At 64.8% G+C, this 55667-nt stretch carries 53 protein-coding genes and 1 pseudogene (1 of these 54 running past the window's edge); 20 read left to right on the plus strand and 34 right to left on the minus strand.

Translation table 11 applies throughout. The annotated features are described in order from the left end of the window. Positions 1–7 precede the first annotated feature (7 nt). The 4 genes from Q9R30_RS14600 to Q9R30_RS14615 all read right to left on the minus strand — a co-directional run bounded on the left by Q9R30_RS14600 (position 8) and on the right by Q9R30_RS14615 (position 2834). A complete protein-coding gene (locus Q9R30_RS14600) occupies positions 8–229 on the minus strand; it encodes a hypothetical protein (protein WP_104997881.1) in 222 nt (73 codons plus the stop codon). Continuing rightward, the gene (locus Q9R30_RS14605) at positions 226–1545 is read right to left on the minus strand and encodes an inorganic phosphate transporter (protein WP_104997880.1); all 1320 of its coding nucleotides are present in this window, start codon (positions 1543–1545) and stop codon (positions 226–228) included. Before Q9R30_RS14605 ends, Q9R30_RS14600 begins: the two co-directional genes overlap by 4 nt. Before the next feature lie 147 nt (positions 1546–1692). Further along, the gene (locus Q9R30_RS14610) at positions 1693–2205 is read right to left on the minus strand and encodes an HAD domain-containing protein (protein ID WP_311218005.1); all 513 of its coding nucleotides are present in this window, start codon (positions 2203–2205) and stop codon (positions 1693–1695) included. Positions 2206–2399: 194 nt separating this feature from the next. Continuing rightward, entirely contained in the window at positions 2400–2834 is a 435-nt protein-coding gene (locus Q9R30_RS14615; protein ID WP_311218006.1) for a VOC family protein, read from the minus strand. 128 nt (positions 2835–2962) lie between these two features. Here Q9R30_RS14615 and Q9R30_RS14620 point away from each other — a divergent pair, with 128 nt between their 5' ends. Further along, positions 2963–3583 carry an L-threonylcarbamoyladenylate synthase gene (locus tag Q9R30_RS14620; protein ID WP_104997877.1) on the plus strand — a complete coding sequence of 207 codons (621 nt, stop codon included), beginning with the start codon at positions 2963–2965 and terminating at the stop codon, positions 3581–3583. Positions 3584–3646: 63 nt separating this feature from the next. Here the strand turns inward: Q9R30_RS14620 and ligD are convergent, their stop codons facing one another. Beyond that, positions 3647–4669 (minus strand): non-homologous end-joining DNA ligase, encoded by a 1023-nt coding sequence (ligD, locus tag Q9R30_RS14625; protein WP_311218007.1) that lies wholly within the window; start codon positions 4667–4669, stop codon positions 3647–3649. Positions 4670–4737: 68 nt separating this feature from the next. Between ligD and Q9R30_RS14630 the strand changes: the two genes are divergently transcribed. Next, on the plus strand, positions 4738–5415 hold the full coding sequence (locus tag Q9R30_RS14630) for an alpha/beta family hydrolase (protein WP_311218008.1): 678 nt from the start codon (positions 4738–4740) through the stop codon (positions 5413–5415). 61 nt (positions 5416–5476) lie between these two features. Here Q9R30_RS14630 and Q9R30_RS14635 read toward each other — a convergent pair whose 3' ends face one another. The 7 genes from Q9R30_RS14635 to Q9R30_RS14665 all read right to left on the minus strand — a co-directional run bounded on the left by Q9R30_RS14635 (position 5477) and on the right by Q9R30_RS14665 (position 14089). Next, the gene (locus Q9R30_RS14635; protein WP_199775375.1) at positions 5477–5629 is read right to left on the minus strand and encodes a hypothetical protein; all 153 of its coding nucleotides are present in this window, start codon (positions 5627–5629) and stop codon (positions 5477–5479) included. A gap of 154 nt (positions 5630–5783) precedes the next feature. Continuing rightward, on the minus strand, positions 5784–8444 hold the full coding sequence (hrpB, locus tag Q9R30_RS14640; protein WP_311218009.1) for an ATP-dependent helicase HrpB: 2661 nt from the start codon (positions 8442–8444) through the stop codon (positions 5784–5786). A 60-nt stretch (positions 8445–8504) separates the two neighbouring features. Then, positions 8505–8909, minus strand: a complete 405-nt coding sequence (locus tag Q9R30_RS14645) for a hypothetical protein (RefSeq protein WP_311218010.1) — start codon at positions 8907–8909, stop codon at positions 8505–8507. 166 nt (positions 8910–9075) lie between these two features. Continuing rightward, on the minus strand, positions 9076–9438 hold the full coding sequence (locus Q9R30_RS14650; protein ID WP_311218011.1) for a hypothetical protein: 363 nt from the start codon (positions 9436–9438) through the stop codon (positions 9076–9078). A gap of 205 nt (positions 9439–9643) precedes the next feature. Next, positions 9644–10582, minus strand: a complete 939-nt coding sequence (locus tag Q9R30_RS14655) for a 5'-3' exonuclease (RefSeq protein ID WP_104997872.1) — start codon at positions 10580–10582, stop codon at positions 9644–9646. Positions 10583–10687: 105 nt separating this feature from the next. Further along, a complete protein-coding gene (locus Q9R30_RS14660; protein ID WP_311218012.1) occupies positions 10688–12694 on the minus strand; it encodes a VWA domain-containing protein in 2007 nt (668 codons plus the stop codon). A gap of 6 nt (positions 12695–12700) precedes the next feature. Continuing rightward, positions 12701–14089, minus strand: coding sequence for a sigma 54-interacting transcriptional regulator (locus tag Q9R30_RS14665; protein ID WP_311218013.1), 1389 nt, complete (start codon positions 14087–14089; stop codon positions 12701–12703). 27 nt (positions 14090–14116) lie between these two features. Between Q9R30_RS14665 and Q9R30_RS19370 the strand changes: the two are divergent. Continuing rightward, positions 14117–14311, plus strand: a pseudogene (locus Q9R30_RS19370) (histidine phosphatase family protein); the annotation flags it as partial. A 225-nt stretch (positions 14312–14536) separates the two neighbouring features. Here Q9R30_RS19370 and Q9R30_RS14675 read toward each other — a convergent pair. Together Q9R30_RS14675 and Q9R30_RS14680 are read right to left on the minus strand one after the other, a co-directional pair. Further along, positions 14537–15196 carry a cyclodeaminase/cyclohydrolase family protein gene (locus Q9R30_RS14675; protein ID WP_311218014.1) on the minus strand — a complete coding sequence of 220 codons (660 nt, stop codon included), beginning with the start codon at positions 15194–15196 and terminating at the stop codon, positions 14537–14539. A gap of 52 nt (positions 15197–15248) precedes the next feature. After that, positions 15249–15869, minus strand: a complete 621-nt coding sequence (locus Q9R30_RS14680; RefSeq protein ID WP_311218015.1) for a dihydrofolate reductase family protein — start codon at positions 15867–15869, stop codon at positions 15249–15251. A gap of 153 nt (positions 15870–16022) precedes the next feature. On the opposite strand from Q9R30_RS14680, the gene Q9R30_RS14685 reads away from it, so the two are divergent. Both Q9R30_RS14685 and Q9R30_RS14690 read left to right on the plus strand, forming a co-directional pair. Continuing rightward, entirely contained in the window at positions 16023–16424 is a 402-nt protein-coding gene (locus tag Q9R30_RS14685; RefSeq protein ID WP_311218016.1) for a RidA family protein, read from the plus strand. Positions 16425–16455: 31 nt separating this feature from the next. Then, on the plus strand, positions 16456–17052 hold the full coding sequence (locus Q9R30_RS14690) for a dihydrofolate reductase family protein (RefSeq protein ID WP_311218017.1): 597 nt from the start codon (positions 16456–16458) through the stop codon (positions 17050–17052). Between the two features lie 3 nt (positions 17053–17055). On the opposite strand, the gene Q9R30_RS14695 is transcribed toward Q9R30_RS14690, so the two are convergent. The 12 genes from Q9R30_RS14695 to Q9R30_RS14750 form a co-directional block, all read right to left on the minus strand. After that, positions 17056–18087, minus strand: a complete 1032-nt coding sequence (locus Q9R30_RS14695) for an aldo/keto reductase (protein WP_311218018.1) — start codon at positions 18085–18087, stop codon at positions 17056–17058. Positions 18088–18101: 14 nt separating this feature from the next. Then, positions 18102–18995: an SMP-30/gluconolactonase/LRE family protein gene (locus Q9R30_RS14700; protein ID WP_311218019.1), complete on the minus strand. Its 894-nt coding sequence runs from the start codon at positions 18993–18995 to the stop codon at positions 18102–18104. 342 nt (positions 18996–19337) lie between these two features. Beyond that, positions 19338–19715 carry a hypothetical protein gene (locus tag Q9R30_RS14705; protein WP_311218020.1) on the minus strand — a complete coding sequence of 126 codons (378 nt, stop codon included), beginning with the start codon at positions 19713–19715 and terminating at the stop codon, positions 19338–19340. 241 nt (positions 19716–19956) lie between these two features. After that, positions 19957–20235, minus strand: a complete 279-nt coding sequence (locus Q9R30_RS14710; protein WP_311218021.1) for a hypothetical protein — start codon at positions 20233–20235, stop codon at positions 19957–19959. A 226-nt stretch (positions 20236–20461) separates the two neighbouring features. After that, positions 20462–21091 carry a GNAT family N-acetyltransferase gene (locus Q9R30_RS14715; RefSeq protein WP_104997864.1) on the minus strand — a complete coding sequence of 210 codons (630 nt, stop codon included), beginning with the start codon at positions 21089–21091 and terminating at the stop codon, positions 20462–20464. Between the two features lie 135 nt (positions 21092–21226). Beyond that, entirely contained in the window at positions 21227–21841 is a 615-nt protein-coding gene (locus Q9R30_RS14720) for an HAD hydrolase-like protein (protein WP_311218022.1), read from the minus strand. After that, the gene (locus tag Q9R30_RS14725) at positions 21838–22959 is read right to left on the minus strand and encodes an ABC transporter ATP-binding protein (protein ID WP_311218023.1); all 1122 of its coding nucleotides are present in this window, start codon (positions 22957–22959) and stop codon (positions 21838–21840) included. The genes Q9R30_RS14720 and Q9R30_RS14725 overlap by 4 nt, the downstream gene beginning before the upstream one ends. Positions 22960–22961: 2 nt before the next feature. Beyond that, positions 22962–24257, minus strand: a complete 1296-nt coding sequence (locus Q9R30_RS14730) for an extracellular solute-binding protein (protein WP_311218024.1) — start codon at positions 24255–24257, stop codon at positions 22962–22964. A 56-nt stretch (positions 24258–24313) separates the two neighbouring features. Beyond that, entirely contained in the window at positions 24314–25144 is an 831-nt protein-coding gene (locus Q9R30_RS14735) for a carbohydrate ABC transporter permease (RefSeq protein ID WP_311218025.1), read from the minus strand. Continuing rightward, positions 25141–26091: a sugar ABC transporter permease gene (locus Q9R30_RS14740; RefSeq protein ID WP_311218026.1), complete on the minus strand. Its 951-nt coding sequence runs from the start codon at positions 26089–26091 to the stop codon at positions 25141–25143. Before Q9R30_RS14740 ends, Q9R30_RS14735 begins: the two co-directional genes overlap by 4 nt. Then, positions 26088–28241: a PQQ-binding-like beta-propeller repeat protein gene (locus Q9R30_RS14745; protein ID WP_311218027.1), complete on the minus strand. Its 2154-nt coding sequence runs from the start codon at positions 28239–28241 to the stop codon at positions 26088–26090. The genes Q9R30_RS14740 and Q9R30_RS14745 overlap by 4 nt, the downstream gene beginning before the upstream one ends. Positions 28242–28280: 39 nt before the next feature. Next, complete coding sequence (locus Q9R30_RS14750) at positions 28281–29156, minus strand: MurR/RpiR family transcriptional regulator (protein WP_311218028.1); 876 nt, start codon at positions 29154–29156, stop codon at positions 28281–28283. A gap of 443 nt (positions 29157–29599) precedes the next feature. On the opposite strand from Q9R30_RS14750, the gene Q9R30_RS14755 reads away from it, so the two are divergent. After that, on the plus strand, positions 29600–29833 hold the full coding sequence (locus Q9R30_RS14755) for a hypothetical protein (RefSeq protein WP_234005571.1): 234 nt from the start codon (positions 29600–29602) through the stop codon (positions 29831–29833). Between the two features lie 16 nt (positions 29834–29849). Here the strand turns inward: Q9R30_RS14755 and Q9R30_RS14760 are convergent, their stop codons facing one another. Further along, positions 29850–30503: a hypothetical protein gene (locus Q9R30_RS14760; protein ID WP_158677232.1), complete on the minus strand. Its 654-nt coding sequence runs from the start codon at positions 30501–30503 to the stop codon at positions 29850–29852. Positions 30504–30884: 381 nt separating this feature from the next. Continuing rightward, positions 30885–31136, minus strand: a complete 252-nt coding sequence (locus Q9R30_RS14765) for a hypothetical protein (protein ID WP_311218029.1) — start codon at positions 31134–31136, stop codon at positions 30885–30887. A gap of 147 nt (positions 31137–31283) precedes the next feature. Between Q9R30_RS14765 and Q9R30_RS14770 the strand changes: the two genes are divergently transcribed. Beyond that, complete coding sequence (locus Q9R30_RS14770; protein WP_104997854.1) at positions 31284–31655, plus strand: hypothetical protein; 372 nt, start codon at positions 31284–31286, stop codon at positions 31653–31655. Positions 31656–31821: 166 nt separating this feature from the next. Here the strand turns inward: Q9R30_RS14770 and Q9R30_RS14775 are convergent, their stop codons facing one another. Both Q9R30_RS14775 and Q9R30_RS14780 read right to left on the minus strand, forming a co-directional pair. Continuing rightward, complete coding sequence (locus Q9R30_RS14775) at positions 31822–33021, minus strand: MFS transporter (protein ID WP_104997853.1); 1200 nt, start codon at positions 33019–33021, stop codon at positions 31822–31824. 130 nt (positions 33022–33151) lie between these two features. Then, complete coding sequence (locus Q9R30_RS14780) at positions 33152–34066, minus strand: LysR family transcriptional regulator (RefSeq protein ID WP_104997852.1); 915 nt, start codon at positions 34064–34066, stop codon at positions 33152–33154. Positions 34067–34342: 276 nt separating this feature from the next. Between Q9R30_RS14780 and Q9R30_RS14785 the strand changes: the two genes are divergently transcribed. The 5 genes from Q9R30_RS14785 to Q9R30_RS14805 all read left to right on the plus strand — a co-directional run bounded on the left by Q9R30_RS14785 (position 34343) and on the right by Q9R30_RS14805 (position 39632). Next, positions 34343–35422, plus strand: a complete 1080-nt coding sequence (locus Q9R30_RS14785; RefSeq protein WP_104997851.1) for a PrpF domain-containing protein — start codon at positions 34343–34345, stop codon at positions 35420–35422. Between the two features lie 81 nt (positions 35423–35503). Further along, positions 35504–36715 carry a tripartite tricarboxylate transporter substrate binding protein gene (locus Q9R30_RS14790; RefSeq protein WP_104997850.1) on the plus strand — a complete coding sequence of 404 codons (1212 nt, stop codon included), beginning with the start codon at positions 35504–35506 and terminating at the stop codon, positions 36713–36715. Between the two features lie 8 nt (positions 36716–36723). After that, complete coding sequence (locus tag Q9R30_RS14795) at positions 36724–38751, plus strand: tripartite tricarboxylate transporter permease (protein WP_311218030.1); 2028 nt, start codon at positions 36724–36726, stop codon at positions 38749–38751. A 38-nt stretch (positions 38752–38789) separates the two neighbouring features. Then, the gene (locus Q9R30_RS14800; protein ID WP_311218031.1) at positions 38790–39170 is read left to right on the plus strand and encodes a universal stress protein; all 381 of its coding nucleotides are present in this window, start codon (positions 38790–38792) and stop codon (positions 39168–39170) included. Positions 39171–39374: 204 nt separating this feature from the next. After that, entirely contained in the window at positions 39375–39632 is a 258-nt protein-coding gene (locus tag Q9R30_RS14805) for a hypothetical protein (RefSeq protein WP_104997847.1), read from the plus strand. 121 nt (positions 39633–39753) lie between these two features. Here the strand turns inward: Q9R30_RS14805 and Q9R30_RS19375 are convergent, their stop codons facing one another. Beyond that, positions 39754–40164, minus strand: a complete 411-nt coding sequence (locus Q9R30_RS19375) for a YegP family protein (RefSeq protein WP_396136733.1) — start codon at positions 40162–40164, stop codon at positions 39754–39756. A gap of 740 nt (positions 40165–40904) precedes the next feature. On the opposite strand from Q9R30_RS19375, the gene Q9R30_RS14815 reads away from it, so the two are divergent. Then, positions 40905–41894, plus strand: a complete 990-nt coding sequence (locus tag Q9R30_RS14815) for a LacI family DNA-binding transcriptional regulator (protein WP_311218032.1) — start codon at positions 40905–40907, stop codon at positions 41892–41894. A 162-nt stretch (positions 41895–42056) separates the two neighbouring features. Here the strand turns inward: Q9R30_RS14815 and Q9R30_RS14820 are convergent, their stop codons facing one another. Both Q9R30_RS14820 and Q9R30_RS14825 read right to left on the minus strand, forming a co-directional pair. Next, positions 42057–42977, minus strand: a complete 921-nt coding sequence (locus tag Q9R30_RS14820) for a sugar phosphate isomerase/epimerase (RefSeq protein ID WP_311218033.1) — start codon at positions 42975–42977, stop codon at positions 42057–42059. 31 nt (positions 42978–43008) lie between these two features. Further along, positions 43009–44472 (minus strand): sugar porter family MFS transporter, encoded by a 1464-nt coding sequence (locus tag Q9R30_RS14825; RefSeq protein ID WP_311218034.1) that lies wholly within the window; start codon positions 44470–44472, stop codon positions 43009–43011. Between the two features lie 136 nt (positions 44473–44608). Here Q9R30_RS14825 and Q9R30_RS14830 point away from each other — a divergent pair, with 136 nt between their 5' ends. From Q9R30_RS14830 to Q9R30_RS14845, 4 genes are all read left to right on the plus strand, one after another. After that, positions 44609–45427, plus strand: a complete 819-nt coding sequence (locus tag Q9R30_RS14830; RefSeq protein WP_311218035.1) for a TIM barrel protein — start codon at positions 44609–44611, stop codon at positions 45425–45427. Between the two features lie 143 nt (positions 45428–45570). Further along, positions 45571–46671: a Gfo/Idh/MocA family oxidoreductase gene (locus Q9R30_RS14835; protein WP_311218036.1), complete on the plus strand. Its 1101-nt coding sequence runs from the start codon at positions 45571–45573 to the stop codon at positions 46669–46671. Positions 46672–48133: 1462 nt separating this feature from the next. After that, on the plus strand, positions 48134–49354 hold the full coding sequence (locus Q9R30_RS14840) for a beta-propeller fold lactonase family protein (protein WP_311218037.1): 1221 nt from the start codon (positions 48134–48136) through the stop codon (positions 49352–49354). A gap of 135 nt (positions 49355–49489) precedes the next feature. Continuing rightward, the gene (locus Q9R30_RS14845; protein ID WP_311218038.1) at positions 49490–49945 is read left to right on the plus strand and encodes a response regulator; all 456 of its coding nucleotides are present in this window, start codon (positions 49490–49492) and stop codon (positions 49943–49945) included. Between the two features lie 499 nt (positions 49946–50444). On the opposite strand, the gene Q9R30_RS14850 is transcribed toward Q9R30_RS14845, so the two are convergent. Next, complete coding sequence (locus Q9R30_RS14850) at positions 50445–51329, minus strand: NAD(P)-dependent oxidoreductase (protein WP_311218039.1); 885 nt, start codon at positions 51327–51329, stop codon at positions 50445–50447. Between the two features lie 427 nt (positions 51330–51756). Here Q9R30_RS14850 and Q9R30_RS14855 point away from each other — a divergent pair, with 427 nt between their 5' ends. The 3 genes from Q9R30_RS14855 to Q9R30_RS14865 form a co-directional block, all read left to right on the plus strand. Then, entirely contained in the window at positions 51757–52737 is a 981-nt protein-coding gene (locus Q9R30_RS14855; RefSeq protein ID WP_311218040.1) for a Gfo/Idh/MocA family oxidoreductase, read from the plus strand. Between the two features lie 576 nt (positions 52738–53313). Further along, a complete protein-coding gene (locus Q9R30_RS14860) occupies positions 53314–54846 on the plus strand; it encodes an ABC transporter substrate-binding protein (RefSeq protein ID WP_311218041.1) in 1533 nt (510 codons plus the stop codon). 18 nt (positions 54847–54864) lie between these two features. Next, positions 54865–55667, plus strand: partial view of an ABC transporter permease gene (locus Q9R30_RS14865; RefSeq protein WP_311218042.1) — the 5' portion only. The gene runs 187 nt beyond the window's last position; the window shows 803 of its 990 coding nt (coding positions 1–803); its start codon is at positions 54865–54867; its stop codon lies off the right edge, out of view.

The raw sequence follows: 55667 nt of genomic DNA on the forward strand, positions 1-55667 counted from the left end.
GGCGGGGTCAGCCGGAAAAGTACGGAATGATGAGGTACAGCCCGAAGAGCACTGCCAGGCCGCACAGGCCGAAGCAGACGTACGCGAAGGCCCGCTTGGTGCCCGGTGACACCTGCTGCGGGTCACCGGCGATGGCCGTCAGCCTGACGCCCAGGGAATAGAGGACCACCACAGTCACAGCAGCCGCCAGCGTGGCACCGGCTACGGTAAGCAGTTCCAACCACTTCATCGTTGGGCATCCTTCGTGTCGACGGCTTCGGCTTCCGCCTGAGTGCCGGCTTGGGCTTCGTTATCGGGCTGGGCGGTTGGCCTGGTCTGGATGTTCGCCATGGGCTGGGTGTTTGCCTTGGCCCTGGCGCGCGCGTGGGCACGTGCCAGGGCCTTCTTCTTGGCAAAACGCACGGCCTGTCCGGCCTCTTCCACCTCGATGGCATTGTGATGGCCGACGGCGGATTTGCGTGAGTAGAAGAACATCAGCAGCACGGCTGCGGTGCCGGCAACGGCGGCGATCAAAACGCCAACCACGCCCGTCTTGACGAGCAGGGCGGTCAACGCCCCCACAATACCGGCGGCGGGGAGGGTGAAGAGCCAGCCCAGTGCGATCTTACCCACCATGCTCCAGCGCACGCTGGTTCCCTTGCGGCCCATGCCGGAGCCGATGACGGAACCGGACGCAACCTGGGTGGTGGAGAGTGCAAAGCCGAGGTGTGAGGACGCAAGGATGGCGGACGCCGTGCTGGTCTCGGCTGCGAAGCCCTGGGCGGGCTTAACCTCGGTGAGACCGGCCCCCATAGTGCGGATGATGCGCCACCCGCCAGCGTACGTGCCGACGGCGATGGCCAGGGCGCAGGCCGCGATGACCCAGAACTGGGGGCCTGAACCGGCGTCCTGGGTTCCGGCGGCAATCAGGACCAGCGTGATGATGCCCATGGTCTTTTGGGCGTCGTTGGTGCCGTGGGCCAGTGCAACCAGGCTGGACGTGAAGATCTGGCCGGTCCGGAAGCCGCCGCGCTTCTGGGTGAGCTTGCTCCCGGTTTCGGGGTCGTGGCGCGAGGTCAGCGCGTAGGCGAGGCGCGTGCAGATGTAGGCAACGACGCCGGCAATAAGCGGTGCGAAGATCGCCGGGAGGATGACCTTCTGGAGGAGGCCTTCAAGGTTGATGGAGTTAAAGCCGATGCCGGCAATGGCGGCACCGATGAGCCCGCCGAACAAGGCATGTGAAGAACTCGAGGGAAGGCCCTTGAGCCAGGTGATCATGTTCCAAAGGATTGCACCCATCAGGCCGGCAAAGATGATGTCCGGCGTGATCTGGACGCCGTCCGATCCCTCACGGATGATTCCGCCGGAGACCGTTTTGGCCACCTCCGTGGAAAGGAATGCACCCACGAGGTTCAGGATGGCTGCGAGCGTCACCGCGGTTTTTGGCTTGATGGCGCCGGTTGCGATGGGCGTGGCCATGGCATTCGCGGTGTCGTGGAAGCCGTTAGTGAAATCGAAAAAAAGTGCCAGTGCGATGACCAGCGCCACCATGAAGGTGATATCCACCTGTTGCCCAATCTGCAGAGTCGACGTCCAGCAGTTTCTTTTTCCCCGGCTGCGTTACCCAGGTTATTCACCAGCTGTTCGCTTGGAATGACTTGCGGCGTTAACCAGGCCGGCGTGAAACCTTATCGATCGTACGCGTACCCAACATCAGGTCAAAAACAACGGCTGTCCGAGGAACGACCGTATCCGCTCAAGTTCTGGGGGCGAGATGCCGCGTCTCGGATCGGGGGAAACGGCCAGGATGCGCCGGCCGAGGAGCCTGATCCAGGACTGGGCATCCGCCTCGAAGGCCAGCTGGTCATCGATCCAAGCGACGCCCCCAGGGCTGGCGGCTTCCACGTCATCCTGGATTGCACGAAGCTTCCACCAGCCTTCCCCCGAGCCTGTCCCGGCTGAAGTCAGGTAGGGCCACCGTGCCCCGTCCAGGCCGATGGCCGGGCAGAGGTACTGCGGGGCAAGTTCTTCCCAGCTGGTGAGCAAGACGCAGCGCACCCCCGGCATCGCGGCAATGTCGTTCAGCCCGTCCACGAGTTCCGGCGCATAGGCCACGGGCAGGAGGCCCGCATCGGCGTACTTCCAGCCGGATCGCCAAGAGCTGGCTCCGTCTGGCCCGAACGGACAGACGACGCCGTCGACGTCGAGATAGAGCGTGCGGGCCATGCCGGGCCGAACCGGGAACCTAGCGCTGCCGGAAGCCCGGTTGCGGGGCGGTGGCGAGCCGCCCATGTTCCGGGCCGCTGAATCTGACGACTGACTGCACGCCTACATCCTCGCACCGGCCCCCATTGTCCTCAAGGAGCCCGGCTCCCTGATGGCAATCCCGGCCACGGCAGCGCCAGGTAAGGAAGAGCCGCCTAGGGTGCTCCCGCTGCACCCGCGGGGTTGTTAACGTTGACCAGCCAGGCCACGCCGAACCGGTCGGTGCACATCCCGAAGATGTCACCCCAGGGCGCCTGCTCCATTGGAACGGTCACCGTTCCGCCGTCGCCGCTGAGCTTCTCGTAGTAGCCGCGCAGTTCCGCTTCATCGTCACCGCTGAGGGAGATCGAGATGGATGATCCCGGCGTGTACCCCATGCTGTTCGGTGTGTCCGCCCCCATCAGCACCATCCCCTGGGTTGCGGTCAGCATGCCGTGCATGATCTTGTCCGATTCGGCCGGATCGTCGCTGGCCTGGAACTCCCCGAAAGTGCTGAGGGACAGCTCACCGCCGAAGACGGCCTGGTAAAAGGTCATCGCCTCGCGCGCGTTGTCGCGGAAGCTGATGTAGGGGTTGAGGGTGGTCGGCATGGCGGATCTCCTTGAATGGGGACGGAACATGGTGGAACCAGACAACATCCTGCCTCAAACGAAGGGCGGGTGGTAGGGGATGCCGGACGGTGGTGCGCAACGCCGTGCCGGGCCGTAGGCTCAGGGGCATGGCCAGATACTTTGACGTGCACCCCCAGGACCCCCAGCCCCGCGCCATCACCCAGGCAGTCAAGATAGTGCTCGACGGCGGGCTGATCGCCTATCCCACGGACTCCTGCTACGCGCTTGGCGCGCAAATAGGCAACAGGGACGCCCTGGACCGGATTAAGAGCATCCGCCGGCTGGACGACAAACACCACTTCACGCTGGTCTGCCGTGACTTCGCCCAGTTGGGCCAGTTCGTGCACATCGGCAACGATGTCTTCCGCAGCATCAAGGCCGTCACCCCGGGCGGCTACACCTTCATCCTGCCGGCCACCAAGGAGGTTCCGAAGCGCCTGCTGCATCCGAAGAAGAAGACGGTTGGCGTCAGGATTCCGGACAACCGGGTGGTACAGGCACTGCTCGCAGAGCTCGGTGAGCCGTTGCTTTCGAGCACCCTGCTGCTCCCCGACGAGGAGGATCCACTGACCCAGGGGTGGGAGATCAAGGAGCGCCTGGACCACCAGGTGGACGCCGTGATCGACGCGGGCGACTGCGGATCAGAACCCACCACCGTGGTGGACTTTTCCAGCGGCGTGGCAGAGGTTGTCCGGCGCGGCACCGGGGATCCGTCCCGCTTCGAATAGCTGCTGCGAAAGCGCGCTTGGGTAAGGACGTGGGCGACGACGGGTGTCGCCTTCCCCTTCCGGCTACTCCTGCTTGCGCGCCCGGCTTGGCTGCACCCTGGGCGGCTCGCCCGGCATCTTGGGGTAGTCGGGCGGGAAGGGAAGCTCGCCCAGGCCGGCCTTGAGGTCACGCTCCCACCACTCGAGGAGCCTGTCGATGGTTCCGGGGTTCCTGCCCATGTCCGCCCAGGGGTCGCCGAGCGTCTTGAGCCGGTCCGGGACTGTGAGGATGGTGAAGTTCTTCGGATCCGCGCTTTCCAGTTCGTCCCAAGTGATCGGGCAGGACACCGGAGCGTGGGGCAGCGGCCGTGGGCTGTAGGCGCCGGCGATGGTGCGGTCCCGGTTGGCTTGGTTGAAGTCCACGAATACCCGCTCGCCGCGTTCTTCCTTCCACCAGGCGGTGGTGACCTTTTCCGGCATCCGGCGCTCGAGTTCCCGGGCCGCGGCGATGACTCCATGCCGGACGTCCAGGAATTCCCTGGTGGGCTCAACGGGCGCATAAACATGCAGCCCGCGGTTCCCTGAGGTCTTGATGAAGCAGTCAAGGCCCGCCTCAGCCAGGACCTCCTTCAACGCCAGCGCGGCAGGGATGGCGTCGTCGAAATCGGTTCCCGGCTGCGGGTCGAGGTCGATGCGCAGCTGGTCGGGATTGTCCGTGTTTTCCGCGCGGGAGGGCCAGGGGTGGAAAACGATGGTGTTCATCTGCACCGCCCATACAGCTGCTGCTGGTTCGTCGAGGATCAGCATGGGATGGGAGCGCGCGCTCGGAAAAACCACGTTGGTGGACCGGACGAACGCCGGTGCGCCCTTCGGCGGGTTCTTGGAGAAGAACATCCCGCCCTCGATGTTGCCCGAGAACCTTTGCAGGGCCACGGGCCTGCCGCCGTTGGCAGCGATGAACGCATCCCCAACGTCGCAGATGTACTGCGCGAGGTCGAGTTTGGTGATTCCAGGCTCAGGCCAGATGACCCTGCCGGGGCTGGAAATGCGCATCTCCCGTTCGCCGTTCGGACCCTGGACTGTGAGGGTGGTCTGTTCGCTCGCCATGGGGACAACGTACACCCCGGCAACAGGAGCCCGGCAGATCTGGGCGGCCGGTCCGGCATGATGGACACATGCCAGCTTCTGAAACCACCCTCAGCATCCCGGTGGGTGACGTCATGGTCTCCGGCGCCTACGCGCGCCCTGACAGCCCGTCCGCGACCGTGGTGGTGGCGCACGGTGCCGGTGCGGGCATGGAGCATCCCTTCCTGTGCGGGTTCACCGACGCCCTGAACGCCCTTGGCCTCGCCACCCTACGTTTCAACTTCCCCTACCGGGAGGCCGGCAGGAAGTTCCCGGACCGCCCGCCCACGGCGATCGCAGCCTGGCGGGCAGCCATGGCGGCAGCGGCAGGCCAGGCGGCGGAACACGGCGGCGCCGGCCCGATGTGGGCGGCAGGCAAGTCCTTCGGCGGACGGATGGCCTCGATGGCCGTGGCGGACGGGATGGAGGCTGCAGGACTGGTCTACCTGGGGTATCCCCTGCATCCGCCGGGAAAGCCCGAGAAAGTCCGGGATGAACACCTCTACGGCATCACTTCACCCATGCTGTTCCTGCAGGGCAGCCGGGACACGTTCGCCACTCCCGGCATCCTCGAGGACGTGGTGCGCCGGATAGGACCCTCAGCTGTCCTGCAGTGGGTGGAAGGCGGCGACCATTCGTTTGCGGTGGCCGGCGTGAAGCGGTCAGCCACGGAAGTGGGCGCGTCCCTTGCGGAGCCGGTGGCTGGCTTCATCCGCGCGCCCGGCTGATCGGAAGCGCCGTTTTGATCGGGGCCGCTGCACGGAACCAGGCGGCCAGGGTGTCCGGCTGTCAGGCGGCTTCCTCGTGCCACCAGCCTTCCCAGGCTGCAGAACTGAGCTGGCCTTCAGGGAATTCGGTTTGTCCGCTGCCGCCGCCGTGTGACCGGCTGTCATCACTGCGCCGGCCGTCGAGCAAGAGGTTGAGGCTGTTGAAGAGAAACATCTTTACGTCCTTCCGTTTCCTGTTGAGGACAACACTGTCCAAGTGGAAACGAGCCTATGCTGTGCATGTTTCAGGGCGTCGACTGTAAGTAACAGGCGTGTATCGGAGATCTCACGCGGGGCCGTGCGCCCGGGTAGGCGAACGCGGCAGCCTGCTATTTCCGCTGCTTGGTCCGTGCGGTGGCCGGTGCGGTCCAGGGATCTTCCGGCCAGGGATGCCTGGGATAGCGCCCCCTCATCTCGGCGCGGACCTGTGCGTAGGGTCCGGACCAGAAAGATGTCAGGTCGTCGGTGACGGCGAGTGGCCGCCGGGCCGGTGACAACAGATGGAACAGGACCGGTACCCGGCCATGGACCAGGCGGGGCGTCGCCGCCAGCCCGAAGCACTCCTGGAGTTTGACGGCAACCACGGGCCGTTCCGTCCCCGCTGTGGATTCCGGATACTCAATCCGCACCCTGGAGCCGCTGGGGACTTCCAGCCATTCCGGGGCGAGCTCGTCCATCCCGGCCGCCTCCGGCCAGGGAAGCAGCCGCCGGAGCGGCCCGGTGAGGTCTATGGTGCTGGCGTCCGCGCCCCCTGCAAGCGCCTCGAGCTCGGATCCCAGCCAGTCCTGCAGCCGGGCAAGGAGCCCCGCCTCCGACACGTCCGGCCACGGGCCGCCCAGCTCGCGGTGCAGGAAGGCGAGCCGGCTGCGCAAAGATACTGCCGGCGTCGACCATTTGAGGGCGGAAAGCCCTTCCTTCTCCAACACTGCTGCTACCGCGGCCCTGCCCTCCGCGGGCGAGGGACGCACGGGAGTGGACGCGAGCCCAATAGCGCCCAATCGCCGGACCCTCCGGGCGGTAACCCGTCCCTGCGTGAAGGCGGCCTCAACGGCCTCAGCCAGAAGGTGTGACGCAGCAGCCTCGGCAAGGCTGGCCGAGAGCGGAGCCGCGGCGCGGATCACGGCTCCGGTGCCGGCGGAGTCCCTGCCTTCGGCGCGGGACACCTCAGCAACGGCCAGCCATTCGTGCCCTGCCAGGCTGCTTCCGGCCGGCAACCCGGCCCGGCTCCCGGATGACAGCAGGTAGCGCTCCGGCCCGTCGCCAGGGACCCTGCGTGCCACACGGTCGGGAAAAGCAAGGGCGACGACGGCGCCCACCACCTCAGCACCGCCAGCGAGGGCAGGAAGCGCGGGAGCTTCGGACAGCGGGCCCGCCTGGCCGGCCAGCGCCTCGAGGCGGCGGCTCTCCTCCGCCCAACGCCGCCCGGCCGGCCCGCCGTCACTGCGCAGCCGGGACATGAGCCGCACCAGGTCAGCGCCCGGAGCGCGGCCATCACCCGCCACGGCGGCCACCACCTCCGCCGCCGCCTTGGGGCCGGCGGCAGCCGCGCCGTCGAGCAGGGCACGGCCCAGCCGCGGATCGGCGGGAATGCCGGCAAGTATCCTGCCCGCACCCGTGGCCTGGCCGCTGCCGGACACTGCCCCGAGCTCCGCCAGGACTTCCATCGCATCATCCATGGCCTGCTGCGGCGGCACGTCAGGCAGCGGGAGGCCCTTCCCCCGGGGGGACCCCCAGCACGCCAGCAACAGGGCGGCGCCCGTCAGGTCCGCCACGTTGATTTCCGGGGTCACATGGGCCGGTGCGGCGCCAAAGGCTTGCTGGCTGTAGCAGCGGACAACGGTCCCCGGCCCCTGGCGGGCAGCCCGCCCGGCACGCTGTTCCGCAGAGGCTCGGGAGCAGGACACCGTGACCAGTCCGTTCATCCCCCGCCCGGCGTCACGCCGCGGCTCACGGGCAAGCCCTGAATCAACGACCAGCCGGACGCCGGGGACGGTCAGCGAAGACTCGGCAAGGGCTGTCGAGACGATGATCCTGGCGGTGTCGCCCGGCCCGCGGCCGGAGACTGCGCGGTCCTGCTCGGCTGCCCCTGCCTGGCCGTGGAGTTCCAGCACGTCGATCCCTGGGCCAACCAGGCTGCGGAGCCTCGCCGCCACCTGGGAAACCTCCCTCGCCCCGGGCAGGAAGACCAGTGCGTCGGTGCCGCCGTCTTGTGCCAGCACACGCCGGTGGGCTTCCGCGGCCGTCCCTGCCACGAATTCCAGGAACGCGGACGCCACTCCCCTCCCGTCCAGCCTGGCGGCAGGGGCCGGCCGCCACTCTAGGTCCAAGGGATGGAGCACGGAGGGGCAGTCGACGACGGGAGCCGGCCCGCCGCCGTCGTGATCACCCAGCAGGGCGGCAAAACGGGGTGCGTCGAGGGTGGCGGACATTGCGACGACGGCCAGGTCGCCGCGCAGCTGGCGGACCTCAGCGAGCATGCCGACGAGCAGATCCGTTTCCAGCCCGCGTTCGTGGACCTCGTCCAGGACCACCGCGCCCGCCGTGGGGAGGTCCGGAGCGGCCAGCAGGCGGCGCAGCAGGATGCCGGGCGTGACGAACTCGATGAGGGTTTCGGGTCCTGCCTGGCGTTCGCCCCGGACGGTGTACCCGATGCGGGTTCCCAACCGGCTGCCGTCCAGGGCTGAAAGCCTGCGGGCGGCGGCACGGGCGGCGACGCGGCGCGGCTGGGTGACCACCACCCGGCCCGGCTGGCTGGTGGCGGCTGCAAGTAGGTTGGCGAGGAGCGGCGGCACCAGTGTGGTCTTGCCTGTTCCCGGCGGTGCCTGCACTACTGCTGCTCCTCCGGCACCCGCTCTTCCTCCGGCAACGCCGTCGCCCAGGGCTTCAGCCAAGGCCGCAAGCGAGTCAGCAAAGGGTAGACCGGCGCCGATGGCCGCCAGGTCGAAGGCTTTGCCGGCTGGCGGCGCCTTCCGGCCTCTCGGAGAAGTCATCACTCCATTTTGCCCGGAATTTCGCTACTGCCGGGACGGAAGCGTGGCCGGACACCGGGATTAAGGCTTTCCCGTCCCCTTTGCCTTGCCCTTGGAATCCTTGGCGGCATCAGGCAGTTCCGGTCCCTGGGGTGCCGATTCGGGCACAGGGGCGGCGGCGGGCTCTTCCGGTTGGGGCGGGACGGGCTGTGACTGCGCACCGGAGGCGTCCGCCGTGGGGGGCTCGGCTGCCACTGCAGCCGCCTTGGCTGTGGAAGCCGCGGCGGCCTGGGCTTCAATGTGGCGGCTGATCTCCGCCCGGACCGCCGTCAGCGCAGCTTCGATATCGCGGTACCTGGACGCTGACACCAAGCCCCCTCCGGCGGCAGATTCCAGGTCCTTTTCGAGCGCATCCAACGCAGCAAGGGCGCCGTCCAGCCTGTTCTCTGCGGCGGCCTGGCTCACGTTGAGCACGCGGATCTGCAAGCCCTGAAGGGTCGCCTCCTCCGAGCCGGACCCGCGAAGACCAGAGGAAACAAAGAATGCTCCGGCCGCCAGGGCGGCGGCTGCAATAGTTGCGGCGAGTGCGCCCCAAACCCTCCGCCATCGGGGCACCGGGATAGCCCTGCCCGTGTGTCGGGGCCCTGGAACCTCAGGCGGCATGCCTGCCCCGCAGCGGCACGACGGCGGACGGCCTGGGACGCAGGACCGTCACGGCAGTGGTTTCGATGTTTGCTGCAGGGACAGCCGCTTTTACTGGCCGGGCCGCGGCAGGTGCCTCTCCCGGAACCGCTGCCACGAATACCGGCGTTGTCCGCGGGGCCTTCAGGAGAACCCGGCGCCCGGCCGCGCGAAGCAGCGCGGCGAGCAACTGGCCCAGTCCCAGGCCCAGGAGCAGATGACCTGCGAGGTACTGGCCGCCATGGCCTGCAGCACCGAAAGGCGCGCTGGCGGCCAGCGCCGCTCCGGCAGCGGCCACCAGGGACCAGATGGCACCACCAATAACTGCACTCATGTTTTCGACCTGCTCCCGCTTCTCCGACTAATCAGCAAGCTTACTAGTATTGGTCAGCAAGCTTACTACCTGTTTTGGACTACGCAAGCGGGACGCAAGGGGCAGTGTGCGGATTGGTGCGTTGAGGGAGCGCCGGAAAAGGAACTGCAGGGAAGGCTGCCGCTTCGCCACAACGCGCTGTCGCAGCCTTCCTTTGATGCAGTCCCTACTGCCGCAGGTCGAGGGCCGCCAAAAGCCGCCGGACCGAGCCGCCCAGGTTCCACTCGGTGGCAAGGCGTTCCAGTTCGGTGCGCGGCTCCCCCGAAACGGGGCTTAGCTTGGCGCCAGCCTGTTCGGGGCTCGGCAGGTCCAGGTCCCGCACGAGCCTGACGACAGCGGGGGCAACCGAGAGGTAGCCCGCGGCGGCGGCCAACCTGGCCCGCACCGGGGCGGACAGTCCGCTGCCGGAATGTCCGGCCGCTTCCAGCAGCCCCTCCAGGGTGCCGTGCTTGAGCAGCAGCGACGCTGCCGTCTTTTCGCCGATACCTGCGACGCCCGGCAACCCGTCCGAGGCGTCGCCGCGCAATGTGGCGTAGTCGGCATACTGCTGGGGCAGCACACGGTACTTGGCCACCACCACTTCTTCGGTGATGACTTCGAGGTTCTTCATGCCGCGGGCAGTGTAGATCACCCGGACCTGCCGTTCGTCGTCGCAGACCTGGAAGAGGTCGCGGTCTCCGGTCACCACATCCACTGGCAGGTCCGCGTGGCTCGCGTAGGTGCCCACGACGTCGTCGGCCTCGTGGTCAGGCGCGCCTACAATGGCGATGCCGGCAAGCTCAAGCACCCGGCGGATCATCGGAAGCTGTGCCTCAAGCGCATCCGGAACCACCTCGACGTCCGGTGCGCCGGCGACGGCCTCCGCCACCCGGTGGGCCTTGTACGTGGGGAGAAGGTCTACCCTCCATTGCGGGCGCCAGTCATCGTCCCAGCAGGCGATCAGGTGCGTTGCCTGATAATCAGTGGTCAGCCGCGCAATCATGTCCAGCAGTCCCCGGACGGCGTTGACTGGCGTGCCGTCCCCCCGCCGGATCGTATCCGGCATTCCGTAGAAGGCGCGGAAGTACAGCGAGGCAGTGTCCAGCAGCATCAGGCGGTCAGGCATACCCCGATCCTCACATGGATCAGCCCTGCGGGGCCATCAACTCCGGCCCATGATTCCGCGGTTCTCCATGTCCGGCGTCCAGGACCGGGCACCCGCCGCGTCCCGCTAGGAAGCCCAGTCGGAGTCGCCGAACGCGCGCCCCCGGAAGTGCGCACGCAGGTACTCCCCCACCACCGCGGCTCCAAGGTCCCCGGCCTCCGGTGCCACCACGCGGCCGTCCACCCGGCGCACCAGGCGCTGCACGAACCGTTCCAGGCTGGGGTCGTTGCCCAACCTGAAAAACGTGGCCTGGGTGCCGGCGCGGCCCAGCCGGTCCAGTTCCGCCACCGTCACCCGGATGGTTTCCGGGTCCGGCGGCCAGCAAAACCACGGCTCGCCTTCCGCAAGCAGGTGGGCGGTGGGTTCGCCGTCGGTCACCACCAGGAGGACGGGCTGCATGGAGGGATGCTTGCGGAAGAACCGGCCGGCCAGCAGCAATCCGTGGTGCAGGTTTGTTCCTTGTTCACGCCGGGGAGGCATGGCCGTGAGCTCGCCTATATCCATCGCCTGGGCATAGCGGCCGAACGTGATCAGCTCCAGCCTGTCCCCGCGGAAGCGCGTGGACACGAGGTGGTGCAGCGCCAGGGCAGTGCGCTTCATGGGCACCCACCGCCCCTCGGCGGCCATTGAGAATGAAACGTCCACAAGGAGGACGACGGCGGCCTGGGTGCGGGCCTCTGTCTCGCTCACCTCGATGTCCGCGGGGGTGAGGCGGAGTCCGGCGCCCGGGGTCCCGCCGTCGGCCGCGGTACGGCTGATCGCGTTGGTCAGCGTGCGCGTGACGTCCCAGGGCTCGGCGTCCCCGAACTCCCATTGGCGGCTGGAGCCGGTCTGCTCGCCGGCAGCTCCCGCCACGCGGGTGTCCCTGCGCCCCTGCCTGCCGGACAACTGTTTCGCGGTATCCCGCAGGAGTGACTTCCCGAGCCGCCGCATGGCCTGGGGCGAAAGCCGGAGGTCCCCGTCCGCGCCACGGCGCAGGTACCCGCCGTCCTGCATGGCCCGCTCGATCTCCGCCAGCGTGCGTGCGGTGACGGCGGCGTTCTGCCCAAGCTGGCGGGCCAGGGCATCCAGGTCCAGGTCGTCGAGCGTTGATCCGTTGTAGGACTGGGAAAGCTGCTCGGCGAGTTCGTCCAGTTCCGCGATGTCCTGGAGGACGCCGGTGCCGTCGCCGAGGCCCAGCCCCTCCTGCCCCTCGAACCGCTCCGACCCGGTCCAGTCCTCTCCGGGACGCAGTGCCCGAAGGGTGTCGTCGAGCCGGTCGAGCTGGGCCATCAGTTCCGCCGACCCGAAAGCCTGTGCGGACAGGCGCATCAGCTCCTCCCGCTGCTCCGGCGACATGGACTGCAGGAGCCGCTGGGCCGCAGCTGCCCGCTTGGCCAGTGCGTCAATCAGCTCCTCCACGGACTGCGGATCTTCCGGGAAGTGGTGGCCGTGCCGCGCCATGAACTCCTGGAAGTCAGCCTCCGTGTCCTGCCCGCGGCGGTGTTTGTCCAGCAGCGTGTTCAGGTCCCGGAGCATACCGCTGACGGCTGCCCGGTCCTCTTCCGTGGCGTTCTCAAGCGCCTGCTTCATGCCGGCGAAGCGCTGGTCCAGGGCCTCGCGGCCCAGCAGGTCCTTGATCCGCTCGTAGGCTTCCCTGGCGGCGCCGGACTGCCAATCATAGGAAGCGAGCCCGTTGACGGCCGCCGCGGTGGATTGGGGCAGGTTCTGGAGCTGCATCTCCCGGAAGGCACGGTCCGTGTTGTCCATCATCGCGTCGCGGGCGAGTTGTTTGCGTTCCTCCAGGAGGGCGGTATCCAAGAGCTGCCTGACCTCGCTGAGGGTTCCGTCCAGCCGGTGCCGGCCGAGCAGTTCACTGCGGCGTTGCTGGACGCGCCGGCCGAGGTCGTCCAGGCCTTCCCGGCTCCGGCCGCCGCGCCTGAGGAACTCCTGCAGGGCGTGGCGGGGTGAGTAGCCTGCCATCACGTCTTCGGCGACGGCGTCCAGCGCCTCCGCAAGGTCAACGGGCGGAGCAAGCGGGTCGGGCCCACCGGTGTACCGGCCGTACCGGGCGGAGTGGTGATGGATGTCCATGGTGCCCTATCCGTAGACCGTTTCGTCGTCGTCCGACTCCTTGGAGATCCGGCGGGCAAGGTAGAGGCCTTCCAGGGCGAGTTCAATCGCTGCGGCGCGCTCGCCCTTTGTCTTTGCGCCGAGGCGGGTGCCGATTTCGTCGTAAAGGCCTGATCCATTCAGGGACGGCAGGTTCCCGAGGAACTCCTGCGCGGTGACGTGCTCTCCGGTGGTGACGGTAGTGTGCCCGTCGAGCGCTGCCACGAGCGGGCCGAGATCGAGGCCCTGGAAGTGGGCGCGCACCGCCTCGGCAGTGGCTGTGCGCAGGAGGTGGTCAAGGACGGCTTGCTCGCGGCCTTCCTCCCCCGATTCGAACTCGATCTTGCCGGTAAGGACTTCCACCGCTGTCCCCAGATCCACTATCCGGGCCACGGCCTCGGCCTCGCCCCGCACACTGGCCCGGCGGAGCGCTGCAGCAGCCACTGTTTCGGCGCCCGCGATGGCGAACCGCGCCGAAACCCCTGAAGTCTGGTTGATCGCCGGGGACTGCCGCAGCGCGCGGGTGTAGCGGGCCAGGATCTCCAGGATGACCGGCGGGACGTTGGCCACCAGCTGCCCCTCCTGCCGGATGACGGCCACCTCGTCGTCGAGCTCTATCGGGTAGTGCGTCCGGATCTCGGCGCCGAAGCGGTCCTTCAGCGGCGTGATGATCCGGCCCCGGTTGGTGTAGTCCTCCGGATTGGCGGACGCCACCACCAGCACGTCCAGCGGCAGGCGGAGCACGTAGCCCCGGATCTGGATGTCGCGCTCCTCCATCACGTTCAGCATGGACACCTGGATCCGCTCCGCAAGGTCCGGCAGTTCGTTAATGGCGATGATGCCCCGGTTGGAACGCGGAACCAGGCCGTAATGGATGGTCTCCGGATCCCCGAGGCGGCGGCCCTCGGCCACGCGCATCGGGTCCACGTCGCCGATCAGGTCAGCGACGGACGTGTCCGGCGTGGCCAGCTTCTCCACATACCGCTCGGAGCGGTGGCGCCACGCCACCCGCAGCCGGTCACCCTCGGTGAGGGCGAGGGCGCGGTAGTGCTCGGTGATGGGCTCGAAGGGGTGTTCGTTCAGTTCCGAGCCCTCGATGACTGGCGACCATTCATCCAGCAGCCCGGCCAAGGTGCGGAGGAGGCGGGTCTTGCCCTGCCCGCGCTCGCCGAGCAGCACCACGTCATGCCCGGCAATCAGGGCGCGCTCCAGCTGGGGAATGACGGTCCGGCTGAACCCGTACAAACCCGGCCAGGGATCCCTCCCGGCGGCGAGCGCGGCGAGGAGGTTGTCTCGGATTTCCTGGCGGAGGTCCTTGCGGGCGTGGCCGGCGGCACGCAGCTCGCCAACTGTGAAGATATCGGGACGATCAGTCACCCCTCCACGGTAGCCCCCTCCCGTGCCGTGAATCGAGGACTTTCGCCAAACACCCGTTCCACGGCGGCTGCCCTGTCCGAGCGGGGCGTGGCGCAGGCCCGCCTGGTGTCGGAACGCCCTGCGGAGCCCTTTGGAGCCAGGGAGACGGCGGAACCCACCGCATCACGCCCGGGCCTTTCCGTGATCCACGAGGACGGGCTGGTCGAGTGCGATTTCGGCGAGTGGACCGGCGCGGCGCTCCCGTGGCCGCTGGTTTGGGCCCCGCGTTTTACCCGGGCACGCAGGTACTGTCCCACCAGCGGAGCGCGCGGAGGCACCGCAGGGTGGTCGTGCGGCTGGTGCCTGTCCTCCTTGGCTGGCAGTTCCACCCGCCGTCGGGAAGCTGTTCCCGGAGCAGCCAGGACAGTGCCGCTTCCAGCCTACGACGGCGGCGGTAAGTGCGGCGGTTCAGCCGGCGTCGGTGGGGGCGGCACGGTGATCCACCGCAGCCGTGAGCTGGTCGATACGTTCGAGCGCCGAGGTAAGCTGTTCCACTGCCGACCACAGCGCCGGGTGCTGTTCCCTGACCTGGTCCAGCGTGGCACCGGCAGACCTCAGTGTGGCGAGGTCGAAACTGACGTTCGTACGTGCCCCCGCAACCGCTGCCCTTAAAGCGCCGAATCCGACGACGACATCGGCGATGAGCGCCGGGTTCCCGTTGGAGGCCAGCCAGCCAAGGTCATCGATGCCAGCAACGGCCCTTTCGCCCAGCACGGCCGAGGCCTTGGCGGCGTCCACGGAGGCCCGGTGTATCGCCCGGTCCCGTTCCGGGCCCCTTTCGAGCCGGAAGGCGGCGCCGAACGCTTCGGAGGCGGCAGCATCGTCGTCGGCCAACTTGAGGGCATCCGCCCGAAGGGCGCCGGCCCGCTCGTGGAGGGCGGCGAGTTCCGCCCCCTGGTGCTCTTTGGGTTCCGTATAGCCGGCGACCATTGACGCCAGCGACGCTGCAATGGCCAGCATCACTCCCGTCCCGGCCCCTCCGCCGGGCGAGCCTTTAGACTCCGCCAGGGCGCGCGTCCACTGTTCAACGGTTGAATGCCGGGTGGTCACAGCAGCCGAATCAGTCATGCCATCAAGTGTGCCCCGTCCCAGGCAGGTACGTCGCCGCCGCCGTCGTAATCTACTGCGGCGGCCCCTCCAGGACGGTGGGAACGTACTCGAGCAGCTGCAGCCTTCCGTCAAACGTCCGGCTGTCCACCAGCTCCAGTGCGATGTCGGGATAGCCGTCGTAGATCCGCTCCCGGCCGGTCCGCCCTGTAATCAGCGGGAAAACCACCAGCCGGAACCTGTCCACCAGGCCCGCAGCCAGCAGCGACCGGCAGAGGCGCAGGCTGCCGAGCGTGCTCAGGGGCCGGGTACTGGTCCGTTTCATGTCCGCCACTGCCGCAACGGCGTCAGCGTTGACCAACTCCGAGTTCGGCCAGCCCAGCGGCCCCTGGAGCGTGGAGGAGAAGACAACCTTCGGCACTGCGGCGAGTCCGGTGAGGCTGGCCCCCTCTTCCTCCGAGAACGCTGAGCCGCCGGCTGCGGCCTCGGACATGCCGGACATGAGCCGGTAGGTATTGGCGCCGAGGAGGTACGTACGGTCTTTCGTTCCTTCCTGGTCCAGCCAGGCCAGGTATTCCGGCCCCTCCAGTCCCCACCACCCGGGCCATCCCTCAGCAGAGGCATACCCATCCAGGGAAATGATGAAGTCAACCATCAGCTCTGCTGATGGCGCCTTCGGGGTTGCCTCGCCCATGGCCTTCTCCTTTGCCGGCAGGTGCGGGCCATGCTATCCCTGCTGCGGCCAGGCCTTCAAGGGCCTGCCCGGGGCAGGTGACCAGGGCGGTTTGCCGGCCACCCCCTTCCGGGCGGACTCCCCCTCCGCCGGCTGGCGTGAGATCATGTGCGGATGGAACGCATTCAGCGGATCCGTCCCGAAGGGCTCATCCCGAGCCCGGCCTTCAGCCACGTCGCCGTCGTCCCGCCGGGCGCCACCACCATCTACATTGGCGGCCAGAACGCCGTCGACGCCGGCGGGACGTTGATTGGCGAGGGCGATGTGGCACTGCAGGCTTCCCGCGCCGTGGACAACGCGCAGATTGCCCTCGCAGCCGCCGGAGCGACGGTCAACGACGTCGTGCAGTGGACAGTGCTCTTCGTGGACGGCGTCGATCTTGCGGCGGCCTATGGCGCGATCGCGCCGGCGCTGGCGTCCGATGAACCGGCTTTGGTGACCGGCGCCCGCGTGGCCGGGCTGGGCGTGCCCGGCGCGTTGATCGAAATCAGTGCAGTTGCCGCCATCATGCGCTAACCCGCCCGCCCCAAGTGCCCTTAAGGAAACCATGAGCAGCGTCACGTGCGATCTGACCGTATCCCTCGACGGATTCCTCGCCGGCCCCAACCAGACACCGGACAACCCGTTGGGCGAGGGTGGCGAGGACCTGCACCGGTGGCAGTTCGAAGAAGCCGAGGCCAACGCCGAAGCGCTGAAGGGCATCCTCTCCGCGGGTGCCTACATCATGGGCCGCAACATGTTCGCCGGTCCCGGAGCGGGGCCGTGGGATAAGGACTGGCGCGGCTGGTGGGGCGAGGAGCCGCCCTACCATGCTCCCGTCTTTGTCCTCACGCACCACCCGTGCGCACCCTTGGAGATGGAGGGTGGCACCACCTTCAATTTCGTCAGTGACGGCATCGAATCGGCGCTGGCGCAGGCGCGCGAGGCTGCGGGCGGCAAGGACGTCGCCGTTGCCGGCGGCGCAGAGACTGCCCGCCAATACCTTTCAGCCGGCCTGATCGACGAGTTGCGGCTGCACATCGCCCCGCTGACCCTCGGCGCGGGCGAGCGGCTCCTGGACGGCGTCGGGAACCTGCGGCTGGAACCGACGGAAGTGCTGGGAACGCGCCTGGTCACGCATGTGCGTTACCGCGTGATCCGCTAGGCGCTACCTTCCCCCTTCAATCCTGCGGCTCCGCTGCTCCTGCGCCAGGGGGCCGTAGGGATAGACGCCGGCCTGTGGTTCGCTGGCCTGGGTAAGCCGGCTGGTTTCGTCAGGGGTGAGCTGCACGTCGGCGGCAGCAAGGTTGTCCGCGAGCTGTCCGGTTGTCCTCGCCCCCAGGATCACCGACGTGACCGCCGGCCTGTCCGCCAGCCAGGCCAGCGCCACCTGGGAAGGGCTGATGCCGCGGGCGGCGGCGATGCCTTCCACGGCATCGATGACTGCCCAGGTACGGGGATTGTCATTGCGCGCCTTCCAGGCCTCCATGCCGCGTTGGGGGTTCTCGCCAAGGCGCGTGGCACCTTGGGGGGCCTGGTCCCTCTTGTACTTGCCGGACAACCACCCGCCGCCGAGCGGAGACCACGGCAGCAGGCCAATCCCCGCGTCGAGCGCAGCCGGAACTATCTCGGATTCGATCTCACGGACCAGGAGGCTGTACTGGGGCTGCAGGGTCACCGGCAGGTTCCAGCCGTGGGCGCTGGCAACGTGGACGGCCTTGGTCAGCTGCCACCCCAGGAAGTTGGAGAAACCGTAGTAGGCAATCTTGCCGCGGCTGACAGAGTCTTCCAGGAAGCGCAGCGTCTCCTCCAGCGGTGTGATCGGGTCCCAGGCGTGCAGCTGGTACAGGTCGATCTGGTCCACGCCCAGGCGGCGGAGGGAATCGTCCAGGGCGCGGGTCAGACGCCGGCGGGACGTTCCGACGTCGTTCGGTGACGTGCCCATTGGAAAGCGGCCCTTTGTGGCCACCACCGCGCTGTCCCTCTCCTCGGGCCGGTTGGCAAGCCAGCGGCCGATGATCTCCTCGGAAACACCTTTGCTGTAGACATCGGCGGTGTCGATGAAATTGCCGCCCGCAGCGAAGTAGCTGTCCAGGATTGCGTGTGACGACTCCTCGGTGGCCTCGGCACCGAATGTCATGGTTCCCAGCGCGTAGGTGGAAACGACGGTACCGCTGCGGCCCAGGGTTCTGTATTGCATGGTTTTCCTCGTGTTCAGTTGGCGGTGGGATCAAACGTGAAGGCAGCCGCATCCCGGGTGGTGGTGCGGATCCGGTAGAGGCTGGTGGTCGCGGTGATGTAAAGGTCCCGGCCGTCCGGGCCTCCGAAGCATAGGTTTGATACCGTCTCGGGCACGGAAATGGTCCCCAGGAGTTCGAAGCCCGGCGAATAGACCCGGACTGCGGGTCCGGCGGAGGTCCAGATCCTCCCGTGGACGTCAACGCGCAGGCCGTCAGCCGCGTGGCCGTCTTCAAGCTCGACGGCGGTCTTCCGGCGCCTGCATACGCTGCCGCCCACGTCATAGGCGACGATCCTCAGCGGCACTCCATGGCGTGGCCCTGCGGTGTCGGCAACGTAGAGGACCGACTCGTCCGGCGAGAAGGCCAGGCCGTTCGGGTATACGAGGTCCGTGACCACGGCAGTGAGGGTGCCGGCAACAGGCTCGAAGCGGAACACGTGGCAGCCACCGTACTCCTGCTCACCCTCGTGCCCCTCCGTGGTGCCCGGAAGAATTCCGTAGGGCGGGTCGGTGAACCAGATGCTGGAGTCACGCGAAACCACGACGTCGTTGGGTGAGTTCAGTCGACGGCCGCGGAAGGAATCCACCAGTCCAGTCACGGTGCCCTCCCGGTCCCGCTCGACACGGCGGCGGCCATGGCTGCACTGTACAACGCTGCCGTCGGCATCAAGCGTCCGTCCGTTGGTGAACTCGACCCCCACCGCGTACTCACTGGTGGTTCCCGTAGCTGCGTTGAATTCGAGGATGCGGTTGTTGGGGATATCGCTCCAGCGCACAGTGCGTGAGCCGGGCACCCATACCGGCCCCTCGGCCCACACCGAGCCGGTAAACAGGCATTCCAACTGGCCTAGTGTCAGTCCCTCAGCCATCCAAGCCCCTTCGCATTCCAGCATTCACACTTCCGCGTCCGCGGCACCCGGCCTGCGGGCCGTCAGGCATTACCGGAAACGATAGCGCGGCGCGTCCCAGGCTGAGGGGAGCATCCACCCCGTGCCTCCACATCGTTGTCCTGAACGTGGCCGTTGCGACGCCGGCGATGCCTGTCCCCGTGTAGTCGACTACCGGCTCAGCGGCCGCAGGATGTACCGCAAGCAATACGCGGCACTCCGCAGGGGCGGCTCGAATTCCGTGAACTCGACCTTCCAGTCGAATTGCCGGCCCATGAAGCGGTTGTTCCCCAGCCTCGGGTTCCCACCCCCGGGGCCGTGCCGCTAGTCGTGCACAGGCTCCGCAAGGTTCCCGGCCCGGGCAACGGACCGGCGGATTCCGACGATCCTGACCGCGACTCCCGTCAGGACCAGGCCGATCCCCAGCGCCATCACGATCCAGACAGTCGCTGAAGCCGTATCGATGCTCCGGTAGCATTCTGTCGCCAGCCCGGCAGTCTGTCCCTGCGCGTCGGAGATTTCAGCCGCACGGCTATTCGGGAGCAGCGGGCTCCCGCACAGCGGCCCCACTGCCTTCAGTCCGATCACAATACTCAGCAGCTGCAGCGCGAACCCCACGGCAATGGTCAGAATCCACCCCCGCCGTTGACTGAGTTCCTCATTGATGTTCCTGGTTGTACTTTCCGAATCTCGAACCGCCATGTTCAGAGCATAGTGTGACCCCACACCCCGCTAAAGTATCGTCGTCCCGGATTGCCTCGTACAGGCCGGCACGCTTCATTGTTTCTCCTTGACCGGGGCCGCTGTGGTTTCGCGCTGGGTGGCGTCAGCTGGCCAGGACTTTGAGGGCGTCGTCGGAAGGGGTGTTGGGGTTTTGCGGCCGGTGCGGTGGTACTTGACGTCGTGCCCAGCGGGTGCGGAACTCCTCGCTGCGGGTGGAGAGTTAACCAAGCAGGTCGGACAGGTCTTGGTCGTACGGGTTCTTCCCGGCCGTGGATCGCAACACGGCAACAATGTCGTCCGCCGCGCGTTCCCAGTCTGCAAAGAACTCCCGCGCCCTCGGGCTCAGGAACGTGAACCGTGCGCTGTTGGGCGGGGTGCCGCCGTCGGTCATCATCTCCAGGTAAAGGGCCCGGCCCGGCTCATTGGCGGCCAGGACATCGCCGCGGTCGTTGCGGACCCAGGCGGGCGCCGTCGTAATCGATTCAATGACGCGCTGCACACCGACGCACTGTCTGCGGGCTGCGTTTGCGGCGCACCCTGGGGGCGGCTGTGGCGGCGAGGTCGAACAGGTGGGCCAACTCGGCGTCGTCCAATTGCAGGATCATGAAACCTGCGTCCGCACCCACCGCCCACCCTGTGGCGCCTGCCCGCCCCGCGGCGGTCTGGGTGGCGAATTCGCATGCAACGAACGTCGCCCGCCTCAGGGGCACCGAGCGTCCCTGGGCTCAGCGGCTGATAGGGGAACCGGTCAGTTCGCCCAAGGAGAGGAGGGCCCTGGTCCGGGTGGTGGCCCACTCTTCCGTAAGCAACGACAGCACGACAATGTCCCGCCAGGATCCATCAATCCTTTGCGAGGAACGCCTGCGGGTGCCCTCGACAGTGAATCCGAACCTCCTGAGGGACGAAATGGACCTGTGGTTTCGAGGATCCACATCGCATTCGACGCGCCCTGCGCCGTGGGAAAACACCCAGTCGAGCAGCGCGAGCTTCACCTCAAGGTTGGCTTTCATACCCCAGAAAGCCGGGCTGATGATTGTCCTGCCGATCTTCACCCGTTCCGTCGGGGCATGGGTTTCGGTAACGCCAGTGGTGCCGATAAAGAGCGGGCCGCCGGGCAGGCCCATGTAATGCACCGCAAAGATCCGAAGCCCCTCATGGCGCCGGCTGATGAAGCGGACCGTCTCGTCGTGCGAGAGCGGACGGCGGTGCCCGTCGCCGAACCCCGTGGCCCAGATATCGTCATTGGCGAGGATATGGGCCAGGGCCTGAATGTCGCCGGCGCCGAACGGGGACAGAACGAAGCGGCCCGTGACAGTGCGTAACGTCGGCAGGGCGCGGGGCAGGCGAAGCGTCATTGTGGCCTTTCCATGAGGGATCGTCGGGACAGCATCCGGGACGGGGGCGAACGCCGGATGAACGCGGGGCGATCTTTCGGTGAGCAAGTCCGGGAACCCCGCCGGCCCCTCCACTGGCCCGCCGCTTCGCAGCTCTTAGGCAGCCATCACCCGGCGGCCCAGGCCGGTTGCCCTGAACTCGTCGAAATCGCGCACCACCAGCGTGGCCCCTGCCTCGACAAGCCGCCCTTCCGGGCAGTACCCGCTGAGCACGCCCACCGGGACGCAGCCGGCCTCCGCGGCGCACCGCATGTCATACTCCGTGTCGCCGAAGTACAGGGCTTCGCCGCCGTCCCGGAGCTCCGCCAGCACCTGGGCTTTGTCCGCGGCCTCGGCGACAACCACGCCGAACCGGTCCTCGAGGGCAAACGAACGCAGTTCGGCCAGCAGGTATCCGGGTCCCGCCGCCGAGATGACGGCACACATCCCGGCGGCAGCATTAAGTTCGGCCAGGAAGCCTGCCGCCCCGGTCCGGAGCGGCGCCGGCTGCGAAGCCATGGCCGCATTCCACTCCGCAATGGCCGCCGGCACGTCGCCGGCGCCAACGCCCAGCTTCAGGAACATCTCGTCCATCGGCAGCATGAACTTGCGGTCGAACTGATCCGGGATGATCTCCCGGGCTCCCACCAGCCTCAACGCGGCATTGGTCGCGGCGCAGGCACGGGCCGCGTCATCGGCAATCGTGCCGTTCCAGTCGAACAGGTATTTCATACGGCGGCCGACAATGCAGCGGCCGTGAGCCCCAGGCCGGAGGCCATGCCGGCCCGAAGGCCGGCAGGGCCGTGGAAAACGTGGATCTTCTCCGGATCGGACCAGACAGCAACCCGGGAATTCAGGGCGGGACGTTCTGCGGAGCGGCAGGACAGCAGCAGCACCGAACCGCCGAGATCCACGTGGACGGTCCTGAGCGGACCGTTGGGCTCCACGAGGATCACCTCGCCTTCGGTCGTCCAGGCATTGCTGTGCCCAGGGCGTCCGAGGCGGACGTCCTCGGGCCGGACTCCGAGGACGACGTCGCCGGTCAGGCCCACGCTGCTGGCAGCCGTGGAAACCAGTCCGTAGGCTGTCTCCAGCTCCCCCCGTTCCCGTTGAACTGAGGACAGGAGGTTCATCGGCGGCGCACCGATGAACCCGGCCACGAAAGCCGAGACCGGCGAGTCGTAGAGCTCGTCCGGAGTTCCCAGCTGGACGATGCGCCCCCTATCCATCACGGCGATCCGGTCGGCCATGGACATGGCGTCCTGCTGGTCATGGGTCACGGTCACGCCGGTGGCGCCCTCCTGGCTGATGAGCTGGTGGATCTCGGCGCGCAGCGAGATGTGGAGCTGGGCATCGAGTCCGGACATGGGCTCGTCGAGGAGCACGACGCCGGCATGCCGGGCCAGTGCCCGCGCCAGGGCGATGCGCTGGCGCTGGCCGCCGGACATCGCTTTCGGGCGCCGGTCCAGCAGTTCCTCCACCCGCATCCGGGCGGCAACCTCCCGTGCCCGCTTCTCCGCCTCCTGCCTGGACAGGCCAAGGCCGTGGCGCAGCCCCAGCGTGATGTTGCCCAGCGATGTCAGGTGCGGATACAGCGCGAAGTTCTGGAAGACGATCGAGACGTCGCGCTGGTGGGCGGGTACTCCTGCCTGGTCCTTCCCGCCCAGCTCCACGGTGCCGGCGTCCGGTGCCTCAAGCCCGGCGATGATCCGCAGCAGGGAAGATTTGCCGGATCCCGAGGGCCCCAGGATGGAGAGGTTCTCGCCGTCCCGGATGGAGAGGGTGACGCCGTCGAGCGCCGTTACGTCGGCGAAGCGCTTGGTGATATTGGTCAGTTCGATGGCTGCCATGCTTACTTCCCCAGCATGGCGTTGATGGACTTCGCGGTGGCGGGTACAACCTCGTCGGCCGGCTTGCCGGTGGCAAGCTGTTCCATCATGGTGCGCACAGTGTTGATGATCTGGGCTGTCTGGGCGCCTTCGAAACCGCCCCATACCGTCAGCGGCTTGTCATAGGTCCAGGCGTACCGCATCTGGGGCGCGATGTTTTCTCCCTTGAGCAGTTCCTCGGTGGCGAGCTTGTTGACCGGGATGTAGCTGTAGTCCTTGCCGCTGCTCAGCAGTGATGCTTCCTTGGTGAGCATTTCGGTGACCATTGCCTGTGAGAAGGCGGCCTTGCAGGAGTCCTCGGAGATGACCACCCAGCCGTTGCCGCCCGCGGGCAGGTCACCCTCTGCTCCGTTGAGTCCGGGAAGGTCGATGGGGGTCCAGTCGAGGTCCTTCGGCGCTTCCTTGGCGACCTTGACAATGCGGGACGTCGTGGCCATGTGGAAGGCCAGGTTCCCGGCGACAAACTGTGCCTGGCCGTCATCCATCCGCACGTTCAGGGACACTTTGTCCTGCGCCAGGCGGGAGAGGATCCCGATAGCCTCGCGGCCCTTGGGCGTATCGAAACCGAACGACCCGTCGTCTGCCACGTACTTTTCGCCGGAGGACTGGACCAGTGCCTGCGAGAACCAGTCCGGCAGGTCATCCGAGGAGATGTTGATGCTGGGCTTGCCGGTCTTCTCGGTGACCTTGCGGGCCGCGTCCTCCAGCGCTGCGAAGTCCTTGATGGATGCCGGGTCGGTGATGCCGGCTTCGGCCAGCAGCTTCTTGTTAACCAGCATGGTGGGGGTGGAGATCTGGAACGGTGCCAGGTACGTGGTGCCGTTGACTTCACCTGCGGTGAGGAACTGCTTCTGGTAACCCTCTGGAAGCGTGGCGGGGTCAAGCGGCGCAGGGTTGTAACTGTCGGTCCAGAACCGGAGTTGGCCCAGTCCCGTCATGATCAGGTCCGGCCGCTTCCCCACCGCTGAGTCCGCGACGATCTGCTTGGTGAGGTCCGAGTAGTTGCCGCTTTGGGCAGCTACTGCGTCGATCTTGAGGCCCGGGAACTTTTGTTCCATGACCTTCTTTGCGTGCTCGACGGCGGGCGTTCCCTGGGGGGCGAACGCGAGTTTGACGGTGGTTTCTTCCGGCTTGCACTGGTCGATGGCGGCAGCAGTGGCGACAGCACCGCCGGAGCCGGATTGTGCGCCTCCGCAGGCGGAGAGGCTGAGGGCTGTCACAGTGGCAAGGACTGCCGTGGCAAGAACTTTGCGGCGCATTGGGGATTCCTTCATGTAGTGGGGAGTGCTGGTGGGGGTTGGAAAGTGGAGGGGAGTCAGCCGGCGACTTCGGTACCGGCCATGCCGCGGACAAAGTGGCGCTGGGCGAGGAGGAAGAGAATGATCACGGGCGCGGTCACGATCGCAGCGGCCGCCGCGAGGGCGGGATAGTCGAAGCCGGTATCGGCATTCTGGAAGATCGCGAGGCTGAGCGGGGGTGTCATGATATCCGGGCTGCGCGCCACCAGGAGCGGCCATAGGTAGTCGTTCCAGTGGGTGAAGATGGACAGCATTGAGAACGCGGCAATGGACGGGGCGGAGATGGGCACGACGACCGAAACAAGGGTCCGGAGCGGGCCCAGACCGTCGGTCTTGGCCGCCTCCATGATGGCGTCCGGCACAGCCATCATCTGCTGGCGCAGCATGAAGATGCCGATGGCGCTGGTGACGAACGGCAGCACCAGTCCCAGCCGCGTGTCGCCGAGGCCGAGCAGGTTCAGCCCGACGAAGGTGGGGATCATCGTGGCCTGGTGCGGGATAAGAAGGCAGGCCAGTACCAGGCCAAGGATGAAGCCTGCGCCCCGGAACCGGAACTTGGACAACGCGTAGGCGGCCGGAATGCACGTCAGCAGTTGCAGGACCAGAATGCCGAGCGTCACGGCGATGCCGTTGAGCATGGCCTGGCCCAGGTTCGCCTTTTCCCACGCCCGTCCGAGGTTGGAAAAGTCGAATTCGACCGGGATGAGGCTCAGTCCGGTGGTGGTCAGCCCTTCGGCAGGGGCCACAGCCGTGCGGAGCATCCAGTAGAAGGGAAACAGCGCCAGGGCAGCCGCCAGGATGCCGAGGACTGTTGCCAGCGCGGCGTTGACTTTGTTCAGTTTGGTCATGATGATTCCTTGGTACGCCGCTGGCGTCCGATGGTGCCGACGACAAGCAGCAGGGCGATCAGGATGAAGGAGATGGCGGATGCTTCGCCGATCCGGAAGTACTCGAAGCCCACCTTGTGGGCCGCGGTCATCGCGGTTTCCGAGCTTCCCAGCGGGCCGCCCTTGGTCATGACGTTGACGATTTCGAAGACCTGGACGGCGCCGGTGATGGACAGGACGGTGACGAACACCACCGTGGGCCGAAGCATCGGCAGAATGATGGTCCGGAGCTTGGTGAGGCCCCTGATGCCTTCGACGGCCGCAGCCTCGTGGATGGAGGAGGGAATGGTGGTCAGTCCCGCCATGAAAAGCAGCATGCACAGGGACGTTGCGCGCCACAGGCCAAGCAGGATCACGGTGAACAATGACGTATCGGCTTCGTCCAGCCAGTTGACGGGGGCGAGGCCGGCGATCCCAAGGATCTGGTTGGCAAAACCGCCCTGGAAGGCAAAGATCCATTTGAATACCACGGCCATGGCCACCATGTTTGCGGTCATGGGCAGGATCAGGGCGGTCTTGGCGAGCCAGCTTCCGCGGCCCATCTTTTCCATGAGCAAGGCCAGCAGCAGCCCCAGCACGATGGAGGGGATGATCGTGGCCAGGGAATACACCAGCGTGTTCCACGCGGCCTGATGGATCAGCGGATCGGCAAAAACCTTGAGGTAGTTGTTGAAGCCGGCATACTTCCAGGACCCTCCGGACAGCGGGATGACAAAGAAGCTGCCGATCAGCGACAACAGGGCGGGCCCGTAGACGAACAGGAGCAGGGCCGTGAGTGCGGGGAGCAGCAACAAGTACGGCGTTAGGGATGGCCGCGGATTCTTCGCCGTGGAGGTCTGCCCTGCAGGCCTGTCTGCCAGAGCAGGCGGGGAAGCGGCGGTCTTCCCCTGACGCGTAAGCAGGCTCATGAGCCGGCTCCCAGGTCAAGGGCGAGCAGGCCGCCGTCGACTCCCACCGTGAGGTAGCTGCCCCCGGCGGCCACTAGCGGCGCTGCGAGGGGGACGCCGACGTCGTACGTCCCTTCCGGTGCACCGTCGAGGCCAAACCGGCGGATGACGCCGTCGAGCCCTGGCAGCAGCAGCGTTTCGGTGGATTCTTCAAAGACAGGCGCGGCCATGACAGGGTTTGCCTTCATCCGGTACGCGGTCATGGGGAAAGGAGCAAGCCCGTCGACCGTTGCGTCCCACAGCTGCCCCCCGGTGTCCTTGGCCAGCATGCGCAGGCCATGGCCGGTCACGGTGACGACGTAACCGGCCGGGGTGATGACCGGGGTGGAAGGGCTGTAGCCGCCTTCATGCTGCACCGTCCATTGCACCGAGCCGGTCTTCCGGTCCAGCTTGGCGGTGCTGCAGATCGCCGGGACCAGGAAACTGTCCTGGCCATCGTCGTAGGCCGCGGTCCCGGTGACCCGGAGGTTCCGGGCGGTGTCCCACGGATCATCCTGCAGTTCCGGCATGGGCCAGATGGACTCGCCGGTGTGAAGGTCGACGGCGATGGGCGAGTTCGGCGTTGGCCAGAACCCCACCATGACCATGGAGCCGACGATGGCGGGGCTGGAGTGCGTGACGATGTTGTGGTGGGGGGACAGGTCGGTGCGCCGCCACAGAACCTTCCCGGTGGCGGCGTCCAGGGCACGAAGGTCGCTTTGGTCGCCGAGCACCACGATGCCTTCCGATTCCACCGGCGACTGCCAGGCGAAGCGCCGGTACGGATCCGTGGAGGGCGTGGTCCACAGCCGCTCACCGGTAGCGGCAGCCAGCCCGGCGACCGCGCCGCTTACTTCGGCCACCACCACGATGCCGCCCGCCAGGACCGGGCGCGTCTTGACGGCGGACCCGGTGGCCGCCGACCACAGCAGCCGGCCGCTTTCGGCGTCGAGCGCTTCCACCGTGCCGGCAGGGCGGTCCTCAATCTGGGAGCCGGCAAAGATCCGGTCCCCCGCCAGGGTGAGCCCGGCGCGGTGGCCCGCACCGGCCAGCTGGTGGCGCCAGCGGACCAGGGAGCTGCGCGATTTGGCGTCGTAACCGGCGACGGTGGCCTTATCGACGTCGAAAGCGTGATCCGGATTGTGCAGGTAGTGCGCCGGCATGGTGCGGGAGTTCAGCTGCAGGCCGGTGCCGTTCCAGGTCACTTCACGGAACATCGGCGGTGAGTAGTCCAGGCCGGCGAAAAATGGGGTGGGGCTGTTGACGTGCAGGACGCCGTCGATGTCCACGACCCGGGACGTGTGCCAGTGGCCGGAGAAGGTGGCCAGCGGCTTCCGCGGCAGCCGGTCCATGACCGGGTGCCCTGGCTGGTCGTGCATGCACAGGATGTAGGGCGTGTCGTCGCCGGCTGCCGCGAGGTCATTGCGCAGCCATTCCTCCTGGACTGTGTGGTCCAGCCCGAGCTCGTGGGTGTGCCAGTCCATCACCACGACGTGCAGGCCCGCAACGTCGTAGGAGAACCAGCGCGGGCCCACGAGCTCTTCGTAAAGCTCCGGGTTGCCGTCGTTGACGATGTAGTTGTTGCGGGAAATGCGGCCCGACCGGCCCAGATGCATGTGGTCGTGGTTCCCGGGCACCAGGTTCACGGGCACGGGGGCATCAGCCACGGCGTCCAGCAAGCCGGCGAACTCCTCCGGTGATCCATTGTCCACCAGGTCGCCGGTGACGATCACGGAGCGGCTTGCAGGCGAGAGTTGTGGAAGGTCCAGGAGGAATTCCTTCAGCTGGTCCGGTGTGGTCAGGCGTCCCTTGTCGAAAGCCCACCGGTCCGGCGCCGCCATGTCGATGTGCGTGTCAGTGATGTGCATGAACTGGTACGGGAGGCTCTGCTCGGTGGCGTGCAGTTCGAAGGTTATCTCCGTGCTGTCGCCGGCACCGGCGGGAAGCCGTGTGAACCAGTGGTCCGTGTGCCAGCCCGTTGGCCGGGTCACGGCGATGAAGGGACCGAAGGGTTCGACGCTGAAACTGCCGTCTCCGCCGGTGGCCACGACGTCCCGGCCATTGGTGACGGCGATGCCGGGAACGGGAATTCCTTCTGCCGTGATGACACGGCCGGTGACGATTTTGGGCATGAAGTCTCCAGGATTGAGCGGAATATTGGGGGAAGTGGGCTAACTGCGGTGAAGTTGGGAGAGAATGTCGTTGCTGGCGGACAGGGCAGCCATACGCTGGTGGGATCCGTGAGTCAGCAAGACCACAATGGCGTCCAGAACGGCCAGATGCACCACCCGGCTGGTCATGGCATCAACCCGGTAGGCCGTTTCCTGGCTGCCAGCCACCACTGACAGATCCACCAGGTCAGTCAGCGGTGTTCCGGTAAAACTGGTGACTGCTACAGTCGCTGCCCCTGTTTCCTTCGCTGCCCGTGATGCTGCCAGTGTTTCCGTTGTGGAACCCGTATGGCTGACGATAAGGCAGGCGTCCTCCCGGGTCAGGCGGCTGGCCATGATGTTCTGGACATGGGCATCGGCGGCAAACACAGCATCGACTCCCACCAAGGCCAGGCGATAGGCCACATCCGCGGCCAACGGAGCCGACGTCCCGATGCCCAAAACCAGGGTTCTGCGTGCCCTGCCGATACGTGCCGCAACTTCAGCCACGCTGCCGTGGTCGATGTTCCCCGCCGCAGACTGTAAGGCCTCGGCCGAACTGAGAACTACCTTCCGGCTGACGGTCCGTTCATCGTCATCGGCCTCGATATCGGCAAGCTGCACAGTATCGGACGGCGACTCACGGGTCAGGACCAGTTTTAGGGCCTGGAACCCGGCCAGTCCCATGCTTTGGCAGAACCGTACTACGGACGCGGACGAAACTCCTGCCTCAGCCGCGAACTGGCCGATCGACCGATCGATGATGTCCTGCGGATCTCCCAGGATCGCACGGGCGATGCGCAGTTCCACCGCGGAGAAAGAGGCCAGGCTTTCCCGGACGGATTCAAGGAATCCGGCTTGGTGCCTGGCGGGGGCTTTGAGTTGTTGCGTGCTCACAAGTTCAAGCTAGGTGTGTGAGTGAACGGACGGGAACACCGGAGGTAAACGAAGAAAAAACTTTTCACAAAGTGGGCGGCTGTGAAATTCGCGTTCACGTGGGGCGGAGGCTTCGACGGGCCAGCGCCGAGGAAGGCCCACGCACCCGGTGCCCTGAGTCAGGGATCGGATTTCGTCCGCAGTGCGGGTCGTGGTCCGCCGCCAGCACTAAACATTCACGGTCCATATCTTGCGCCCCGAGCCATTGATCATCCACACTGGCTACAGATCCGCAGGAATATCTCCGCCGATCCAGAACGCCGGCCCCTTGCCGGCCGCCGCCCCATCAAGAGGATGCCGGGCACTCCCTCTCGAATCACAGCCTTTCAGCCTCGCCGGACGTGCCCAGCCATTGTGGAGCACCCCTGCCGAACGTGCTGCCCGGCCCAAAGAAAGAAACCACCATGATCAAGCGCCACTCAGACCTCGTCCTGGAAATCACCGCGTACGACGCGCACATGGTTGAAAGCGACCTCAATGCCGCAGTGGAGACCGTCCGCCAGCACGCCATGCAGGAGGGCCGCCACGGCATCCTGGTCACCCAGCACGGCTATACCCGCTACACGGTCGCCGTCAGCCCCGACGTGCCCTTCGGCCAAACACACGAACGCCGAGAACTCGGACAGAGAGAGACCTGACACGGGCGTGCGCGTGCTACGCCCACGGGACCGATTCAACGGAGTCAACTGCATAAGGTTTGGCCGCCGAGCGCTGCAGGGGACGACGAAGGCGGACCTGGTACAAACCATCGCGGAACGTGGCGCGCGGATCCAACTGGACAACCAGGAGGGGCTCTTCGCGGGCGGCGTCCACCCGCAACACCATCCCCTCCCGCCGGCCGTCGACGAGCAGCGGGGTGGCCGGCTCTACCGCGGTCTCCCTCAAGCGGTTCTGAAATTCCGCCTCAGCCGCCAGGAAGAGGATGCCATGGGCGGCCCCAACGACGCGCAGCGGGATCACCATGTCACGCGGCGGGCGTGCGGGAGAGGGCGGAGCCTGCACCTGGTCGTGCCGGGCAGACGACGTTCTGGCTGCCGTCAGGACCCGGTCGCATTCCAGGCAACGGCTCCGCATCCCGACGTCGGCCACCATGGTCACCAGCAGGCCTCTGGGTGCGTGGGCCCACTTGTCGGCCACAATGTGGCACCACGCCGTGTGGTACTCGTTCCCGTACTTCATCACGTAGACCTGACCATCGCCGAGGAGGGGCATCCCCTCCTGTCGTGCGGCCGGCTCGATCGGCTTGAGCATGCCGAGGTCACTGGCTTTCGCATCGGCGGGGCGGCCAGCGTTGAGGTATTTGCGCAACAACGGACTGCGTTGCCGTTTTGGTTTTGGAATTCCAGGTCCTTCCTCTGCAACGGGGGTGCCTACAGGCACACCCCTTATGACCCCCTACTCAGCTTGCGTCCATTTCGCGCAAGTTGCCAGCCGGGACCGCATCAGCCTGTCCGGACCGGGGCGCCAAGTTCCACCAGGATGCTAGACATGCCGGAAAGCCTACCGGTGACTCCCGCCACAGAATCCTCGTGGCCTGGTACCCGCCACCATCCCCGAGGTCATGCTGCCTGATCTCAGTACCCCGATGAGTGAGATCCGGGGTTAGGTGGCCTGAGTCATGGCTGCGCAGTTATCGGGGCCGGCACTGATAGAAACGTGTAAACCGTGAGCCATGCGGTTCAGCCGTTTCTAACCGCCATGCGCGGAGCCCACCAGGACTTCGTGATAGTGCTGGGGCAGGCGCACTATTTCAAACTCCGACACATCCAGGAGACGTCGTCCTCCAGTGACGATGTCAAGGATCCAGAACAAACCATGCTCGGGGGCGGTATCCGTGACCGGGCCGCGGTGCACCAGCGTGTTCTTACAGAACGCTTCGATGGCGTCGCCCGCCATGAGTTCCTGACAGGAGCTGACCTTTGTGCGCTCATTGCTTGCCATGATTGGTCCTTTCGACTGCGAGACCTCCCCGACTCAATATCTTTCGGGCTGAAGGTTGCCTCCAGGTGTCTGCCGGATGTCTTGTCGCTGACGCTTTCCGGAGCGCTTTGTCGACAAGCCGGAGGCGAGCAGGAAGCCCTGCAGGAAATGGCCGCCCGCCGCGTCGACGGCGTCGTCCACGTCCCCGCCGTAGTCAGCGACGGCTACAACGGCGCCAAAGAACTTACACGGCTGCCCCTGAGCAGCCGACTCGTCATGGGCGTCCTAAAGACAGCACGGGAAGTTGGCATCAGCATTCCCGGCGACTTGGCTTTGGCCGGATACGGCGACCACTGGCCGACGTGGGAGCCCAAGCAGCCGAACCCCTGCTTGGCCTCATCAACGGCGAACATCCCTCACCCGCAGTCCACCGGATACCCGGAGCTCTGCGGATACGTGGATCCCTGCGTGAGGGGACTTCTGCACACCATTCCGATTAACCTCCCGGAAAACGCCGATTGGGCTCGGGCTTGCCCTTGACGTGCGTTCTTGTGACCGTCGCTACAGAGAACATGGAACTGCTCCCCGATGCCGCTGACGGTGCCATCCAGGACGCAGCAGCTCAGGTCCGCATCATGAGCTCCGGCAGCACAGCCAAGGGCAGCGATTGGTTTGCGGTTAGGCCGTCGGTGATTCCAAAAGCCTGCTACTTACGCGGTCTCCTGATGCACGCGGCCATCAGAATTGCTGAGGACATCCAAACGGATCCGCCAGGTCCTGCCGGTGCTACGAGCAGCCCGGCTGCCAGGGGCAGGGTGACTTGGCCGAGTCTGTTGCCGAGCAGCCGGAGCGCCAGAGCGGCACCCCGGGCGGCTGGTGGAACAGCCTGGCTGATCAGTGTCATGGTCAAGGGCTGTCCCAATCCCAGAAAGAACCCGGCGATGGCGAGCAGGACGCCGGCCAGGATCGGGGTCTCAAATACCGAAGGGAGGAGTGCCAGCGGGATGGCTGCACCGGCGAGGCTGGAGGTTACGAGCGCTGGCCTGCTCCAACGGGAGAGCAGAACGGGGAGCAGGAGGCGCGATGAGATGGAGGCTCCGGCACGGACGGCCAAGAGCACCCCGACCATCAGAGGGGGCACCCCACTTTCCTCGCCAAGCAACGGGAGGAAGGCGACGAGGATGTCGGTGGTTGCGAGCAACGCCAGGCTTGCCGCCATGTTCGCTTTTACGGTCGGAGTGGCCAGGAGGGACGCCACTGAAGCCGGGGCCGCGTCCGGGGACGTCGCTTTTGCCGTAGGTTTCTTCTTTGGCTGCTTTACGGACGTTGCGAAGGCGGCGGGAACGCCGAGTATGCAGATTGCACCTGCGAACATCAGCGCCGTGTTGGCGTCGGCGAGCCGGACGGCGGCCGGCACTCCTTGCGCCGCCCCCATCAGCAGGCCTGCCAGGAGCGGCCCCACGAGTTGGCCTAAGGCGAAGGCTGCGGTGAACCAGCCGAAGGCGGCGTCCATTTGGTTGTAGGGAAGGAATCTGGCGATAGCGGACTGTCCTGCGATGGTGAAGCACAGGTGGCCAAGGCCCAGAACAGCGCTGGCCACAGCTATCAAAAGCAGGGATGGGGCGCCGGACAGCAGGAAAGGTCCGGCTGCAAGCAGAGCCGTTCCTGCGACGATGATGCCTCGCAGCGATGGGCTTTTGTCCGACATTCTTCCAAGCCAAAGCGCGATCACGACAGGAAGCAGGGCATAGGCAGCTGCTATGAGGCCGACAGTTGCGGCGTCTCCCCCTAGGGCCAGCACCTTGTAGGAAATCAGCGGCCGGGCCAGATTCAAGGCAATCTGGCAGAGGACTGCGGATGCGATCAGCATCCATAACCATCTGCGGGACTCTTGCCTGCTGATCATCAACGTATCCTCTCCCCCATTCCGGCCGTCATCAGCACCGGGCATCTGCTACTGGCGGGCTGGGGTCGCAACGTATCGTTGCGGCAACTTGCAGTGGCGAGGCCAGGCCACCCCCGGGGTCGAACGACTCTCACCTAAAATCGGCCGTTGCGTCCTTGGCGACCTCCAGCAGTGTGGATTGGAAGGCTATTTCCGCGGGAGCGCGCACTCTGTCGTGCCGGTGGGCCAGCAGTATCCGGCGCGAGGGCGCGCTCGTTCCCAGCGAAATGATGCTGACCCCGGGGTGCTTGTTGACTACCGCGGTCCGGGGCGCAAGGGCTATTCCCAGTCCGACGCTGACCATGGCTTGGGCTTCCTGGTAATCGTTGGCGTAGAAGGATATCCGCGGGGTGAACCCGGCGGCCCGGGAACTCCTTTGGAGGACTTCGACGACGGGGTGTTCCTCGCCCCGGACAATCCATTCCTCGTTGGCCAGATCGGTCATGTCCACTTGTTTCCGACGTGCCAGCCGATGGTCCTTGCCTACGATGAGCGCGGTGGCGTCTTCGAAGACGGTGGTCAGCGCGAAGTCTTCAGGACTGATCCGGTTCCACTCGTAGTCCCATAAGAGGGACACTCCCACCTGCCCGTTTTCGAGCATTTCAAGCAGCTCTTCAAACCGTGTGCTGCGGACGTGGAGTTCAATCGCGGGGTATTGCTTCTTGAAGCGGCTGATGACCAGGGGAAGGAACGACCCACCCAGCGTAGGGAAGGTGCCCATGGTCAGGCTGCCGCGATTAAGCCCTGCGATCTCCGCCAGGTCGGCCTCTGCCGCAGCCATCTGGCGAAGAATGCGGCGGGTGTGCGACGCCAGAACGTGCCCGGCGTCCGTTGGTACCATTCCCCGGGTTTGGCGCTGCAGCAGCGGCTGGCCAATTTCGGCTTCCAGACGTCGGAGCTGCTGGGAAACACCGGACGGTGAGTAGACGTGCTTTTCCGCGGCAGCTGTTATGGAACCAAGTTCCACGACGTCCAGCAGCAACTCCAGTCTCCTGACGTTCAACACACTGGCCTCCTTTGAAGTAATCCTTCAACCCCTCTCACAATCCCATACTACCGCTTCATCTTTGACGCTCGATCAAGGGTGGTCCAAGCCTGCGCCACCAGCCTTCGGCGCTGGGACTGCAATCCAAACAGGAATAGAGGGCCAGTGATTGAAGTAAAACTGCCTGGATCTGCAAAATCTGTTGATTGTAATTCATCTACGGTACGCCTCACACTGAGGTAGGCCAGTGAGGCGTGGAAGGGTCGAGAAGAGCCCCGAGGAAGGTGCGAGACGACGATGTATAAGATCCCAGCGACGTGGATGCGAGGCGGTACCAGCAAGTGCTGGGTGTTCGAATGGGACAACCTGCAGGTTCCGGGTAAAAGCGTGGATGAGGTGCTCCTGCGTCTGTTCGGCAGCCCCGACAACCGCCAGATCGATGGCGTCGGCGGCGGAACCTCCACCACGAGCAAGGCAGTGATCCTCTCCCGGTCGCTTAGCGATGAAGCGGACGTGGATTACACTTTCGCCCAGGTAGGCATCGACGAGCAGAAGGTCGACTGGGGCAGCAACTGCGGCAACTGCTCAGCCGTTGTCGCCCCGTACGCCATTGAACGGGGCTGGGTGTCCGCCGGTGCTGAAAGCACGTCCGTCCGGGCCCTGAATACGAACACCAACCAGCTCATCCTGCAGAAGGTTCCCACACCCGGGGGCAGGCTGCAGCAGGCCGGCACACAGGACATTCCCGGTGTCCCGTTCCCCGGGTTGCCCGTGGGAATGGGATTCCTTGATCCGGCCGGCAGAACCACCGGGAAGCTGTTCCCAACCGGGAACCCGCTGGACAAAGTGACCTTCGACGGACGGCAGGTGGAAGCCACGCTCATCGACGCCGGCGCTCCCCTGATCATCCTCGAGGCCGAGTCCGTCGGCTTGACCGGAACCGAAACCGCTGCTGACATCGACGCCCGGGCCGGACTGCTCATGCACCTGGACGATGTCCGCAGGGACGCCGCTGTCCGCATGGGACTCGCATCCGCCCCCGCTGAGGCCCGGCGGGCCATACCCAAGCTTGCGCTCGTGGCCAAGGCAACAGCGGGCGAAGAGGCTGACCTCGTCGTGATGATGCTCTCCATGGGCCGGCTTCATCCCGCACTGGCCGTCACCGGAAGCGTCGCGCTGACTATGGCGGCCCAGCACGAAGGCACTGTGGTCTGGGGCCTGATCTCCCAGGACGCCACATCCGGCCTCACCATGCGAACCCCCGCCGGCATCGTCCAGACATGGGCCGAAAGCCGCCTGGGCACCCCCGTCGTCGGCACCCTCCGAAGCGCCCGCCGCATCGCCGACGCCGAACTTCTGCTGCCAGAAACCTGGTAAGCGCACCAAACCACACCCGCCCCCCTCAACCAGTGCCCACGTGGTGTTGCATTGAGGTAGGCACCAACAAAAGGACCCTCAATGACGAGCAATAAGTCATCCTTGGAGCCACCAGGACTTCTCCCGGAGGACACCCCCATCGTGCAGACCGAACAGACCGAGCAGGCCGATCCGCCCAAGCATTCCCGGCGCACTATCCTCGCAGCCGTGGGCGCATTCGCACTGCTGGGAACGGCAACCACCGTCCTGGGTGGAAGCCTGCTCAACCCGCCGTCCAGCACCGAAGACGGCGATTTCAGCGGCGAAACCCTCGAATTCCTGATTCCCTTGGCTTCAGGCGGTGGAACAGATACTTGGGCCCGGTTCATCGGAACCGAGCTGACCAACTACGTTCCGGGCCGCCCTGGTTTTGCACCGGTAAACGAAGCCGGCGGCGAAGGCATTCTGGGCACCAACCGGTTCGCCCGCTCCGCCAAGACTGACGGCACCGAGATCCTGGTCGGCACAGCCTCTACCGTGGTGCCCTGGGTCTTGGGACGCTCGGCCGTGAAGTACTCCTTTGAAGACCTCAAGCCCGTCGTCGTCAACGGCACCGGCGGGGTTATCTACGCCCGCGCAGAAGCCGGCGTCGCCGGCCTGCAGGATCTGGTCAACCGGGACACCCCGCTGGAATTCGGCGGGATCAGCGCCACAGGCCTGGACATCACCACCCTGGTGGCCTTCGACCTGCTCGAAGCGGATGTCACCAGCACCTTCGGGTTCGAAGGCCGAGGCCCGGTCAACCTTGCCCTACAGCGCGGCGAAATCGACCTGGACTACCAGACGACCTCAGCCTACGGCTCAGCCGTCGCCGGCATCGCCAAGGAAGGCAAAGCGGTCGTCCTGATGTCTTTCGGCCAGCTGAACGAGGCCGGAGACGTCATCCGCGACCCCAACTTCCCGGACGTGCCCACGGTTGCTGAAGCCTACGAAACGCTCCACGGAAAGAAGCCGTCAGGTGAAAAGTACGAGGCCTACAAGACCCTGCTCGGGCTGACCTATACCTACCAAAAGGGACTCTGGGTTCCCCAGGAGACCCCGGAAAACGCCTACGAGCTGCTGCGCCAGTCCAGCGAGAAGCTCGGCACCGACCCAGGTTTCCAAGAAAAGGCAGCCAAGGTACTCGGCGGTTACCCCCTCGTCGCGGACCCCGGAGTAGCCGACCGCGTCCGGGACGCCTACAAAGTCAGCAGTTCCGTCCGGTCCTATGTCACAGGGCTGCTCGCGGACAAATACAACATCCACGTTGAATAAGGACCATCATGCTTGACTCCGCAATGGCAGCGCTGGCATCCCTCGCTGATCCCTCCCTGCTCATCATGCTCCTGATCGGCACCGTCGCCGGCCTGATCATGGGCCTCATCCCGGGACTTGGCGGCACCGGCGCCGTCGCAATCCTGCTGCCCATCACCTTCGGCATGGAACCGCCCCAGGCTCTGGCGCTCCTCATCGGCGCCCTCGCCGTCGTCCACACCTCAGACACCGTCTCTGCGGTACTGCTCGGCGCCCCAGGCTCAGCATCCGCCAGCGTCACCATGCTCGACGGCTACTCCATGGCCAAAAAAGGGCAGGCAGCACGCGCCCTGACCCTTGCGTTCCTCTCCTCCATGGCCGGAGGCATCATCGGCGCAGTCGGCCTGACCCTGGCGATCCCGCTGGCCAGGCCCCTCGTCCTGTCCTTCGCCAGCCCCGAGCTCTTCATGCTGACCGTCCTCGGCGTATCTTTAGCGGCAGTCTTGTCACGGGGAAACATCATCAAGGGCATCTCGGCCGGCCTCCTCGGCCTGATCCTGGGCATGGTTGGAACCTCACCGACCACGGCAGAAGAACGCTTCACCTTCGGCAGCCTCTTCCTCGGGGACGGCCTTTCCCTCGTCGCTGTTGCCCTGGGCATCTTCGGTCTGGCCGAAATCGCATCCCGCGCCAGCCAGCGTCGCGGCGAAAAGCAAACCATCAGCCTCGGCGGCGGATGGGGCCAGGGCATCCGGGAATGGCTCACTCACTGGACGCAGGTCATCCGCGGAGCGCTCATCGGTATCTGGGCAGGCGTCCTGCCCGGCGTCGGCGCCACCGCCGGAACCTGGATGGCCTACGGCCAGGCCGTCGCAACCGCCAAAGACAAGCGCCAGTTCGGCAAGGGAGACCCCCGCGGCATCGTCGGCCCCGAAAGCGCCAACAACTCCGTGGAAGCCGGCGACCTGATCCCCACCCTCCTCTTCGGCATCCCCGGCGGCGTGCCCTCAGCGATGCTCCTGGGCATGCTCCTCACATACGGCATCCAGCCCGGCCCCTCGATCATCACAGAACACCTCGACCTGATGTACCTGATCGTCTGGTCCTTCGCGATTGCCTCGATCCTTGGCGCGCTGCTCTGCTTCCTCAGCGTCAAACAGCTCGCAAAACTGACCAAGGTCCCCTTCGCCGTCCTGGCAGCAGGCCTTGTAGCCATCATGCTCCTGGGCTCCTTCCAGGAAGGCGGCCAGCTCGGCGACCTCTGGATCATGATCATCCTTGGCGTCTTCGGCTGGCTGCTGAAATCGACAGGATTCCCCAGGGCACCATTCCTGATAGGTTTCGTCCTGGCCATCCCGCTGGAACGCTACTACTTCCTCACCGACAGCCTCTACGAAGGATTCGACTGGATGGCCCGCCCCGGCGTCATGGTCTTCCTGGCGATCCTGATCCTGCCGATGATCTGGGCCTTCATCAAATTCATCCGCGCCCGCCGACACACCAACCTTGACGATGGTCACCGGGACGAACAGCCCGAGGACGACGAAGCACCGCTGAAGAATTCAACCTGGTCCCTCGCAGCATCAGGCATCTTCTTCGTCGCCTTCGCCGCCGCCCTAATCTCGTCCGCTTCATTCTCACCGGAGGCCAGGCTGGTCCCCCAGCTGGTGAGCACCGGAGGCCTGGTCTTCTCCGGCATCCTGCTCTTCGTTGAGATCCGGAGAAGGCTTCGCGGCAGAACCCCGAAGGCAGATGAGATCCTGGCCGAGGAGATAGAGGGCATCCGTGAAACACAGCCCGCGAAGGCAGGCTGGACTCTTGACGCAAAGTTCGCGTTGAAGACCTTCCTGTGGATGACGGGCTTCCTGGCTCTCACGGCCGCGTTCGGATACCTGATTGCAGTCACGATCTTCATCCCGGCCTTCCTCCTGATAGTCGCAAGGGCCCGGCTTAAGGTGACCATCATCTACACCGGCGTCCTGTACATCGTTCTAGTGGCTCTGCCCTCGCTGCTGCCTATTGACCTCCCGCAGGGCTGGCTTAACAGCCTCGTCTAGCACCGGAACACCCCGACAGCCATTGGAGAAATGAATAAATGACGGTACTCGTAGCCTACGCATCCGCCCCCGAAGGCAGGGAGGCGCTAACTGAGGGGATCAACGAAGCCCACCGGCGGAAGTCAAACCTGCTCATCGTGAACATCGGCCGGGGCCACCACGACCTGGACGAGCAGGAACTGCGGGCATTGGAGAGCCAACTGACCGAATCCGGTCTCGGCTTGATCATCGAATCCTCAATCCTGGCCGATCCAGGGGACGCGGTCATCCAGATCGCACAGGACCGCAACGTCGAAGTGATCGTCGTTGGACTGAGACACCGGTCCATGGTGGGCAAACTCATCCTGGGAAGCACCGTCCAACGTATCCTGCTCGACGCGACCTGCCCGGTACTCGCAGTTCGGGCCGACAAACTCTGACCCGGCGCTACTTGACTGCCGGAACACATTGTCCGGCAAGCATGCTGCCGTTCCCGCACTCCATCGCAACAGGTAGCCCGACGGACGGGCGCGAGGACAGGGCGGCATGCAAACGGAGGCAGGGTGACCAAATGGTTGCCCTGCCTCCTCCCATATCCGCCTCGGAACAACGAACCGCCCGCCTAGAGATCAAGGACAACCGAGATGAACGCCAGCTCCCGCACGCTCAAACCCCACACCGGCTTCCTGACGCCCGGACCCATTGCCAATTGGTCAACACTTGCGCGGACCGACGAAGTAGAGATCCACAATCACGGACGAGTCATAGCGACAGGACGCATAGACATGCTCGCCATCGACGGCAGCATGCTCTGGCTTCAGCAGGACGGCGGACAGGGCCGGGCACTGTTCCTGCACAACGACGGACTGCGTGTGTACCGGCGACCAGTCAAGCAAGGCTGAACTGACGACAGCCGGGGTACAACCCAACCGGACGTCAGGAAACCACGCGAACGCCGTCAGAATAGGGTCCAGCACTCCGTGCCTGCACAAGTATGCACAGACCGACTCAGATTCCTGGAAGCTATGTGATGCGGGTCCAAGGGGCCCGGCGGGCTGGACTGAAACCGGCGCGCGGTCTTGGTTTGGCGTTCAGATGAAGGTCGGTTACTGGAATGCGCCCGAACCTGGTGGCGTGAACAGCTGAGAGATCATTTGTCTCTGACGGCGCCTGCCTTGTGTCCGCCGTAGAGAGGTCACTGACTAATCCCATGCCTGCATACTCCCGAACGGCGGCGATACCGGCAACGGCGGCGCTCTTGTTATCAAAGGCCTTGGACACGGCCATGACAGTGCCATCCGGTGCTGTTAAACGAAATCTGAACGAGGCCTCTGAATCAATAAATAGTTCAAACATTCCGGCCAAAGCGCTCCTCCCGGTCTGCGGGATCCTCGGCGAGGCGTCGTTGCCCCTGCTGACACGGGGACGCACCATTGCGTCCCCTCCCACTGATTTGTCTTTGCGATCAGAAATGACTCAATACATCACCGCCTCATGAGTTTCACCCAGAAGAGATCAGTTCCGCAAGGCCTGCAAAGGAGTTCCTGCCTCCGCCGCTATGAGACACTGCGGCGCTTCACGCCTTGATTTCAAGTCATCACTTTCTGGTACTGGCCAGTACGCGGCCAGCCCAACTGAAGCCAGCAGAAGCTCTGGGGAACCTTGATGGGGATGCTTTGTCCCTCCGATAAAGCAGACATAAGTGTGGACACCGTCCACACCCACTTGGCAGGGAAAGGGCAAATGCGTCTTTCGAGAACGTCCGGCATGAAGACCTTCATGAACCGTTCCGGGAATCATGCCGCGACCAGCACGGGCTAGAACCGGCTGACTAGGGTTGGTTCAAAAAAATTGGCACGTGCTAGTGTCAAGATTAAGTTGCTGCCGGGAACGGCAACGCCCGGGCCTGCCCTCGACGGAGCTCCAGCAGCCCTTGATGGCGTTTTTGTAGTTTTTTGAGTTTGCTCGGCACGGGCGCCGGTGGCGTGGGCGGAGGCAGCGCAGCAGATGGGATCGCCGGGGACACCAATACCGGAATCGGGGGCGTGATTTTCACTAAGGTAGTCGGAGCGGGAAGCAATCGATCGAGTCACGGAGTGAAAGTGAACGTCCAGACAGAGCAACCTGAGGGTACCTCCAGGGCGCGGAACGCCGGGGTCGTTGAGCGGCCCACAATGAAGACCCTCGCCGAGCATGTAGGGGTATCCCGGCAGCTGGTCTCACTCGTCCTTCGTGACCTTCCGGGGGCAAGTGAAGAGACCCGCGCGAAAGTTCTCGCTGCCGCGAAGGAGATCGGCTATTATCCCGATGCCTCCGCCCGGGCTCTGCGCGGTCGGCGGACTTTCCGCTTAGGCGTACTCTTCACCATGCACCAGCCGTTCGAGGTTGATTTGGTTGAAGCTCTCTTTGGGTCGGCGGAGAAGCACGGTTTCTCGCTTATTTTGGGTCCCTTGTCGAAGGAACGGAGCGCGTCGAAAGTCGTTGCCGAGCTGCTGGGTCAACGAATCGAGGCACTTTTTGTCCTGGCAGCCGAAGGAGGTGGCAGCCATGTGTCGGATCTTCCGGCGAACATTCCGGTCATCATGGTTGGTGGTCCCCGGAGCGTGGAATCCCATGACGATCTGCGGGTTGATGATGCCGCAGGTACGAGGATGCTGGTGGAGCACCTCATCGGGCTGGGGCACACCAGGATTGCTTACGTGAGCGGAGGTGAGGGGCCGGGGAGCGCCGTTCGCCGCAGCGCCTATGAGCAAGCGATGTCTGGTGCCGGCCTTGGACATCACATGGATGTGGTTGGAGGCGACTACTCGGAGGAGGGCGGCTCCAGGGCGGCGGTTGAAATACTCAACCGAAAACCTCTCCCGACGGCGATTATGGCCGCAAATGACCGCAGTGCCATGGGAGTCCTGGGAACCCTTGTGCGACGCGGGCTCCGGGTTCCGGAGGACATCTCGGTGGTTGGCTTTGATGACAGCACCCTCTCAAGCCTGCCGTACGTGCAGCTCACCACGGTTGGATTCAAACCTCGTGACCTCACCGACCGTGCCACAGCGGCTATGGTTCGGCGGCTCGAAGACCCCTCGGCCCCTTGGCTGGAACACAAAGAAACGCCACACCTTGTTGTGCGTACCAGCAGTGGCCCTCCCCGTGGGAGGGCCCTTTAGACCCAAATCCGACCGGGGGTCGAAAGAGCGGGGGCTTCGAAACTGGTCCCTGCGGGAACTTTTCCGGCTCATTGGAAGGGCCCTGACAGAGTGGACCTGCTGCCCGCAGCTGTTGCGTACACGGGGCCGGCGGCTTTGGCTGCACCTTGCCGAAAACGTCATCTATCGACGGAGTGCCAGGTTGGAGCAGGAGATGATGTGCTTCCGGGTTCGCTCGGCAATGGGCAGGGGTGTTTCCAGCGAGGGCAGCGGGTACATGTCCTGCTCGACCACGGCAAAGATGTCCCTGCCCAGCTCCGCGACAGCTTCAAGGACCGGCCCGAAGTCCGGAATGCCGTTTGGAGGCTCGGTCATGATTCCCTGCGGGACGGCGTCGGCGAAGGTAGTTCCGTTCTTCAGCACGTCGAAGATCAGGTTTTGGTCCACCTGCTTTAGGTGCAGGTATCCGATCCGTTCAGGGTGGTTTCGGATCAGCCGAACGCTGTCGCCGCCGTAGTAGGCATAGTGGCCGGTGTCCAGGCAGATGCCCACGAATTCGGGATCGGTTTCTGCGATGAACCGCTCCAGCTCGCGGGTGGTGCCGATCTGGCTCTCGGCGTGCGAGTGGAACTGCTGGCTGAGCCCGAATTCCTCGCGGAGGGCACGTCCCAGCTGGTTGTGAAGTTCGCGAAGGTGGTCCCATTGTTCTACTCCTGGCGTCCGGAGAACGGGGTTCTGGAACTCGGGTTCACCCCACATCTCTGGCAGCACCACTACATGTTCTGCCCCCAGCGCCGAGATGAGCTTGCCGATCTGCTGGACCTCTTCCCACGCCGTCTTCCAGGCTTCCCCGGTGCCACGGTGGAAGGATGTGAACATCGTTCCGGCAGACAGATGGAGCCCCCTGGAACCAAGTTCGTCGGCAAGCTGGTTCGGATCGGTGGGCAAATAGCCGTAGGGACCGAGTTCAATCCACTCGTAGCCGGCATCGCGTGCTTCGTTGAGGAATCTTTCCCATGGAGGCTGCTGCGGGTCGTTTGGGTACCAGACGCCCCAGGAATCGGGAGCTGTTCCGATGTGTATGGTGCTTTTGGTGTCGCTCATGGGAGCCTCCTGATGTCTTGATGCTTGCGTGTCAACGTGCGTTCTTGGCGTCGACTTTGTAGATTGCGCCGGTCATAACGTCTTCTTCGAGCTTCTCGAGGCTGCGGCCACGGGTCTCAGGTACCTGCCTGTACACGAACACGAGGGCGACCGCGTTGAGGGCTGCAAAAAAGTAGAAGGAACCGGAGATGCCTATGGCGCCGATAATCGTCGGGAAGTACAGGCCCAGGAATGCGTTTGTGATCCAGAGCATGAACACAGATGCGCCCATCCCGAAGGCGCGCATCCGCAGCGGGAAGATCTCAGACAGAGTCACCCACGTGGCGACGTTCAGGAACAGCGACATCGAGCCCACGAAGGCGACGATCAGGAAGAGGAGGACGAACGGACGGGCAGGGTTACCTGCGGGCAGCAGCAGGGAGGCGGTGCCGATGAGGACGTGGCAGAGTGCCGTGAGGGCATAGCCAAGGATGAACGTCTTGCGGCGGCTGAAGCGGTCGATCATGCGAAGGGCAATGACTGCGGTGACCACTGCGATTACGCCCGGGGCGACGTTCGCGACAAGGGCTGCGTTCGCCGAGAACCCGGCGTCGATGAGTACGGTCTGCCCGTAGTACAGGATGGAATTGATGCCCGTCAGCTGTTGGAATACGCCCAGGCCGATGCCGATGAGCAGAATCCGAAGGAGCCATTTGTTGGACAGGATGCCACGCCAGTTGAACTGAAACTGCTCGCTTTCCTTTTTGGCAAGGAATTCAATTTCTGCGATTTCAGCTTCGGCACGGCCGGCGGGACGCAGCGCCTGGAGCACCTTAAGTGCTTCCCGGTGGCGCCCCTTTTCCACCAGCCAGCGCGGTGACTCGGGCACGCGCAGCATGCCAATAAACAGCGCCGTGGCGGGAATGACTTCGATGGACAACATGACGCGCCAGATACCGGGGACCTCTCCCCAGGTATTGCCGATGATGGCGTTGATGATGAAGGCGGCAAGCTGGGCGGTTACGATCATCAGCTCGTTGCGTCCGGCAAGTGAGCCGCGGATCTCGTAGGGTGCGAGTTCGGCCAGGTAGACGGGCACGACGGTCGACGCGCCGCCCACGGCCAAGCCCAGGATGGCGCGGCCGATCACCATGACCGTGAAGTCCGGTGCAAAGACACAGACCAGGCCGCCGACGAAGAACAGGGATGAAAGCAGCAGGATCGCCCTGCGCCGGCCCCAGGCATCGGAAAGCCGACCGCCGCTGACGGCTCCGGCCGCGGCGGCGAACAACAGTGAACTCGTTACGACTCCCTCAGTGAAGGCGTTGAGGTTGAGCTCAATGCTCATCGGGTGAAGGGCCCCGTTGAGTACGCTCGTGTCGTAACCGAAGAGCAAGCCCCCGAACGTCGCGATAAGGGCTACTAGGCCCAGCCGCTTACGGTACGGGCCGGGCGTGAGGGGCGGGAGCGCCGAGCGCAATCCGCTGGTTGTCGACGTGTGGTCGATAGTGGACACAACAGACTCCTTTGTCCTGACAATGAGTTTTGCACCACACTAGCACGTGACAATTAGCACGTGCTAGTGTTTGTTGACGAGGCAGGTCCGCGGTCAAAAGATGACCTCTGGCGGCCGGTAGCAATGGAGGTATCGCATGAGCGTGGCGCTCAACCCCAACGGGATCACGCTGGCCGCTTCGGCGGAAATGTTGTTCACTGATCTGCCCTTCCTGGAAAGGGTAAGGAAGATCGACTCCCTGGGTTTCCAAGTGGAAATCTGGGACTGGACCGCGAAGGACCTGAAAGCGTTAGCCGCCTCTGGTGCGACTTTTTCGTCGATGACCGGTTACATCAGCGGCGACCTTGTCGACAAAGAGGGGGCCGATGAGTTGGTCCGGACGGCAGAGCAGTCGCTGCAGGCGGCGGAGGTCCTGGACAGTCCCCGTCTAAATCTGCACGGTACCGGACTCGACGGCAAAGGCCTTCCCGTTAAGCCGGTCGAATCGACCAGCGGACCGGACTGGATCCGCGCAACCGATACGCTCAAGCGGATCGCGGAGCTCGGCGAAAAGCAAAACCGCGTTTTCACCCTCGAAAACCTGAACACGGCCGTGGATCACCCTGGAACGCCGTTTGCCAAGGCAGCGGAAACCATTGCGCTTGTCGAAGCCGTGGATAGCCCCTACCTGCGGTTGAATCTGGACCTGTATCACGCCCAGATCGGTGAAGGTAACCTGATCGACCTCGTTACCCGCGCACTGCCTCTGATAGGAGAGATTCAAGTCGCGGATGTGCCAGGCCGTTTCGAGCCAGGCACTGGCGAGATCGCCTACCCGGCAATTTCCCGTGCGCTCGGAGCCCTCGGCTACACCGGAGTCGTCGCGCTGGAGGGCTGGGCGAAAGCTGACTCCCTCGTCGCCCTGGAAGCCTTCCGTCGGGCCTTTGCCGGCTCCGGCGTGGAACTCTCCCTCTGACCACGCGGGCGGCTGCTCATCGGCCGCCTTCCGTGCCTACTCCGCCTTCCGTGCCTACTCCGTTGGGCGCCCGGCACTGCCCCTGGCACCACAGACCAGAAAAGGCTGGATCAACCAGCCAACACTCTTGAAAGGACACCCCAATGACCTACTTCACTGTCGAATCAGCGCGGCCACGGCCGGTCCAGGTTGGCCTCATCGGCGCCGGCTGGATGGGCGCCTACCATGCCCGCAGCTTGGCCGAGAAGATCCCCGGAGCAGCCTTGGCGGCGATCGCGGACCCCGCGGTTGAACCCGCTACAAAACTCGCCGCCGAGCTCGGCGTTTCCAACGTGACCACGGACCCAGCCGACCTGCTGGCAGATCCCGACATCGACGCCGTCGTCATCGCGGGACCGGCGCGCTTCCACGCCCAGCTGTCAATCGACGCTGCCCGCGCCGGCAAGCACGTTTTCTGCGAAAAGCCCGGAGCGCTCACCCTAGAGGAACTGGCCCAGGTAGAGGACGCCGTCGCCGCAGCGGGCGTCCACTGGCAAATCGGCTTCAACCGCCGCTACGCCGCCGACTTCCTGGCTAGCCGCCGTGACATCGAAGCCGGCACCGTGGGTACCCCGCAGTTGCTGCGCTCGGTCACCCGTGACCCCGGCAACGGAAGCATCCCGCACGCGGCACGGATCCCCCAGTGGACCATCTTCCTCGAAACCCTGATCCACGACTTTGATGCGCTCAACTGGTACAACCCCACAGCAGAGCCCGTGAGCGTCCATGTCACCGCAGACGCTCTCGTCGAACCCTCCTTCAAAGACGCAGGGTTCCTCGACACGGCTGTCGTCACGATCCGTTACAGCAACGGCGCGATCGCTGTCGCCGAGGCGAACTTCTCCGCTCTCTACGGCTACGACGTACGCGGCGAGGTTTACGGCTCCCTCGGAATGGTCCAAGCCGGCCGGGCCACCGAAACGGCCGCCGTGCGCTACGGAGCGGACGGCCTCTCCGCTCAGACCCCCCGTCTGAACATCGAACTGTTCGCTGACGCTTACCGTGACGAATTGGCTGACTTCGCAGAGCACGTCCGCAGCCGCCGTGACGGCGAAGCCGCCCCGGACTCCGGCATTCCGCTCACGCCAGGGCTCCCGGACGCCCGCCGCGCCCTTGCCATCGCACTTGCATGCATCGAGTCCGCCCAAAGCGGCTCAACGGTGGCCGTCGCGGGCGCAACAACTCAGGCAGCACTCCACGCCTGACATTCAGCCGGGAGTCCCAAAGGGCTAAACGGGCTCAGTAACACCGGCCCTACCTGGCGGCACGGCACCACGTGACCGTGCCGCCAGGGCCCCTGGGTTTAAGGACGCGTGGTGCCTACAGCGATCCGCGACGGCGAGACAGACGCCGCGGGGCCACCCGGCCCCACGGGCCCGAAGGCCAAGCTGAGTCCGCAAGGTATGGAACGGGTTTCCCGATGTTCCTGCCGCGGAGGTGTGAAGCTCGCAGGGCCGACGATCGAGGCCCGGGGCCGCAAAGGATATGGCATAACGGGACTGAGCGTTGTCCCAGGCACGCTCATGCGCGTTCGCTCCCCTGCCTTGCTATGTGCCGAGCAGGAGTGTCGGAGCTGGGGGGAGTTTCAGTTGGTTGTCGTCGTTTTCAGTGGTGTGAAGCACATATGACTGAACCCGGAGGGATAACCGTTCCCTGTCCGAACGCGCGGTTTCCCTCGCTTCCGGCCCAAACAGACCGCCTCCAAGGCAGGGCATCGCCTCTAACGCCAGGCCATCACGCTGGGCCCCCAGGCGGCGCCCGTCATCCTCGACCACTTCCCAGCCGGCGGCTGGCAGGACTGCCCGATAGTGCTGCAACACAACGGCGTCTGCCGAGAGGACAAACCAGCGGGTACAGCCGCCGCCACCCCTGAAATTACACCTGCTGGGACTCACGATCTGCGCTGGCCATGGGCTCGTCCGTGCCCTCGATCATGCACTGCGGAGTCGACTGGAATTGCGCCTGAGGCCGCTGCCCCAGAGCCAGCACAGCGAGCAGCGCCAGTCCTGCCCCAACGACGAGCAGCACCGCGGCTGAGACTGCTCGTCCGATCGCGGGCATCGCTAATTGTCGCCCCGCTTGAGCATGCGGCCAATGTGCTTTCGAATGGTGCACCCCCAAATCCAGATGCTGACCAAGACCTGACCGCCGGGCTGTATATAAAAAGGTGAACACGCTGAATACGTATGAGAAAGGAACGGGTAAGGAACTCGATTCGTGATCGTCATGCACCGTGCTTGAGAATTTCCATTAGTGGCAAGCCGCCCAATTTCTCGTGCGCAATAAACAGGTAGCTCCAACGCAAAAGACAGGTACCGGCTAATGGTGACGGCAGGTTCACCGGGTCGATAAGCTCCGGCTTGAGCCGTTGTTTCGGCGAGTCGTTATGAGGGGGCCTGCCGGCACCCGTTGTTCTTGGCGCAGTGCTGCGCCGAGACGATTTCCGTCCGTCAACGACGGCAGGTGATCTTCCGAAGGCCGCAAAAAACGCGCCACAACAGAATTCGCTTTCCATTCGTAGGGGGAACCAGAATGCAGCTATCAAATACATTGTCCCGGCCATACCTGGATCGGCCTTCGTCCCAAGCCAACAAAACACAGCACTCCGGAAAACGCCTTTCCGCGCGGCGATCGTGCGCTGCCCGCCTTCGCGGCCGGCGTGCGGCCATGATCGGTACCTTCCTGGCGGCCCTCATGCTGGCGGGCAATGTCCCGGCAATTGCTGCCGCCACGGCGACCTCCACGATCCAGGTCGGCCCAAACCCCAGTAACGTTGCGTTTACCCCGGACGGGTCCATAGCGTACGTCACCAACACCGATTCCGACACAGTGTCCGTCATTGATGTCGCCTCGGGAACGATAACCTCTTCAATCGCGGTAGGGCCGTTCCCCATCGATGTTGCGTTCACCCCGGACGGGTCAACGGCATACGTCACCAGCACCGGGTCCGACACGGTGTCCGTCATTGATGTGGCGTCGGGGACAATGACGTCCAGCATCCCTGTCGGGTCCCTGCCGCTCACCCTTGCATTCGCCCCGGATGGATCGATCGCTTATGTCACCAGCGGCGACACCAACACGGTGTCGGTCATTGATGTGGCGTCGGGCACGATGACGACCGCAATCGCGGCAGGGCCGTATCCAGGCGCCGTTGCGTTCACCCCGGACGGGTCGACGGCCTACGTCACCAACGGGCAGGACTACAACACGGTATCGGTCATTGATGTCGCCTCGGGAACGATGACCGACACGATCAACGTGGGGCCGTCTCCGGCCGGTATTGCGTTCACCCCGGATGGGTCCACAGCCTACGTCAGCAACAACGAGAGCTCCACGGTGTCGGTCATCGACGTGGCATCCGGTGCGGAGACCTCCACGATCCAGGTTGGGTTGAGCCCGGTCGGTGTTGCGGTCACCCCGGACGGGTCGGCTGTCTACGTCGCCAACTCTGATGAGACGGTGTCAGTCATCGACGTGGCATCCGGCACGGTGACCTCCACGGTGCCGGTCGAGCGGGGCTCGGGCAGTGTTGCAGTCGCCCCGGACGGGTCGAGAGTTTATGTCGTCAACACCTTCTCCAACACGGTGTCCGTCATCACCGTGAACGCGGCACCACCGGTGTTCACCGCCGCCACGCCACCGACCAAGGCGAACACGCGGACCGCCTACAGCTACACGTTCGCCGCTACGGGTACCCCGGCTCCAACCTTCGAGGTTTCCGGTGCACTGCCTGCAGGCCTAACCCTGAACCCCACCACCGGAGTCCTGTCCGGAACCCCAACCAAGGCCGGCAAGTTCACGTTCAGGGTGACCGCCACCAACGGTGTCAGCCCCGACGCCGTCACGGACGCCATCACGATCACCGTGACTAAGGCGAAGGTCCGCTGAGCAGTTGACGTCCAGTTGTGTTTTCCTGACGTGCATCAGAACTTGCTACTGCATGGGGCTATGAGGTTCCAGCCCTCTTGCAGAAGTGTGTCGAGGTTTCGCCAAGGTTCCGGTCGATGACAGCATCCGGGGCGGGTGGCCTCAGTTGAGGAAGGCCCATCGGTCCCCCACCGGTGGGCCTTCTTCATCCTGCGGTTACCTCAACGGCGCCAGCAGCGATGTAGTCCCGTTTCGCTCATAGAAGACGACCAAGACATCCGGAAACTGCTCCTGCGTGTCTGCCCATGGGCAGGTACCGCCGTTCATCTGGCCGAGGACGGATTGTCGGGCATCACGTCCGTGGGCGAGTATCATCCCGACGTGATCATTTTGGATTACGAACTGCCGGATATTGACGGACTGGAAGTAGCCCGGCGTATCAGGGAAACCAGCACCGCCCACATTTTCATGCTCACCGCCCAACCCCAGATAGTCACAGACCAATACCGTACCGCCGGGATAGACGACCTGCTCGGCAAGCCCTGCAGCGTCCGGAATCTGACCCAGCGCATGAACGATGTGCTGGCCACGAAAGCACTCGCCCACGAATAGGCCCAGGATGGGATCCTGGCGAGCGCACGTGCTGCGCGACTGCGCGTAAATGGGTGCCGCCAGTGCTGCATCGTTCTCCTGTGTGTTCGGGTGACGTGCGTGCGGTGGTCAGTGGCGCACCCTGGCCGTTTACCCCCTCCTGCTTTCCCGCGGGCGGGCATACACTGCACCTGGTAAGTCCCCGCCATTTGGATGGTCAGGACGGGCCATGAAACTTGGGCCCACCAGGCTCACGCCCTGTTCCCCGGCCTGCGCGAGCAACCGTTCCGCAAGCTCCTTCTGATCGATGATCTCTCCCGTCACAGGATCGATCATCGCCCCCTGTCATCTCGGTCGTGGACTCTGGCACGGCCGTCTCCTTTCGGATCAGACCGGACCCCACCCGCCGTTATTCAGAAAGTCCCGGCAGGGGCCCACACCGGCCACCAGAAAGTCCCAGGGCTGATGAGCGCATTGCGAGAGGGAAAGGGCTGGAGAGGCTCCCGCTCTTTCCCTCTAGTTACTGGTTGAGCTTATGTCCTTCGGCATCGAGGTAGTCACGCCAGGATCGCTTCGGCGTCCAGCCCAGCATCCGTTGGGATTTGGCGCTTGAGATCCCCGAAGCATCGGTACGGCGTAGTTCGCGCAGTTCGATTGTGTCACCGTAGTACTTGTTCAGGACCTCAGCGAAGTCGTGCCCGCCTACATTCTCAGGGGAAGCGATGTAGAAGACCTCATGTCCGGGTAGGTCTGACTCGGCGGCCAGGACGATGGCATCGGCGAGGTCGTAGGCGTCGACGTAGCTCCATAGGTTGGGGCTGAGGACCGATGCATCACGGATCTGCGGTCCGAGGTTATTCTCGTAGTTGCCTTCGAACTGGACCCAGCTGGGCCTGATGGAGATGCACTGGATGTCGGACCGGGCGATTGCGGCGTCCATCAGCTGCTCGCCGAAGTGCTTGGAGAGCGCGTAGGGGTCCTGCGGGCGGATCGGGTGCTCCTCGTCCACGGGTGCGTAGTCAGGGAGGAATCCGCGCTCGGGAAAGAAGAACCCCGGGACCGTCTCACTGGAGATGAAAACGAAGCGTTTCACGCCAAATTGTATGGCCGCCTCAAGGACATTAAAGGTCGCCATGAGATTGGTCTGGAATACGACGTGAGGCGGGTTACCCGTCGGTTCGGGGATTGCAGCGACGTGTACGACGGCATCCGCTCCGCGGACGACGGCGTAGGCTTCCCCTGCATCGGTGAGGTCGGCCATCGTGTACTTCGGGGTGCCTTCAGGCTTGCGCTCGAAGCCGGGACGAGTGAGATCGGTGGTGAGTACTTCGTGTCCGGCGTCGATCATCGCCTGAGTAGCGGCACGACCGACCTTTCCATGAGCGCCAGTGATGAGGACCTTCATGATGTCTCCTAGATGGGGGTACGGGGTTGGCACATGGATGAGTATTTCTCCGGCACCCTCAGCTGGATTTCCTCGCCGGCCTCGCTGATGGGTTTCAGGACGCCTCGAGCTCCGGGTGTTGTTCTCGCCGCCCACCGATACGGCACTGGCATCCGCGAGGCCGCCTGGCCTGGCCGATATCCTTCTGCAACGCCCTACCAGCTTTAGTTTATGGCCTGAACTATATACGCTGAATGCATCGAGGTCAACGCCCGCTGCTGCCGCGAGTGCCGCCGTTGTTCCCCTCGACCTTCCGCTGCTCTAACTCGGGGCGGGTGGCAGATGCAGCTTCACCGTGTCCGGTAGGCACCGGCTCGCATGATGGGGATGCTCGTACAACTTGACGCGAATAGACTGCCGTTCTGGCGCCCCAGCAAGGAGACATGCAATGTTAAGAATCGGAATTTTGGGCGCATCGGGTATAGCGCCTGCGGCGGTCATCCGGCCAGCCAGGCGGCGAACTGACGTAGAGGTCGTCGCTGTAGCCTCCCGCCGTGCAGAGTCTGCACACCAGTTTGCAAACCACCACCGGATTGACCGTTTTTACGGCGATTACTCCTCTTTGATGTCCGACCCCGGCATTGATTTGGTCTATAACGCGCTGCCACCCTCCGAGCACGCCAAGTGGTCGATCGCCGCCTTGGAGGCAGGAAAGCACGTGCTCTGCGAGAAGCCCTTCGCAATGAATGCGGATGAGGCTGCAAAAATGCTGGAGGCTGCGCAATCGACAGGTTGCCGCCTCATCGAAGCCTTTCATGACCGCTACCACCCCCTCAGCGCGGAACTCGATGCCGTCAAGGCCTCCGGCGGGCTCGGCGAGGTTTTGACACTGAGCGCAGACTTTTCCAGCTCGAATCCTTTCGATCCCGCGTCGCTGCGACACGACCCGAGACTGGGAGGCGGACCGCTGATGGACCTCGGCTGCTACCCGGTTCACTGGGTGCGGGCATTTATGGGCGAAGAACCAAAGGTAGTCCGAGCCAGCGGGACGCTCAATCCCCTTGGCGCGGACCTGAGCGTAACGGCCGACCTCCAGTTTCCCTCAGGAGCAAAAGCGCTCATCACATCAGCAATGCTGGAAGAGCCCGGCCACCTGAACTCATCCCTCGAAGTGGTCGGTACAGAAGGGAAACTCGTCGTCAAGAATCTGGTCTTTCCTTCCAAAGGACACTCCGTCACCCAGAGCCATAACGGGCTGGACCGTACGTGGACCGTACGTGGCCTTGAGACCTACGACCATCAACTGGAGGCCGTAGTCCATGGTCTTAAGTCGGGCCAGGAGCTGCTCACTGAGGGCTCCGACAGCCTTTCCAACATGAAGGTCATCGACGGAATCTACGCTGCCGCAGGTTTCGGCATTGTGCAATAAACATGCAGCTTTCCCGGCAGCGGCATCCTGGAGTGACCGCCAGAGAAGCCGAACTTCCCCTCCCTGTTGCCCACCGGGAGAAATGCCCGGAGATTAGGGGTTGGCGTGTACTGACAGACCCCGCCGGGCATCACCCCCAGCCCGTCCTCGCGGTCGGAGATGAGACTGATCCGTCAGGGTGAAGCAGTTATCGCGTCGGGCCCGTGGGCCGGCGAAGCGCGGGACGACAAGCGCTGACCACTCCAATCAGCGCCCTAGTTGGGCTGGAATTATGCAGCACAGAAGTTTTCGGACGTCATCGAAGGTTGTTCGACGCGGTCGAAAGACTGCGGTTCGGAGGCGCCAAGATATCTATGAGGTTCGCCATCCATGAGCACGTTCAGGAAGTCACAGCCAACCAAGGCTCGTCTTGGTTGGTAGCGCCCCCCGGAGATTTCTTCACCCGCTGCCCCTGGGCAGACCTAAACAAGTAACACCAGTTTTGGTAATGATAATCACTCGCAACTAGAATAGCGCGTGGGAACTAAAACTTGGCAACTAAAAAGGAGCAGACCCATGCTTGGGCGCAGGATAAGAATGGCCGGGGCGTCAGCTGCCACCGTATTGATGATGGCCGGATGCGCCGGGGAAAACCCGGCAAAGAACCAGGCTGCTCAGCAGCCGCTGAAGGTAGTTGGGCAGTTTGAGCTTCACAGCCTTGACCCCTCCACCAGCGGAGGATTCTTCACCCGCCTGCAGGTGGCTGAGACCCTGGTGGATGCAGACAATCAGGGGGCGCTGCAGCCTGGGCTGGCCACGGCTTGGGAGGCCTCTCCGGATAATCTTTCCTGGCGATTCACGCTACGCGAGGGTGCCACTTTCCATGACGGGACCGCGGTCACAGCTGATTCCGTTGTCGGCGCGTTGGAGACCGCACGGACCAAGGCGGCAAGCCCCCTTGCAACGGTTCCGGTCAAGTCCATCACGGCCGAGGATGGGGCAGTCCGGGTAGACCTGATGGAGCCGTACGCCCCGCTGCCCGCCGTCTTTGGCCACACCAGCACACAGATTCTTGCCCCCAGCTCGTACGCTGCCGACCGGTCAGTCACCGAGGTAGTGGGCTCCGGTCCCTACAAGGTGACGCGGCTGGAGCAGCCGGCCACCATCGAACTGGCTGCCTCTGAGCAGTGGCAGGACGAAAAGTCGGAGATTGCGGAGGTCCACTACCAGGCGGTGGGCAGGGCCGAGAGCCGTGCGCTGCTAGCCGAAAGCGGACAGGCCGACGTCACGTTTGGGATGGACCCGACCAGCCTGCAGCGGATCAAGCAGGCCGGCAAACTGGATATCGCGGCGGTAACTCTTCCCAGGACCATCCTGATGAAGGTAAACGCCGCACACGAATTCCTGGGTGATTCCCGCGTGCGTCAAGCCCTGAGTCTGGCCCTGGACCGCGAAGCGATGGCAACTGCGCTGCTTCGAGACCCTGAAATGGCCGCCAGCCAGCTGTTCCCGCCCTCGCTGCCGGAGTGGCACCAGGATGATGTCACGCCGCTGGCCCATGACGCCGACGAAGCGAAGAAGCTGCTGGCCGAGGCCGGCTGGGCCCCCGGAGCCGACGGAATCCTTGAGCGCGAGGGGAAAAAGTTCTCGGTCAGCCTGCGCACCTTCCCTGACCGCCCGGAACTGCCGCTGCTTGCAACCGCCATCCAGGCGAAGCTGAAAGAGGTGGGAATCGCCCTGGACGTTAAGGTCGGGAATTCGAGCGAGATTCCCGCCGGACACAAGGACGGTTCGCTGGAACTGGCACTGTACTCGCGCAATTACGCACTTGTGCCCGACGCGCTGGTAACCCTCACCGAGGACTTCAGGCCCGGCGGCGCCGACTACGGCGCCATGGGCTGGAACAATGCAGATCTGACCTCGACACTGAACGCCATGTCCACCGGCACCGATGCCGGCAGCAGCGAGGAAAACCGGCGCACGGTCACCGACATCCTGCACAACGAATTGCCCGTGATCCCTGTGGCCTGGTACCGGCAGAGCGCCGTAGTGAGCGACAGGGTCGAGGGCCTCGTCCTGGATCCTCTCGAGCGTTCCTGGCGGCTGAGCGACCTCGCCTGGTCCAAGTAGAGACGGGGGAAAACGTCCATGGAACCACCCACCGCGGGGCTGCGTATTCCTTCCGGCCCTGCCGCCCGCATCCTTCGCCGGCGCACAGTACAAGCGGTCGCCGTTGTACTGCTGGTCTCCACCGCGTGCTTCGTCATTGTGCAGAACCTGCCTGGAGACATCGCTTTCCGCATCGCCGCTGGCCGCTACGGTTACGACCAGGTCACCGCAGTCTCGGCGGACAGCGTCCGCGCTGAACTGGGACTGGACCGGCCACTCTGGCAGCAGCTCTTCGACTGGCTGACAGACCTATTCACCTTCAACCTCGGCACCTCCCTGGTAACGGGAGGAGATGTCGCGGGCGAGCTGGCGTTCTATCTTTCCAGCAGCATCCAGCTCGCCGTAGTGGCCCTGGCCATCGCCTTCGTGACAGGCGCAACTGCCGGAACCCTGGCCGCCGGCAGACCCGGCGGAGCCTTGGACCGGATCACCAACCTCTGGGTCTCCGGCGCACGCGCACTGCCCCCGTTCCTCCTCGGGCTGGTCCTGATCCTGGTCTTCTCCGTCCACCTCGGGGTGCTGCCGGCTGCGGGCCACGGCGAAGCGACCAACATCGTGCTTCCGGCTGTGACCCTTGCGGTGGGGCTTTCCGGGCTCTTTGCCCGGGTCACCCGCGACACCGTCGTTCAGGTAAGAGAATCCGGATACGTCCACTTCGCCCAGACCAAAGGCCTCAGCGGACGTGTGGTCTTCTTCCGGCACATCCTGCGCAATACGGGAGTGACTCTGATCGCCTACCTCGGCGTCCAGGTGCTGATCCTCATCGAAGGGGTCGTCATTGT

Source organism: Arthrobacter sp. AB6 (genome assembly GCF_031844545.1).
Classification (GTDB): Bacteria; Actinomycetota; Actinomycetes; order Actinomycetales; family Micrococcaceae; genus Arthrobacter.

Excerpts from the sequence above, each read along its gene's own strand:
- Q9R30_RS14600 (WP_104997881.1), bottom strand. The coding sequence starts at position 229 with ATGAAGTGGTTGGAACTGCTTACCGTAGCCGGTGCCACGCTGGCGGCT.
- Q9R30_RS14610 (WP_311218005.1), bottom strand. The coding sequence starts at position 2,205 with ATGGCCCGCACGCTCTATCTCGACGTCGACGGCGTCGTCTGTCCGTTC.
- Q9R30_RS14615 (WP_311218006.1), bottom strand. The coding sequence starts at position 2,834 with ATGCCGACCACCCTCAACCCCTACATCAGCTTCCGCGACAACGCGCGC.
- Q9R30_RS14620 (WP_104997877.1), top strand. The coding sequence starts at position 2,963 with ATGGCCAGATACTTTGACGTGCACCCCCAGGACCCCCAGCCCCGCGCC.
- ligD (WP_311218007.1), bottom strand. The coding sequence starts at position 4,669 with ATGGCGAGCGAACAGACCACCCTCACAGTCCAGGGTCCGAACGGCGAA.
- Q9R30_RS14630 (WP_311218008.1), top strand. The coding sequence starts at position 4,738 with ATGCCAGCTTCTGAAACCACCCTCAGCATCCCGGTGGGTGACGTCATG.
- Q9R30_RS14635 (WP_199775375.1), bottom strand. The coding sequence starts at position 5,629 with ATGTTTCTCTTCAACAGCCTCAACCTCTTGCTCGACGGCCGGCGCAGT.
- hrpB (WP_311218009.1), bottom strand. The coding sequence starts at position 8,444 with ATGACTTCTCCGAGAGGCCGGAAGGCGCCGCCAGCCGGCAAAGCCTTC.
- Q9R30_RS14650 (WP_311218011.1), bottom strand. The coding sequence starts at position 9,438 with ATGAGTGCAGTTATTGGTGGTGCCATCTGGTCCCTGGTGGCCGCTGCC.
- Q9R30_RS14655 (WP_104997872.1), bottom strand. The coding sequence starts at position 10,582 with ATGCCTGACCGCCTGATGCTGCTGGACACTGCCTCGCTGTACTTCCGC.
- Q9R30_RS14660 (WP_311218012.1), bottom strand. The coding sequence starts at position 12,694 with ATGGACATCCATCACCACTCCGCCCGGTACGGCCGGTACACCGGTGGG.
- Q9R30_RS14675 (WP_311218014.1), bottom strand. The coding sequence starts at position 15,196 with ATGACTGATTCGGCTGCTGTGACCACCCGGCATTCAACCGTTGAACAG.
- Q9R30_RS14680 (WP_311218015.1), bottom strand. The coding sequence starts at position 15,869 with ATGGGCGAGGCAACCCCGAAGGCGCCATCAGCAGAGCTGATGGTTGAC.
- Q9R30_RS14685 (WP_311218016.1), top strand. The coding sequence starts at position 16,023 with ATGGAACGCATTCAGCGGATCCGTCCCGAAGGGCTCATCCCGAGCCCG.
- Q9R30_RS14690 (WP_311218017.1), top strand. The coding sequence starts at position 16,456 with ATGAGCAGCGTCACGTGCGATCTGACCGTATCCCTCGACGGATTCCTC.
- Q9R30_RS14695 (WP_311218018.1), bottom strand. The coding sequence starts at position 18,087 with ATGCAATACAGAACCCTGGGCCGCAGCGGTACCGTCGTTTCCACCTAC.
- Q9R30_RS14700 (WP_311218019.1), bottom strand. The coding sequence starts at position 18,995 with ATGGCTGAGGGACTGACACTAGGCCAGTTGGAATGCCTGTTTACCGGC.
- Q9R30_RS14705 (WP_311218020.1), bottom strand. The coding sequence starts at position 19,715 with ATGGCGGTTCGAGATTCGGAAAGTACAACCAGGAACATCAATGAGGAA.
- Q9R30_RS14715 (WP_104997864.1), bottom strand. The coding sequence starts at position 21,091 with ATGACGCTTCGCCTGCCCCGCGCCCTGCCGACGTTACGCACTGTCACG.
- Q9R30_RS14720 (WP_311218022.1), bottom strand. The coding sequence starts at position 21,841 with ATGAAATACCTGTTCGACTGGAACGGCACGATTGCCGATGACGCGGCC.
- Q9R30_RS14725 (WP_311218023.1), bottom strand. The coding sequence starts at position 22,959 with ATGGCAGCCATCGAACTGACCAATATCACCAAGCGCTTCGCCGACGTA.
- Q9R30_RS14730 (WP_311218024.1), bottom strand. The coding sequence starts at position 24,257 with ATGCGCCGCAAAGTTCTTGCCACGGCAGTCCTTGCCACTGTGACAGCC.
- Q9R30_RS14735 (WP_311218025.1), bottom strand. The coding sequence starts at position 25,144 with ATGACCAAACTGAACAAAGTCAACGCCGCGCTGGCAACAGTCCTCGGC.
- Q9R30_RS14740 (WP_311218026.1), bottom strand. The coding sequence starts at position 26,091 with ATGAGCCTGCTTACGCGTCAGGGGAAGACCGCCGCTTCCCCGCCTGCT.
- Q9R30_RS14745 (WP_311218027.1), bottom strand. The coding sequence starts at position 28,241 with ATGCCCAAAATCGTCACCGGCCGTGTCATCACGGCAGAAGGAATTCCC.
- Q9R30_RS14755 (WP_234005571.1), top strand. The coding sequence starts at position 29,600 with ATGATCAAGCGCCACTCAGACCTCGTCCTGGAAATCACCGCGTACGAC.
- Q9R30_RS14765 (WP_311218029.1), bottom strand. The coding sequence starts at position 31,136 with ATGGCAAGCAATGAGCGCACAAAGGTCAGCTCCTGTCAGGAACTCATG.
- Q9R30_RS14770 (WP_104997854.1), top strand. The coding sequence starts at position 31,284 with ATGGCCGCCCGCCGCGTCGACGGCGTCGTCCACGTCCCCGCCGTAGTC.
- Q9R30_RS14775 (WP_104997853.1), bottom strand. The coding sequence starts at position 33,021 with ATGATCAGCAGGCAAGAGTCCCGCAGATGGTTATGGATGCTGATCGCA.
- Q9R30_RS14785 (WP_104997851.1), top strand. The coding sequence starts at position 34,343 with ATGTATAAGATCCCAGCGACGTGGATGCGAGGCGGTACCAGCAAGTGC.
- Q9R30_RS14790 (WP_104997850.1), top strand. The coding sequence starts at position 35,504 with ATGACGAGCAATAAGTCATCCTTGGAGCCACCAGGACTTCTCCCGGAG.
- Q9R30_RS14795 (WP_311218030.1), top strand. The coding sequence starts at position 36,724 with ATGCTTGACTCCGCAATGGCAGCGCTGGCATCCCTCGCTGATCCCTCC.
- Q9R30_RS14800 (WP_311218031.1), top strand. The coding sequence starts at position 38,790 with ATGACGGTACTCGTAGCCTACGCATCCGCCCCCGAAGGCAGGGAGGCG.
- Q9R30_RS14805 (WP_104997847.1), top strand. The coding sequence starts at position 39,375 with ATGAACGCCAGCTCCCGCACGCTCAAACCCCACACCGGCTTCCTGACG.
- Q9R30_RS19375 (WP_396136733.1), bottom strand. The coding sequence starts at position 40,164 with ATGGTGCGTCCCCGTGTCAGCAGGGGCAACGACGCCTCGCCGAGGATC.
- Q9R30_RS14815 (WP_311218032.1), top strand. The coding sequence starts at position 40,905 with ATGAAGACCCTCGCCGAGCATGTAGGGGTATCCCGGCAGCTGGTCTCA.
- Q9R30_RS14820 (WP_311218033.1), bottom strand. The coding sequence starts at position 42,977 with ATGAGCGACACCAAAAGCACCATACACATCGGAACAGCTCCCGATTCC.
- Q9R30_RS14830 (WP_311218035.1), top strand. The coding sequence starts at position 44,609 with ATGAGCGTGGCGCTCAACCCCAACGGGATCACGCTGGCCGCTTCGGCG.
- Q9R30_RS14835 (WP_311218036.1), top strand. The coding sequence starts at position 45,571 with ATGACCTACTTCACTGTCGAATCAGCGCGGCCACGGCCGGTCCAGGTT.
- Q9R30_RS14840 (WP_311218037.1), top strand. The coding sequence starts at position 48,134 with ATGATCGGTACCTTCCTGGCGGCCCTCATGCTGGCGGGCAATGTCCCG.
- Q9R30_RS14850 (WP_311218039.1), bottom strand. The coding sequence starts at position 51,329 with ATGAAGGTCCTCATCACTGGCGCTCATGGAAAGGTCGGTCGTGCCGCT.
- Q9R30_RS14855 (WP_311218040.1), top strand. The coding sequence starts at position 51,757 with ATGTTAAGAATCGGAATTTTGGGCGCATCGGGTATAGCGCCTGCGGCG.
- Q9R30_RS14860 (WP_311218041.1), top strand. The coding sequence starts at position 53,314 with ATGGCCGGGGCGTCAGCTGCCACCGTATTGATGATGGCCGGATGCGCC.